Origin of the sequence: Tyzzerella sp. An114, assembly GCF_002161055.1 — a bacterium.
GTDB classification, from domain to species: Bacteria; Bacillota; Clostridia; order Lachnospirales; family Anaerotignaceae; genus Fimicola; species Fimicola cottocaccae.
Window position 1 is genome coordinate 173,014 of sequence record NZ_NFLT01000003.1, and the last position, 57,671, is coordinate 230,684.

53 protein-coding genes, 1 pseudogene and 1 other annotated feature (2 of these 55 only partly in view) are annotated in these 57,671 nt (G+C 32.1%); of the genes and pseudogenes, 46 read left to right on the top strand and 8 right to left on the bottom strand.

Going from position 1 to position 57,671, the window contains the following annotated elements:
• Positions 1-221, top strand: partial view of a hypothetical protein gene (locus tag B5E58_RS04070; RefSeq protein ID WP_088108414.1) — the 3' portion only. 442 nt of this gene lie to the left of the window's left edge; 221 of the gene's 663 nt are visible here — the last part of the coding sequence; its start codon lies off the left edge, out of view; it ends in the stop codon at positions 219-221.
• Positions 222-253: 32 nt separating this feature from the next.
• On the opposite strand, the gene B5E58_RS04075 is transcribed toward B5E58_RS04070, so the two are convergent.
• From B5E58_RS04075 to B5E58_RS04090, 4 genes are all read right to left on the bottom strand, one after another.
• Entirely contained in the window at positions 254-1,615 is a 1,362-nt protein-coding gene (locus tag B5E58_RS04075; protein WP_088108415.1) for a vWA domain-containing protein, read from the bottom strand.
• Positions 1,616-1,738: 123 nt separating this feature from the next.
• Positions 1,739-2,683, bottom strand: coding sequence for an SPFH domain-containing protein (locus B5E58_RS04080; RefSeq protein ID WP_088108416.1), 945 nt, complete (start codon positions 2,681-2,683; stop codon positions 1,739-1,741).
• A gap of 14 nt (positions 2,684-2,697) precedes the next feature.
• Entirely contained in the window at positions 2,698-3,753 is a 1,056-nt protein-coding gene (locus B5E58_RS04085) for a hypothetical protein (protein WP_088108417.1), read from the bottom strand.
• A 4-nt stretch (positions 3,754-3,757) separates the two neighbouring features.
• Positions 3,758-4,441 carry a PspA/IM30 family protein gene (locus B5E58_RS04090; RefSeq protein WP_088108418.1) on the bottom strand — a complete coding sequence of 228 codons (684 nt, stop codon included), beginning with the start codon at positions 4,439-4,441 and terminating at the stop codon, positions 3,758-3,760.
• A gap of 200 nt (positions 4,442-4,641) precedes the next feature.
• Between B5E58_RS04090 and B5E58_RS04095 the strand changes: the two genes are divergently transcribed.
• The 8 genes from B5E58_RS04095 (at position 4,642) to B5E58_RS04125 (ending at position 13,729) form a co-directional block, all read left to right on the top strand.
• Positions 4,642-4,908 carry a hypothetical protein gene (locus B5E58_RS04095; RefSeq protein WP_143597232.1) on the top strand — a complete coding sequence of 89 codons (267 nt, stop codon included), beginning with the start codon at positions 4,642-4,644 and terminating at the stop codon, positions 4,906-4,908.
• Positions 4,909-5,258: 350 nt separating this feature from the next.
• On the top strand, positions 5,259-6,188 hold the full coding sequence (cysK, locus tag B5E58_RS04100) for a cysteine synthase A (RefSeq protein ID WP_088108420.1): 930 nt from the start codon (positions 5,259-5,261) through the stop codon (positions 6,186-6,188).
• A 47-nt stretch (positions 6,189-6,235) separates the two neighbouring features.
• Positions 6,236-7,543, top strand: a complete 1,308-nt coding sequence (locus B5E58_RS04105) for an O-acetylhomoserine aminocarboxypropyltransferase/cysteine synthase family protein (RefSeq protein ID WP_088108421.1) — start codon at positions 6,236-6,238, stop codon at positions 7,541-7,543.
• A 96-nt stretch (positions 7,544-7,639) separates the two neighbouring features.
• The gene (locus B5E58_RS04110) at positions 7,640-9,580 is read left to right on the top strand and encodes an elongation factor G (RefSeq protein ID WP_088108422.1); all 1,941 of its coding nucleotides are present in this window, start codon (positions 7,640-7,642) and stop codon (positions 9,578-9,580) included.
• Positions 9,581-9,805: 225 nt separating this feature from the next.
• Entirely contained in the window at positions 9,806-9,949 is a 144-nt protein-coding gene (locus B5E58_RS13425; protein WP_158097661.1) for a hypothetical protein, read from the top strand.
• Between the two features lie 663 nt (positions 9,950-10,612).
• A complete protein-coding gene (gene ilvB, locus B5E58_RS04115; protein ID WP_088108423.1) occupies positions 10,613-12,346 on the top strand; it encodes a biosynthetic-type acetolactate synthase large subunit in 1,734 nt (577 codons plus the stop codon).
• Positions 12,347-12,358: 12 nt separating this feature from the next.
• Complete coding sequence (ilvN, locus tag B5E58_RS04120) at positions 12,359-12,850, top strand: acetolactate synthase small subunit (RefSeq protein ID WP_088108424.1); 492 nt, start codon at positions 12,359-12,361, stop codon at positions 12,848-12,850.
• A 69-nt stretch (positions 12,851-12,919) separates the two neighbouring features.
• Positions 12,920-13,729, top strand: a complete 810-nt coding sequence (locus B5E58_RS04125; RefSeq protein WP_088108425.1) for a histidinol-phosphatase HisJ family protein — start codon at positions 12,920-12,922, stop codon at positions 13,727-13,729.
• A gap of 35 nt (positions 13,730-13,764) precedes the next feature.
• Here B5E58_RS04125 and B5E58_RS04130 read toward each other — a convergent pair whose 3' ends face one another.
• Complete coding sequence (locus B5E58_RS04130) at positions 13,765-14,637, bottom strand: LysR family transcriptional regulator (RefSeq protein WP_088108426.1); 873 nt, start codon at positions 14,635-14,637, stop codon at positions 13,765-13,767.
• 159 nt (positions 14,638-14,796) lie between these two features.
• Between B5E58_RS04130 and B5E58_RS04135 the strand changes: the two genes are divergently transcribed.
• From B5E58_RS04135 to B5E58_RS04225, 19 genes are all read left to right on the top strand, one after another.
• Positions 14,797-15,234: a MarR family winged helix-turn-helix transcriptional regulator gene (locus tag B5E58_RS04135; RefSeq protein ID WP_088108427.1), complete on the top strand. Its 438-nt coding sequence runs from the start codon at positions 14,797-14,799 to the stop codon at positions 15,232-15,234.
• A 61-nt stretch (positions 15,235-15,295) separates the two neighbouring features.
• Positions 15,296-17,059, top strand: coding sequence for an ABC transporter ATP-binding protein (locus B5E58_RS04140; RefSeq protein ID WP_088108428.1), 1,764 nt, complete (start codon positions 15,296-15,298; stop codon positions 17,057-17,059).
• 2 nt (positions 17,060-17,061) lie between these two features.
• Positions 17,062-18,984 (top strand): ABC transporter ATP-binding protein, encoded by a 1,923-nt coding sequence (locus B5E58_RS04145; RefSeq protein ID WP_088108429.1) that lies wholly within the window; start codon positions 17,062-17,064, stop codon positions 18,982-18,984.
• A gap of 215 nt (positions 18,985-19,199) precedes the next feature.
• On the top strand, positions 19,200-21,281 hold the full coding sequence (fusA, locus tag B5E58_RS04150; RefSeq protein WP_088108430.1) for an elongation factor G: 2,082 nt from the start codon (positions 19,200-19,202) through the stop codon (positions 21,279-21,281).
• An 81-nt stretch (positions 21,282-21,362) separates the two neighbouring features.
• Positions 21,363-22,217 (top strand): NAD(P)/FAD-dependent oxidoreductase, encoded by an 855-nt coding sequence (locus tag B5E58_RS04155; RefSeq protein WP_158097662.1) that lies wholly within the window; start codon positions 21,363-21,365, stop codon positions 22,215-22,217.
• A 136-nt stretch (positions 22,218-22,353) separates the two neighbouring features.
• The gene (locus B5E58_RS04160) at positions 22,354-23,064 is read left to right on the top strand and encodes a response regulator transcription factor (RefSeq protein WP_088108432.1); all 711 of its coding nucleotides are present in this window, start codon (positions 22,354-22,356) and stop codon (positions 23,062-23,064) included.
• A gap of 5 nt (positions 23,065-23,069) precedes the next feature.
• Positions 23,070-24,833: a two-component system histidine kinase PnpS gene (gene pnpS / locus B5E58_RS04165; RefSeq protein WP_158097663.1), complete on the top strand. Its 1,764-nt coding sequence runs from the start codon at positions 23,070-23,072 to the stop codon at positions 24,831-24,833.
• A gap of 88 nt (positions 24,834-24,921) precedes the next feature.
• Complete coding sequence (locus B5E58_RS04170; protein ID WP_158097664.1) at positions 24,922-25,488, top strand: biotin transporter BioY; 567 nt, start codon at positions 24,922-24,924, stop codon at positions 25,486-25,488.
• Between the two features lie 63 nt (positions 25,489-25,551).
• Positions 25,552-26,628 (top strand): nicotinate-nucleotide--dimethylbenzimidazole phosphoribosyltransferase, encoded by a 1,077-nt coding sequence (cobT, locus tag B5E58_RS04175; RefSeq protein ID WP_088108435.1) that lies wholly within the window; start codon positions 25,552-25,554, stop codon positions 26,626-26,628.
• A gap of 5 nt (positions 26,629-26,633) precedes the next feature.
• Complete coding sequence (gene cobU, locus B5E58_RS04180; RefSeq protein WP_088108436.1) at positions 26,634-27,182, top strand: bifunctional adenosylcobinamide kinase/adenosylcobinamide-phosphate guanylyltransferase; 549 nt, start codon at positions 26,634-26,636, stop codon at positions 27,180-27,182.
• 11 nt (positions 27,183-27,193) lie between these two features.
• Positions 27,194-27,943 carry an adenosylcobinamide-GDP ribazoletransferase gene (gene cobS, locus B5E58_RS04185; protein ID WP_088108437.1) on the top strand — a complete coding sequence of 250 codons (750 nt, stop codon included), beginning with the start codon at positions 27,194-27,196 and terminating at the stop codon, positions 27,941-27,943.
• Positions 27,940-28,536: an alpha-ribazole phosphatase gene (gene cobC / locus B5E58_RS04190; RefSeq protein ID WP_088108438.1), complete on the top strand. Its 597-nt coding sequence runs from the start codon at positions 27,940-27,942 to the stop codon at positions 28,534-28,536. Before cobS ends, cobC begins: the two co-directional genes overlap by 4 nt.
• A 283-nt stretch (positions 28,537-28,819) precedes the next feature.
• Positions 28,820-29,740, top strand: coding sequence for an aspartate carbamoyltransferase catalytic subunit (locus tag B5E58_RS04195; RefSeq protein ID WP_088108439.1), 921 nt, complete (start codon positions 28,820-28,822; stop codon positions 29,738-29,740).
• The gene (locus tag B5E58_RS04200) at positions 29,740-31,026 is read left to right on the top strand and encodes a dihydroorotase (RefSeq protein ID WP_088108440.1); all 1,287 of its coding nucleotides are present in this window, start codon (positions 29,740-29,742) and stop codon (positions 31,024-31,026) included. The genes B5E58_RS04195 and B5E58_RS04200 overlap by 1 nt, the downstream gene beginning before the upstream one ends.
• Before the next feature lie 21 nt (positions 31,027-31,047).
• Positions 31,048-31,977, top strand: coding sequence for an orotidine-5'-phosphate decarboxylase (gene pyrF, locus B5E58_RS04205; protein WP_088108503.1), 930 nt, complete (start codon positions 31,048-31,050; stop codon positions 31,975-31,977).
• A 69-nt stretch (positions 31,978-32,046) separates the two neighbouring features.
• Positions 32,047-32,820: a dihydroorotate dehydrogenase electron transfer subunit gene (locus B5E58_RS04210; RefSeq protein WP_088108441.1), complete on the top strand. Its 774-nt coding sequence runs from the start codon at positions 32,047-32,049 to the stop codon at positions 32,818-32,820.
• Entirely contained in the window at positions 32,813-33,724 is a 912-nt protein-coding gene (locus tag B5E58_RS04215; protein WP_088108442.1) for a dihydroorotate dehydrogenase, read from the top strand. The genes B5E58_RS04210 and B5E58_RS04215 overlap by 8 nt, the downstream gene beginning before the upstream one ends.
• 15 nt (positions 33,725-33,739) lie before the next feature.
• On the top strand, positions 33,740-34,402 hold the full coding sequence (gene pyrE / locus B5E58_RS04220; RefSeq protein WP_088108443.1) for an orotate phosphoribosyltransferase: 663 nt from the start codon (positions 33,740-33,742) through the stop codon (positions 34,400-34,402).
• Positions 34,399-34,842, top strand: coding sequence for a GNAT family N-acetyltransferase (locus B5E58_RS04225; RefSeq protein WP_088108504.1), 444 nt, complete (start codon positions 34,399-34,401; stop codon positions 34,840-34,842). Before pyrE ends, B5E58_RS04225 begins: the two co-directional genes overlap by 4 nt.
• 47 nt (positions 34,843-34,889) lie before the next feature.
• On the opposite strand, the gene B5E58_RS04230 is transcribed toward B5E58_RS04225, so the two are convergent.
• Entirely contained in the window at positions 34,890-35,948 is a 1,059-nt protein-coding gene (locus B5E58_RS04230) for an NAD(P)H-dependent flavin oxidoreductase (protein ID WP_088108444.1), read from the bottom strand.
• 226 nt (positions 35,949-36,174) lie between these two features.
• Here B5E58_RS04230 and B5E58_RS04235 point away from each other — a divergent pair, with 226 nt between their 5' ends.
• From B5E58_RS04235 to B5E58_RS04305, 14 genes and pseudogenes are all read left to right on the top strand, one after another.
• Positions 36,175-36,630: a MarR family winged helix-turn-helix transcriptional regulator gene (locus B5E58_RS04235; RefSeq protein ID WP_088108445.1), complete on the top strand. Its 456-nt coding sequence runs from the start codon at positions 36,175-36,177 to the stop codon at positions 36,628-36,630.
• Between the two features lie 26 nt (positions 36,631-36,656).
• Positions 36,657-37,628, top strand: coding sequence for a beta-ketoacyl-ACP synthase III (locus tag B5E58_RS04240; protein WP_088108446.1), 972 nt, complete (start codon positions 36,657-36,659; stop codon positions 37,626-37,628).
• Between the two features lie 65 nt (positions 37,629-37,693).
• Positions 37,694-37,921 carry an acyl carrier protein gene (locus B5E58_RS04245; protein WP_088108447.1) on the top strand — a complete coding sequence of 76 codons (228 nt, stop codon included), beginning with the start codon at positions 37,694-37,696 and terminating at the stop codon, positions 37,919-37,921.
• Positions 37,922-37,951: 30 nt separating this feature from the next.
• A complete protein-coding gene (gene fabK, locus B5E58_RS04250) occupies positions 37,952-38,893 on the top strand; it encodes an enoyl-[acyl-carrier-protein] reductase FabK (RefSeq protein WP_088108448.1) in 942 nt (313 codons plus the stop codon).
• An 81-nt stretch (positions 38,894-38,974) separates the two neighbouring features.
• The gene (fabD, locus tag B5E58_RS04255) at positions 38,975-39,904 is read left to right on the top strand and encodes an ACP S-malonyltransferase (protein ID WP_088108449.1); all 930 of its coding nucleotides are present in this window, start codon (positions 38,975-38,977) and stop codon (positions 39,902-39,904) included.
• Positions 39,905-39,924: 20 nt separating this feature from the next.
• Entirely contained in the window at positions 39,925-40,656 is a 732-nt protein-coding gene (gene fabG / locus B5E58_RS04260; protein WP_088108450.1) for a 3-oxoacyl-[acyl-carrier-protein] reductase, read from the top strand.
• A gap of 22 nt (positions 40,657-40,678) precedes the next feature.
• On the top strand, positions 40,679-41,920 hold the full coding sequence (gene fabF / locus B5E58_RS04265; RefSeq protein ID WP_088108451.1) for a beta-ketoacyl-ACP synthase II: 1,242 nt from the start codon (positions 40,679-40,681) through the stop codon (positions 41,918-41,920).
• Positions 41,920-42,420, top strand: a complete 501-nt coding sequence (gene accB / locus B5E58_RS04270; RefSeq protein WP_088108452.1) for an acetyl-CoA carboxylase biotin carboxyl carrier protein — start codon at positions 41,920-41,922, stop codon at positions 42,418-42,420. The genes fabF and accB overlap by 1 nt, the downstream gene beginning before the upstream one ends.
• Positions 42,421-42,433: 13 nt before the next feature.
• Positions 42,434-42,856, top strand: a complete 423-nt coding sequence (gene fabZ / locus B5E58_RS04275) for a 3-hydroxyacyl-ACP dehydratase FabZ (RefSeq protein WP_330395610.1) — start codon at positions 42,434-42,436, stop codon at positions 42,854-42,856.
• A 27-nt stretch (positions 42,857-42,883) separates the two neighbouring features.
• Complete coding sequence (locus B5E58_RS04280; protein ID WP_088108453.1) at positions 42,884-44,233, top strand: acetyl-CoA carboxylase biotin carboxylase subunit; 1,350 nt, start codon at positions 42,884-42,886, stop codon at positions 44,231-44,233.
• 32 nt (positions 44,234-44,265) lie between these two features.
• Positions 44,266-45,935, top strand: a pseudogene (locus B5E58_RS13980) (acetyl-CoA carboxylase carboxyl transferase subunit alpha).
• 126 nt (positions 45,936-46,061) lie between these two features.
• Positions 46,062-46,472, top strand: coding sequence for an endosialidase (locus B5E58_RS04295; protein WP_088108456.1), 411 nt, complete (start codon positions 46,062-46,064; stop codon positions 46,470-46,472).
• Between the two features lie 73 nt (positions 46,473-46,545).
• The gene (gene radA / locus B5E58_RS04300) at positions 46,546-47,919 is read left to right on the top strand and encodes a DNA repair protein RadA (protein WP_088108457.1); all 1,374 of its coding nucleotides are present in this window, start codon (positions 46,546-46,548) and stop codon (positions 47,917-47,919) included.
• A gap of 277 nt (positions 47,920-48,196) precedes the next feature.
• On the top strand, positions 48,197-51,643 hold the full coding sequence (locus tag B5E58_RS04305) for a pyruvate carboxylase (RefSeq protein ID WP_088108458.1): 3,447 nt from the start codon (positions 48,197-48,199) through the stop codon (positions 51,641-51,643).
• Between the two features lie 35 nt (positions 51,644-51,678).
• Here B5E58_RS04305 and B5E58_RS04310 read toward each other — a convergent pair whose 3' ends face one another.
• Positions 51,679-52,596 carry a radical SAM protein gene (locus tag B5E58_RS04310; protein ID WP_088108459.1) on the bottom strand — a complete coding sequence of 306 codons (918 nt, stop codon included), beginning with the start codon at positions 52,594-52,596 and terminating at the stop codon, positions 51,679-51,681.
• Positions 52,597-52,710: 114 nt separating this feature from the next.
• On the opposite strand from B5E58_RS04310, the gene B5E58_RS04315 reads away from it, so the two are divergent.
• A complete protein-coding gene (locus B5E58_RS04315; protein ID WP_088108460.1) occupies positions 52,711-52,947 on the top strand; it encodes a hypothetical protein in 237 nt (78 codons plus the stop codon).
• A gap of 52 nt (positions 52,948-52,999) precedes the next feature.
• Here the strand turns inward: B5E58_RS04315 and B5E58_RS04320 are convergent, their stop codons facing one another.
• Positions 53,000-53,596: a DUF1836 domain-containing protein gene (locus B5E58_RS04320; RefSeq protein ID WP_242956592.1), complete on the bottom strand. Its 597-nt coding sequence runs from the start codon at positions 53,594-53,596 to the stop codon at positions 53,000-53,002.
• Positions 53,597-53,757: 161 nt separating this feature from the next.
• Here B5E58_RS04320 and trhA point away from each other — a divergent pair, with 161 nt between their 5' ends.
• The 3 genes from trhA to B5E58_RS04335 form a co-directional block, all read left to right on the top strand.
• Positions 53,758-54,414 (top strand): PAQR family membrane homeostasis protein TrhA, encoded by a 657-nt coding sequence (gene trhA / locus B5E58_RS04325; RefSeq protein WP_088108462.1) that lies wholly within the window; start codon positions 53,758-53,760, stop codon positions 54,412-54,414.
• Positions 54,415-54,486: 72 nt separating this feature from the next.
• Positions 54,487-54,723 (top strand) — a binding site (T-box leader).
• Positions 54,724-54,761: 38 nt separating this feature from the next.
• Positions 54,762-57,173 (top strand): leucine--tRNA ligase, encoded by a 2,412-nt coding sequence (gene leuS / locus B5E58_RS04330; protein ID WP_088108463.1) that lies wholly within the window; start codon positions 54,762-54,764, stop codon positions 57,171-57,173.
• Positions 57,174-57,325: 152 nt separating this feature from the next.
• A protein-coding gene (locus tag B5E58_RS04335) for a hypothetical protein (protein ID WP_088108464.1) crosses the window boundary here: on the top strand, positions 57,326-57,671 show its 5' portion. 1,184 nt of this gene lie beyond the right edge of the window; only the first 346 of its 1,530 coding nucleotides appear in the window; the start codon lies at positions 57,326-57,328; its stop codon lies off the right edge, out of view.

A 57,671-nucleotide genomic window follows, 5' to 3' on the forward strand; every position in this document is an offset into this window, starting at 1 on the left:
TACAGGCTGTAACAGACTTACCAGTAAAAAATAAGTGGGTATTTGTTCAAATTTGGAATGATGAATATTTTAAAGGATATACAGTTTCAGAAAGTGGATATAATATTTTAAATGGTTTTAATATTAATGTTGTGGGAGATAAAATAAATTTAGATATAGAACTAATTGACATTGTAACGAAAAATAAAGAAATAATTAATTATACACTTAACATTAATTGAAAACTGCCTCTTTTAAGAGGCAGTTTTTTATATTAGCATTTAAAATCTGAATCAATATAGTTTGCAATAAAACTTGCTTTGAAATTTCTTTCACTACAAATAGAATTAGAATTTGTAGAGTTAACATTAAGGTCTTCTGGAAGAACAAATCTAATATTTTTAACTATAACATCTTTACACATAGGATAATTATGAGCTGGTATTGTAATAGTTTTTAAACCTCTCTGATATTCATTTCCCAATTTATCAATTTCCTTTAATATTACAGCTAGGGCAATACGTTTTTTAGGACAAACATTTTTTATTTTTAAATTTAATTCAACTATTCTTCCCAGTGATTCCATAATAACATTATCCATATTAACAGAAACAAAGTCCTTACATTCATTAATTTTAATATTATTAGCCACTGGACAAGGTTCAGGATTAACTATTACATCGCAGTTTACTAATACTGAAGGATTTGGAAAAATTACTTTGTTTCCTTCTTTATCGTAATATTTTGTTGATTGACTAACTTGTTTTAAACCAGAATTATAATTGTTATGTTTTATAAAATATTCAAGAAAAGCACTTTCGTTTTCTGTTACACCAAGGTTACCTATTTGCCATTTTATTTTGTTATCTCCACTAATTATAGCAGTTCCCTTTGTTGTAGTTGGAATACCTGTTATAATAAAATTAGGATTTATTGTCTCTTCAATAAAAATATTTGTTGCACCTGTTTTTGAAATATTTGATGCTAACTCTGCAAACAATTCTTCAAGATCTTCTGAATTAGGTGTTACTACAACATGAGAAATGTCTGGGTCCGTTGCCCATTGATTTAAAATATTAATATCAATTCCATTAGAACCCATTAAACCAATACAATATATAGTTATTCCCATAGATTTTGCATTTTCTGCAATGGGAGTAGGGTCTATTCCTACTGTTGTTTTTCCGTCAGTGAACATTATTATAATTTTTTTGTTTTGAGATAATGGATTAAAAATTTCCATAGCTTTTTCAAAAGCATCTCCATGATTTGTAAAACCTCCAGAGTTTAGAGAGTTTACAGCAGGTTTTAAATCTGATACAGAAGTTGTCAGTTGAGAATTAATTTCTGCCACATCTGAAAAACTTACAATTCCAATATGACTTCCAGAACCTATATTTCCATCTTGATTGCTATCTGTGGATTTATCAATTATATCAATAAATGTGTTTGCACCGTTTTTCATGTTTTCAAAAGGAATTCCTGCCATACTTCCCGACTTGTCCAAAATAAGAACAATATCTGTTGGATTTGATAAGATATCAGGAGCGGCAGAAAGAGCCATTGTCACTTTGATACTTCCATCACAATTTATTTGATTTACATTTATTTGTCTGTTTGAACTTGTAATACCCATAGTATTATTTCCCCCTTTAAAAGTTTATAGGCGTTGTTTATTAATATATATTATGTAAAAGGGGACAACTGTGTTATTGAAAAATAAAAAACAGCTTATAAATTTTTATAAGCTGTTGTTGTATTAAAATAATTTTGTGCCACAGTTTGAACAGAATTTTCCGCCTTCACACTTTGTGCCACATTCTGGACAAAACTTAGGTCTACTTGATTGATTTTGTTGAATATTATTGATATTATTTTGCATTTGGTTTACCATCTGCTGACCCATAGCCATTCCCATAGCCATTCCAGCCATATCAGAAGCTGTATTTTGAGAACCTTTTGACATAACATCTGCCATTGCAACTTGTTGATATGTATTAATATTTCCTATCATACTTTGAGCAGCAACTTTTTCTGCCATTTTTTGAACTTCTTCAGGATAATTAAAATTAGATATAGAAAAAGATGTTATGCCTATGCCTATTTTTTGCATTTCCATATCAAGGTCTTCCATAATTCCTTGACCTATTTCATTTGCATTAATTTGAAGATTAAATATATCTTTTCCTTCTCTTGTAATCCATTTCATAAGAAGTTGGTCAAGCATTGATATTATTCTTTCTTTTACATCTTCTATTGTGTATTGCCTTTTTATACCAGCAATTTTTTCTATTAATATGTCATAATCATCAATTTTACAATTAAATGTACCAAAAGCACGAATAGGCATACCACCTGGAAGACCTAAAGAAGGTATTAAAACAGGTGATTTTGTTCCCCATTTAACAAGAACTTCTTTTGTATTAATAAATAAAACTTCGGCACGTATACCACTGTTAAAACCAAATTTAAAGCCTTTTAATGTAGAGAGAAAAGGAATTATTTCTGTTTCAACATCAAAACTTCCCTCATCTTTGAATATTCCTTCGATTTTTCCATTATAAAGAAATATAGCGTCCTGTCCTGGTTTTATTATAAGACGACTTCCTTTTTTAATTTCTTTGTTTGACCATTTCCAAAAAAGTACATCATCTCTAAATTCTTCCCATTCAATAACATTTGCAAATTGGTCAAAAAATCCCATTTGTATAACCCCCTTTAACCTTTAAAGTATAAATAAATAATGAATATTAATATTAAAATGGTTATTACTATTGCAGTAATTTTAACTGCACTTAGAGGGTATTCACCATCTATTGCACCATTTTGACCATTTATTACGACATTATAAAGTTTATTACTATACATATAAGCAAGACTATATACAGGCAATACAATATGTTTATATGTTTCATTATTATATATAGGTGATAATGATATGCTGTCTACTTTATCATATTTTCTTAAAATTTCATTTCTAACCATATCTTTCATATATTCAAACATTTCATTACAAGCATTTTTATGAGCCGAGTCAAGATTTATATTGAAACATTCAGCATTATATCCCGACATATATTCTGGAGAGTATGACACAAGTTCTTTTGTGTTAAATTGGTCAACATCGTCAAGAATTTTAGTATTAATTTTTGTGGAAGCAGGAATAAGAACATCATCAAACCAATTTTGAACTGTGCCTGATACAGGATACCAATTTGTAACGGTTTTTGTTCTTGTTTTTCCTTCGCTATCCCTGTATGTATGGGTTCTTGTAATTCCACCTCTAGCTCTGTATGGACCTGTTACAAAAGCGTCAAATGTCCAATAAGGTATATATATCCCTTGAAGTTCACCTATTTGATATAAATGTTTAAGCTTTATTGGAGCTAACCATCTACCTTTAATCCAACTTTTAAAAATTTCATTACATTTGTGTTTATCAATTTTAAAAGGCACTATTCCATCAGGAATTATAGCGTCCTCTTGTTTATCAGCAAGAACATATTTTGAACCACAATATGGACATTGTGATGTTGTTGAATTTCCATCAACTTCTATTTTTGCACCACAACCATTACATTCCATTGTATGAGATTTTTTTTCAGTAGCTTTTATAGTTGCAAGTTCATGTTTTGTAAGTCTGTGTTCAATTATTTTTTCTTCAAAGTTTTCAATTTTTATTGAATTATTACAGTTTGGGCACTGGAGAGTTTGAGTATTTGGATTGAACTCCATAATACCACCACAATTTTCGCAATTATATATATTTGCCATTGTCTCACAATCCCATCTTTGCTTTTAAAGCACTAAGCTCATCATCAATTTTTGAGTTTGTAGATGAATTGTCATCATATTTTGCCATAAGTTCATCTATTCCATCAGAAACAGGCTTATTAAGTTCAGACATTGCAACAGCTTCATCATACATACGATTTGCTTTTTCTTCCATTTTATCAAAATTTGACATTGAATTAGATATACCTGATATACTTGAGCCCATTTTGTTCATTTTTTCTTGTGCCTTTGCCATAGCCATTTTAGCTTTTATAGTATCACGTCTATCTTTAAGGCTTGCCATATCTTTTACAAGTTTATCATGCATTTCTTTCATTTTTTCAGAATTAGCCACAGCTATGTCATAGTTTTGTTTTAATGAATTATATTCATTTTCAAGAGAATTTTTTTTCTGAAGAAAAAGTCTTGCATCATTTTCATTTCCGGCAAGTAGAGCTTTTTCTGCGTATTTTTGCATTTTTTCAATTTCTTCACTACATTCATCAAGTTCACGTTTAGCCTTTTTCTCATTAGCCATAATTGAAGCTGTCTCTGCCTTTACTTTTCCAAGGTCGCTTTCAATATCTCTTATATATTGGTCAATCATTTTTTCAGGATTTTCAGCCTTATCAAGTAAAGCATTAATATTTGCTGACATTATATCTTTAAATCTTTTTAATATATCCATAAAATTTTCACCATCCTATTTTATATTTTTATTACCATATATTATATAATAATATAAAAATATTGTCATCTTTTTGTTTATATGTGTCTATTTTTGTCCAATATATAAATTTATAAAAATTTTAAAAAATTTTAAGATTTTTGAAACGAAAAACCTCTTTGTGTCGTCTTATATGTATAAGGATAAAAAAGAAGGTGAGAATGTTGGATTCCTATTTGATTAATGAGTATGTGAATGCAGTCTGCTGTAATATTAAAAATAAAAAGATAAGAACGGAAATAGGGGAAAAACTCAAAAAAGATATAGTTGAACTGGCACAAAAATATATACCATATGTTGGAAATGAAGATATTGCTATTAAAAAGGCTATTCGACATTTCGGTGACCCTGTAATGTACGCTGATTTAATAAATAAAAATTACAGACAGAATAGTATATTCAATATATTCAATCTTTGCTTTTTCTAAAAAAATAAAAATAAGGTCGTCTTAAATATTAAGGCGACCTTATTTTTTTAGGAGTTAGACATAAATTAAATTAAGTATATTTGAAATATGAAAAAATCATATAGAGTGTCGGGTCCTTCCCATAAAGGGAAGGGTTATGGTTGGAGTATATTATGAAATTTCTGCAATATCAATTGCATGTCTATAATATACAGCATAATTATGAAGATGTTATGTAGAAATTATGAATAAACTGTAAATATTTTATTTTTTATAAAAAACTATTGACAACAAACAACATAAAACATATAATTCCTATATACTTAGTATGAATTAAAGATAATAAAAAAATGAAATAAAGGAGAATTTTTATGGGAATATATAAAGGAATAAAAGAACTTGTTGGTAAAACACCTCTCGTTGAAGTTGTTAATATAGAAAAAATAATGAACCTTAAAGCAAAAGTAGTTGTAAAACTGGAATATATGAACCCTGCTGGAAGTGTTAAAGATAGAATTGCTCTTGCTATGATAGAGGACGCAGAAGAAAGAGGAATTTTAAAACAAAATTCTGTAATAATAGAGCCTACAAGCGGAAATACAGGAATAGGACTTGCTTCTGTAGCATCATCAAAGGGATATAGAGTAATTTTAACAATGCCTGAAACTATGAGCGTTGAAAGAAGAAATATTTTAAAGGCTTATGGTGCTGAAATAGTATTGACAGAAGGCAGTAAGGGTATGAAGGGAGCTATTGAAAAAGCTGAAGAAATTGCAAAAAACACTGAAAATAGCTTTATACCGGGACAGTTTAAAAATCCTGTAAATCCAGAAATACACAGAAAAACAACAGGACCTGAAATATGGAATGACACAGAAGGAAAAGTTGACATTTTTGTTGCAGGTATAGGAACAGGTGGAACAATCACAGGAACAGGAGAATATTTAAAATCTAAAAATAAAGATATAAAAATTATAGGTGTTGAGCCTTTCGACTCACCTGTATTATCAAAAGGTGTAAGTGGTCCTCACAAAATACAGGGTATAGGAGCCGGATTTGTTCCTGATATTCTTAATAGAAATATTATTGATGAAATAGTGGCTGTTAAAAATGATGACGCTTTTAAAACAGCAAAGGAACTTGCAAAATATGAAGGAGTTTTGACAGGAATATCATCAGGAGCAGCTCTTTTTGCAGCTATTAATGAGGCTAAAAAAGAAGAAAATGAAGGAAAAACAATAGCTGTAATACTTCCAGATTCAGGAGATAGATATTATTCAACACCTTTATTTACAGAATAATAAATTTGAAACACATAAAATATAAAATATGAAAAGAGGTAATGCTAATGGGTGAAAAAATATCAAGAGATAAAAGAAATTTAAAATTTGAGACATTACAGCTTCATGCAGGTCAGGAAAAACCGGACTCAGCCACAGACGCAAGAGCTGTTCCTATATATCAGACAGCATCATATGTTTTTGAAAATTGTGATGACGCACAGGAAAGATTTGATTTAAAAAAATCAGGTAATATATATGGAAGACTTACAAATCCAACAGAGGCAGTTTTTGAGGAGAGAATAGCCGCCCTTGAAGGTGGAAAAGGAGCTCTTGCCCTTGCTTCCGGTGCTGCTGCTATATACTATACTTTTAGAAATATAGCCGTACAGGGTGACCATATTGTTTCTGCAAATAATATTTATGGTGGAACATATAACCTTCTTGCTCATACTTTGCCTGATTGCGGAATAACTGCTACATTTGTTGATATATCAAATTTTGAAGCTGTTGAAAAATCAATACAGGAAAATACAAAAGCTATATTTGTTGAGACAATGGGAAATCCAAACTCTGATATTACAGATATTGAAAAAATAGCTGATATTGCCCATAGAAATAGTATACCTCTTATTATAGACAATACTTTTGGCACTCCTTATTTAATAAGACCAATAGAACATGGTGCTGATATTGTAATATATTCTGCTACAAAATTTATAGGTGGTCATGGAACATCTTTGGGAGGGGTTGTAGTTGACAGTGGAAATTTTGATTGGAAAAAATCAGGGAAATTCCCTTCAATAACAGAACCTAATCCAAGTTATCATGGCATAAGTTTTACTGAGGCTGTTGGAGATTTAGCCTTTATAACAAAAATGAGAGCTGTTCTTTTAAGAGACACAGGAGCTTGTATATCACCATTTAATGCTTTTATGCTTCTTCAAGGACTTGAAACACTTTCATTGAGAGTTGAACGCCATGTTGAAAATGCTTTAAAAGTTGCAAAGTATCTTTCTGAACATGAAAAAGTTGAAAAAGTAAATCACCCTTCAATTACAAACGACCCAATACAGAAAGAGCTTTACAAAAAATATTTCCCTAAGGGAGCAGGCTCAATATTTACATTCCAGATAAAAGGCGGAATTGATGAGGCTAAAAGATTTATTGATAATCTTGAAATATTCTCACTTCTTGCCAATGTGGCAGATATGAAATCATTAGTTATACACCCAGCCACAACAACTCATTCACAGCTTAATGAAAAGGAAATGGAAGAACAGGGAATATATAAAAATACAATACGACTTTCAATAGGTACAGAAAATATTGACGATATAATACAGGATATGGAAGAAGCCTTTAAAATGATATAAATATAATGATTGAAAAAGTAACCTCTGCATTTTAATATTTGCAGAGGTTTATTATTTGTATTAAAATATTATCCAGTAAATAAAAAGGGTGATAATATGATAAATTCTGAAAATATAACATTAGGTATATTGGCTCATGTAGACGCAGGAAAGACAACATTGACAGAAGCTATATTATATAAAACAGGAGCTATAAGAAAAAAAGGTCGTGTTGACCATAAAGACACATTTCTTGACACTCATAATATAGAAAGGTCAAGAGGAATTACTGTATTTTCAAAACAAGCTGAATTTTATATTGATGAGAAGAAATTTACACTTATAGACACTCCCGGTCATGTGGATTTTTCGCCAGAAATGGAGAGAAGTATAAGAGTTCTTGATTATGCTGTCGTTGTAATAAGTGGTGTTGAAGGGATACAATCCCACAGTGAAACTGTTTGGAGACTTTTGGAGAAATATAATATCCCAACATTTATATTTGTAAATAAAATGGATAGAGAGGGAGCATACAGAGAAAATATAATAAATTCTATAAAAGAAAAGTTTTCAGATAAATCTATTGAAGTTTGTTACAATGAAAATACATTATCAGATGATTTTATTGAAAATTTTGCATCATTAGATGAAGAACTCCTTGAAAAATATTTTGAGGGTGATACAGATTATAATGAATGGATAGAAATATTCTGTAATTACTTAAAAGAAAGAAAAGTATTTCCTGTATTTTTTGGTTCAGCTTTAAATGATATAGGTATTGATTTGTTTATAAAAGGATTGGGAAGTTTTACTTTAAATAAATTATATGATGATGAGAAATCAGCAAGAATATTTAAGATATTACATGATGAACAGGGAAACAGACTTACATTTTTAAAAATAACAGGTGGAATTTGGAATGTAAAAGATACAGTTTGCTATGATGATAATATTGAAAAAATAAATCAAATAAGAATTTATAATGGTGATAAGTTTGTAACAGTGCAAAGTGTAAAAGCTGGAGATATATGTGCTTTTACAGGTTTGACAGAAACAAAAGCGGGAAAATCTATTGGAAACGATGTTGAGTTTAAATCCCTTCTTTCTCCTGTATTGTCTGTAAAAGTTATTGTAAAAGATGATACAGATATTGTTACGGCCTTAAGAAATATGAAAATTATTGAGGAGGAAGAACCGGAATTATCTGTTGTTTTTAGAAAAGAAAATAGCAGTATAGAGATACATATAATGGGAACTATACAGCTTGAAATTTTAAAAGATATTGTTAAAAATAGATTTAATATGGATATAGATTTTGGACCATGTGAGATAATATATAAAGAAACAATTCGTGGAAGTGTTATGGGATATGGTCATTTTGAACCTTTAAGACACTATGCCGAAACACAGCTGAGAATTGATGAGGGAGAAAGAGGAAGTGGAATAAAAGTAAATGATGAGTGTAGCGAAGATTTACTTGATAAAAATTATCACAGACTTATAATATCTCATATTCTTGAAAAAGAGCATAAAGGAATACTTACTGGTTCACCATTGACAGATGTTTCAATAACTCTTATAGCTGGTAAAGCTCATTTAAAACATACAGAAGGTGGAGATTTTAGAGAGGCAACATATAGAGCTATTAGACAAGGTCTTGAGAAGGCTGAAAATGTACTTTTAGAGCCTTTTTATAATTTTAGAATAGAAGTTCCAACAGAATATTTAGGAAGGGTTATATCTGACATGACAAGGCTTAAAGGTGAGTTTAATCCGCCTGTAATGACAGAGACAACAGCTATTGTTACAGGAAAAGGACCTGTTGTATTATTTATGGATTATCCTTTAGAGGCAGCAGCTTATTCTAAAGGTAAAGCCTCCGTGCAGTTCTATTCAGGAGGTTATTTTGAATGTCATAACACAGATGAAGTTATAGAAAAAATAGGATATGACAAAGAAAGAGACATTGAAAATACATCAAGTTCAGTTTTTTGTTCCCATGGGGCAGGATATGAAGTTAAATGGTTTGATGTTGATGAGGCAAGACATATAAAATAAATGATTTATTTATGCATGATGTACAAGGGTATTTTTTGTATTATATAACTATAAAAGCTTTATTTTTTGAGCACTAAAATTTAAAAATTTATAATTATTATATAAAAACATACTGTATACTTATGCTAAAGATAGAAAATCATAAAAACTATTGTAATAATTGACCAAAAGTGATATTTTATAAATGTAATAAAGGTTTATTATTATATAAGAGAGGTAATTATTATGGTAGCAGTTAAACATATAAATACAAATAGTTCAAAAAGTAATTTTGCAGAAATGTTTCATAAGTTTTCAAAATTCTTTATGGAAGATATTGCTCCAGGAAGATTTATTGTTGAAGAAATTTGCTGTAAAAAAGAAAAATAATAAAATATAACATTTTCAAAATATCCTGAATTTATTTCAGGATATTTTTTTGCCTTTTAAACATAATTAAATCTGAAAGACACCTATTGTGGTATACTTTATATAAAAAATAATTACAAAAATTATGATGAAAAGAAAGAATTACTAAAAATATAATTTTTCTTAAAAATCCCTAGACTTATTTAGAATAAAGTGTTAATATAATTTTAGTAATAAAAATCAAATAAAAAATATATAAAATAATTAAATGTAACATTAATTAGTAAATAGCTTAAATTTTTATAATAAAAATAGATTATAGAAAAATATTTAAAAGCTAGATAGTATTCTTCTGAATTTTAATATAAACCCAAACCCAAAAAGGAGAAAGCGGATAATTTTATCCGCTTTTTTCTTTTTACTAAACTTATAAAAAAATTATAAATTTAGTCTTAATTGTATAACATTTTATATATAAATTACAATAAATGAGTTTTAATAAAGTTAAAATACTACAAATTATATTGACAATATATTTTAAAACCTATAAAATTAACAATATTAAATACTTCTTTAGTTGGGTAAATCGAAAAAGGGTAGAGAAGTGTTTTTATAGTATGTTTATATATTACAGAGTACCGTACTTCGCTCTGTATGTTATTTAATTTAAGGGGGGAGCATCATATGGATATAACAGGTGCAGAATTATTTGTTAAGGCTTTAAAAGCCGAAGATGTGGATATGATTTTTGCATATCCCGGTGGAAATGTTACAGATATTTTCAATGAACTTTATAAACAGAATGATATTGAGGTTATACTTCCTCGACATGAGCAGGCTCTTTCTCATGCAGCAGATGGCTATGCTCGTTCAACAGGTAAAGTAGGTGTCTGTCTTGTAACAAGTGGACCTGGTGCAACAAACCTTGTAACAGGAATTGCAACAGCAAACTTTGACAGTGTGCCTATGGTATGTTTTACAGGTCAGGTTCCAACACATCTTATAGGAAATGACGCTTTTCAGGAAGTTGATATTGTGGGAATAACAAGACATATTTGTAAATATGCTGTTACTGTAAGAAGTAGAGATGAACTTGCAACAGTTATAAAGAAAGCTTTCTTTATTGCAAGAAGTGGAAAGCCAGGAGTTGTTTTGGTAGACCTTCCAAAAGATATTCAAATGGCTTATGGAAGTGATGAATATCCTGAAACAATAGAGATTAGAAGTTATAAACCTAATAAATCAGTACATATAGGACAGGTTAAAAAGGCTGTTGAAGTATTAAAAAAATCAAAAAGACCTGTATTCCTTGTAGGTGGTGGTGTAAATATTGCCAGAGCCAATGAGGATATGAGAAAACTTGCTGAAAAAACAGGAATACCTGTTATAACTACAATAATGGGAAAAGGTGCAATACCAACAGACCATGAACTTTATGTAGGTAATATAGGTATACATGGAAGTTATGCGGCAAATACAGCTATAAGTCGTGCTGATGTTCTTTTTTCAATAGGAACAAGATTTAATGACCGTATAACAGGTAAAATAAGTGAATTTGCAAAAAATGCTACAATAATCCATGTAGACATTGACCCAGCTTCAATATCAAGAAATATTGTTGTTAATATTCCTATTGTTGCTGATGCAAAATTAGCAATACAGGCTATAACAGAAAAAGTAGGTAAAATAGATACTGAGGAATGGCTTAAAGATATAAGAAGTTGGAAAGAGGAACACCCTCTTAAAATGAAAGCAGAGGGAATGACACCTCAGAAAATAATTGAAACTATAAACAAAAAATTTGATAATTTGATTGTAACAACAGATGTAGGACAAAACCAACTTTGGACTACACAGTATATAGAACTTAGTGAAAATAAACAGCTTATAACATCTGGTGGTCTTGGAACAATGGGCTTTGGTTTCCCTTCCGCCATAGGTGCAAAATTAGGAAATCCTGATAAAGATGTAATTGCAATTGCTGGAGATGGTGGTGCACAGATGAATATACAGGAAATGGCAACAGCTGTTGTATATGAAACTCCTGTAATATTCTGTATATTTAATAATGGATATTTGGGAAATGTTCGTCAGCTTCAAGAATTTTTCTGTGACAAACACTATTCTGGTGTATGTTTAAAATATAGAAGAAGTTGTGATTGTACAGTTGCAAGAAATATTCCTAAGGGTGAAAAATGCTGTCCTGAATACATTCCGGATTTTGTTAAATTAGCTGAAAGCTATGGAGCTAAAGGTATAAGAGTAACAAAAGAGGAAGAAATAGAAGCTGCCTTTGATGAGGCTAAGAAAAACACAAAAACTCCTACAATAATAGAATTTATAATTGAGCGTGAACAGGACGTTATGCCTATGGTTCTTTTAGGAAATCCGCTCAGTGAAATGATTTTGGAATGTTAAGGGGGTTTTTATATGAAAAAAAGATGGATAAGTTTATATGTTGAAAATGATGTAGGTGTACTTGCGAAAATTTCAGGACTTTTTTCAGGAAAGTCCTACAACCTTGACAGTCTTACTGTTGGAACAACAGAGGATGAAACTGTTTCAAGGATGACAATATGCCTTATAAGTGATGATAAAACTTTTGAACAGATTAAAAAACAGCTTAATAGAAGTGTTGAGGTTATAAAAGTTGTTGACCTTACAGACATAGTCCTTCATATGAAAGAGCTTATGTTTGTAAAAGTTTCAAACTGTTCAAAAAGTGATAAAACAGATATTTTCAGAATTGCACAGGTTTATGACCTTAAAATTATAGATTATGATATGTCTGCTGTTATAATGGAAAGCATAAAGAGTGCTGACGAAAACAATACAATACTTAGACTTTTAAGTAAAAATTATTGTAATCGTGTTGAAGTTGTAAGAGGCGGAAGTGTTGCAATGGAAGCCTTAAGAATTTAATAAATTAAAAAAGAGGATAGTTTTCTGTCCTCTTTTTTGTTATTGATTTTATAGAAAGGATTTGTTTTTATGATAAAATCAGATTTTCATACTCATACAAATTTTTGTGACGGAAAAAATACACCAACAGAAATGGTTAAGTCTGCTTATAATATGGGGCTTAAAGATTATGGAGTTTCAGGTCATGCCTATATTACAGCTGGTGGCGAATTTGGAATGAACGATGATATACTCTTAAAATATAAAAATGAATTGTATGATTTGAGAGAAAAGTATAAGGGGAAAATGAATATATACATAGGTATAGAACTTGATGCTTTAGGTCCTATACAGGAAGCTGAATATTCAATAGGTTCATGTCATTGTTTAGAAAAAAACGGTAAATATGTAGTTATTGATAATACAGAAGAAATATTGTGTAATGCTGTAAAAAAACTCTGGAATGGAGATTGGTACAGTTTAACAGATGATTATTATAATCTTGTTTCAAAAGTTTATGATATAACGAAGTGTGATTTTGTGGGACATTTTGACCTTATAACAAAATTTAATCAGGATTATAAACATTTTGATGAAAGTGATGACAGATATTTAGATAGTGCTTATAAAGCTATGAAAAAATTAAATTCCTTTGATTTGCCTTTTGAAATAAATACAGGTGCAATATCAAGAGGATACAGAGAAGAGCCTTATCCAAATGAAATACTTTTAAGAGAGCTTAAAAATATGGGTGGAAGAATTATTATAAATTCTGATAGTCATAGTGTTGATAATATATGTTATAAATTTGATGAAGCTGTTGAAATTGCAAAAAGATGCGGATTTAAAACATCATGGATATTAAAACCTGAAGGTGGTTTTAGAGAGATACCTTTATAAAAAACAAAAGTACCGGAAAAAATTCCGGTGCTTTTTTATTTTTTAAAAAATACTTCTTTTGTACATTTTATAAACTCTTTAAGATTTTTATTTCCCTTAGGGTCTTTATAATACATTCCAAACGATACACTTTGAGGATTTTCAATAGGTATATAATATAGAGAAGGGTCTCTTGAAAGAGGAATATCAGGAATTAATGTAAAAGCATTTAACCCACGTATCATAGATAATGTAGACTCTATATTTTCACATATATAAACATCATTTGGTGAGCGATTTCCCATTATATGCTGATTAAAATGTGAAATTATTGGGTAATTTCTTCTAGGGTCACAGAGAACTATTTTTCCATATTTAAAGTCATCGTTTGTTATTACTTTTTTGTTTGCAAAAATATGATTTTTTGGACAAACGCATAATATTTCAGACTGTATAAGTTCTTTATATATTCCAAAATCTCCCGATTTAAAACCAAACATAACATCAAGAGACTCATTCTCAAACATATTTCTAAGAGTTTGAGGTATTGCTGTTTTTATTATAGGGTGTATTCCTTGAATATTTTGGGTAAATTTTTCTATTATAGGGGGAAGAAATTGAAGCTCCAAAAAACTTTGACAGCCTATTATAAAGGGTATCATCTCATTTTTTGAGTTTGTTGTAAGACGTAATTTTGCCATTTTTGTAAGTCCTATTATATTTTTTGCATCTTCAATAAAATTCCAACCAGCATGAGTTAATTCCACAGTTCTTGTTGTTCTTTTAAAAAGTTTTACTTCCAATTCTTTCTCAAGAGAGTTAATTTGATGAGTAACAGCCGGCTGTGTAATATGAAGTATCTCTGAGGCTCGTGCAAAATTAAGGTTCTCTGCAACAGCTATAAAGCATTCAAGTTGTACAGTATTCATAAAATCACCCTTTCATTTTAGTATGGTTCTAACATATAAATTAATATTAATAACAATATTTTATTAATAATAACATTTTTGAATTTCACTTTCAAGTAAAAATGTTGTAAATTGTTAGTGTAAAAACAATTTATAAACTAATTAAAAAGGGGTGAGATTATGACAGATGAGTATACTATACTGAAATCTATTAAAAAACTTAATATGGACATTGATAATGCTTTAAATGAAAGCATAAATATGTATAATCTTACTGCTTCTCAATGTGACATATTAAGATATCTTATTATACATAAAGATGAAAAAGTATGCTCAACAGATATTCATTTAAAATTAGGTATTTCAAGAGCTTCTGTATCGGTAACATTAAAAAAACTTAGAAATGGGGATTTTATAGTTTTCAAAAGTGTACCTTATGATGAAAGAGTAAAGTATATTTTACTAACAGAAAAAGCTGTAAAAATTCAAGAAAATATAGAAAGATGTTTTGATAATCTTATAGGTGCTATATATAAAGACTTTTCAGAGGAGGAAAAAGATAAACTTTATATTCTTATTAAAAAAATGATTGAAAATGTAAATTACAGCAAACATTAATCAAATAAATTCGTTTATTTTCGTTGACAATATAATTATTGACAAAAGGGAGGTTAAAAAAATGATAAAAACTTTATTCGGTCAGGTTAAGCAGTATAAAAAAGTATCTATATTGACACCTACTTTCACAGCTCTTGAAGTTTTAATGGAGGTTCTTATACCTTTTATTATATCTGCTATAATAGACCAAGGAATTTCAAAGGGAGATATGAGCAAAATTTACCTTTATGGTGGAATTATGATTGTAATGGCAATGCTTAGCCTTTTGTTCGGAATACTTGCCGGAAAATATGCAGCAGATGCCTCATCAGGTTTCGCCTGTAATTTGAGAGATGGAATGTATACTAATATTCAGAATTTCTCATTCTCAAATATTGATAAATTCAGTACAGCAGGTCTTGTAACAAGAATGACAACAGATGTAACAAATATTCAGAATGCATACCAAATGACATTAAGAATTGCTGTAAGGGCACCTCTTATGTTAGTTTGTAGTCTTATAATGTGTTTCCTTATAAATGCAGAGCTTAGCCTTGTGTTTGTTGTTGCAATATGTATACTTGGTTTATGTCTTGGACTTATTATGAAAAGTGCTATAAAAATATTTGATGTTGTATTTAAAAAATATGATGCACTTAATGCTAGTGTTCAGGAAAACGTAACAGCAATTCGTGTTGTAAAAGCTTTTGTAAGGGAAGATTATGAAAACGATAAATTTAAAAGTGCTGCAAATGAACTTTACAGACTTTTTGTAAAGGCTGAAAGTATACTTGCTTTCAATAGCCCAGTAATGATGCTTGTAATATATGGTTGTGTAATAGGTCTTTCATGGTTTGGTGCAAATCTTATTGTTGTTGGAGACCTTACAACAGGAGAACTTACATCAATGTTTAGTTATATTATGAGTATAATGATGTCACTTATGATACTTTCTGTGATTTTTGTTATGATTACAATGAGTGCTGCCAGCGGAAGACGTATTGCAGAGGTTTTAAATGAAAAACCTGACATTGTAAATCCTGAAAATCCTGTAATGGAAATAAAAGACGGAAGAATAGATTTTAATCATGTTAATTTCCATTATAAACACGCTAATGATAAAGAAACTCTCACTGATATTGATATACATATAAAATCTGGCGAGACAATAGGTATTATAGGTGGTACAGGTAGCGGAAAATCTAGTCTTGTTAATCTTATAAGCCGTCTTTATGATGTTGCTTCAGGTTCTGTATGTGTAGGTGGTATTGATGTAAGAGAGTATGACATGGAGGAACTTAGAAATAAAGTTGCTGTTGTACTTCAGAAAAATGTACTTTTCTCCGGTTCAATACTTGACAACTTGAGATGGGGTAAAGAGGATGCCACAGAAGAAGAATGTATTGAAGTATGCCGTCAGGCTTGTGCTGATGAGTTTATAGAACAATTCCCAAATAAATATAATACTCATATAGAACAGGGTGGTACAAACGTTTCTGGTGGTCAGAAACAGAGAATATGTATTGCAAGAGCACTTCTTAAAAATCCAAAAGTTCTTATACTTGATGACTCAACAAGTGCTGTCGATACTGCAACAGATGCAAAAATTCGTCAGTCTTTCGCAAAGAAAATACCTGGTGTAACAAAAATTATAATTGCTCAGCGTGTTTCAAGTATTGAGAGTGCTGATAGAATAATTGTTATTGATGATGGAAAAATAAATGGATTTGATACCCATGAAAATCTTCTTAAAACAAATGATATTTATCGTGAAATATATGAAACTCAGGTAAAAGGTGGAGGAGACTTTGACCAACCTGGTAAAGACGGAAAGGCAGGTGCATAAAAATGGCTGGAAATGCAAGACAGATGCATGGACCAATGAGAGGTAGAGGCCCAAAACAAAAAGTTGAAAATCCGGGAAAAATAATGAAAAGACTTTTCGGATATATGCTTAAAAATTATAAATTACAATTTTTTATTGTTGTTGTTTGTATTATAACAACTGCTGTTGCAACTCTTAGAGGAACACTCTTTATGAAATCTCTTATAGATGATTATATTGTTCCTATGACACAGACACAAAATCCAGACTTTGCACCTCTTGCAAGTGCATTAAAACAGCTTATAACAATGTATGTAATAGGTATCATATGTGCCTATGCTTATAATAGAATTATGGTAAATGTAAGCCAAGGAACTATGAGAAAACTCCGTACAGACCTTTTCACACATATGGAGTCACTTCCTATAAAATATTTTGATACTCATGCTCATGGTGACATAATGTCTGTATATACAAATGACGTTGATACATTAAGACAGCTTATGAGCCAGAGTATACCTCAGACAATAAACTCATTAGTAACTATTGTTATAACTTTTGGAAGTATGATTGTACTTGATGTACCTCTTACACTTATAAGTCTTTTTATGGTAGGAGTTATGATGTTTACAACATCAAAAATAAGTAAAAAGACAGGTTTATACTTTGCAAATCAGCAAAGAGATTTGGGAAAAGTAAATGGTTTTATTGAAGAAATGATGGAAGGACAGAAAGTTGTAAAAGTATTCTGTCATGAAGAAAAAAGTATTGAGGATTTCAGAGAGTTAAATAATAAACTCAGAGAGAGTGCTTATAATGCTAATAAATTTGCCAACGTTATGATGCCTATAAATGCGAACCTTGGTAATATAAGTTATGTAATATGTGCAGTTATAGGTGCTATGCTTGCTCTTACAGGTATTACAGGTCTTACATTGGGAAGTCTTGTATCATTCTTAACACTTAATAAGAGCTTTACACAGCCTATAACACAGATAAGCCAGCAGATGAACAGTATTGTAATGGGTATGGCAGGAGCTAGCCGTGTATTTACTATGCTTGATGAAGTTCCTGAAGTTGATGAAGGATATGTTGAGCTTGTAAATGCTAAAGAGGGCATTGACGGAACTATAACAGAGACAAAAGAGCGTACAGGTGTATGGGCTTGGAGACATCCTCATAAAGCTGAGGGAACTGTAACATATACAAAACTTGAAGGTGATGTTACATTTAATGATGTTGATTTTGGATACAATGATGAAAAAATTGTACTTCATAATATTAAACTTTTTGCAACACCAGGACAGAAAATTGCCTTTGTAGGTAGTACAGGTGCAGGAAAAACTACAATAACAAATCTTATAAACCGTTTCTATGATATACAGGACGGAAAAATAAGATATGACAATATAAATATAAATAAAATTAAAAAAGCTGACCTTAGACGTTCTTTAGGTATGGTTTTACAGGATACACATCTTTTTACAGGAACTGTAATGGATAATATAAGATATGGAAGACTTGATGCAACTGATGATGAGTGTATTGCAGCAGCAAAACTTGCCAATGCAGATGGTTTTATAAGACGTTTACCAGATGGATATGATACAATGCTTACTGGAGACGGTGGAAACTTAAGTCAGGGACAGAGACAGCTTTTAGCAATAGCAAGAGCAGCTGTTGCAGACCCTCCAGTATTAATTCTCGATGAAGCTACATCATCAATTGATACAAGAACAGAAACTCTTGTTCAGCAGGGTATGGATAGACTTATGCAGGGAAGAACAACATTTGTTATTGCCCATAGACTTTCAACTGTAAGAAACTCTGATTGTATAATGGTTCTTGAGCAGGGAAGAATTATAGAAAGAGGAACTCATGACCAGCTTATAGAAGAAAAAGGAAAATACTATCAGCTTTACACAGGAAACTTCGCAGAAGAATAATTTTTAAAATGGAGACACAAATTTTTGTGTCTCTATTTTTTTGCCTATTATTCACAATTAAAAAATATTATTCTACAAAAAATGACACTTTGAATTGTGCATATTATATAATTTTATTCTATTTTAACATGAAAAGAAGGAGAATTATTACAAGTGTAGAATATATATATTATAAAATTAATTTTGACTTAACTATATAAGGGAGGTACATATATATGAGAAGTTATACTGCGAATGAAGTTAGAAATGTTGTTTTACTGGGGCACAGCGGCTGTGGAAAAACAACCATAGCCGAGGCAGCACTTTTCCATTCAGGTGCTACTAAAAGACAGGGCCGTGTTGAAGACGGAAATACTGTAAGCGACTATGATGCAGAAGAAATCCGCCGTAAAGTATCCGTTAGCACTTCTGTGCTCCCTATTGAGTGGAAAGATACAAAAATAAATTTACTTGATACTCCTGGTTATTTTGATTTTGTAAGTGAAGTTAAACTTGCTATGAGCGTAGCAGATACCGCCCTTATTATAGTATCCGCAAAATCAGGTCTTGAAGTTGGTACAGAAAAGGCTTGGGAATATGCTGAAGAAATGAAAATCCCTAAAATGTTCTTTATCAACCAGATGGATGATGACAGTGCGGACTTCCGTAAAACCCTTGAAGAACTTCGTGACAAATTTGGAAAAGTTGTTGCTCCTTTACAGGTTCCTTTCAGAGATGAAAATGGTATTTTAGGCTTTATAAATGTAATAAAGAGAGATGCTAGAATGCTTGACACAGCCACTGGAAAACTTATTAAATGTGATATTCCTGCTGATAAAGTTGATGAAGTTGAAGAACTTCGTGCTATGGTTGTTGAAGTTGCAGCTGAAAGTGATGATGAACTTTTGGAGAAATATTTCAATGATGAAGAGCTTACTCTTGAAGAAATATATCTTGGACTTAAAAAAGGTATTAGACAGTTCTCAATAGCTCCTGTAATATTTGGTTCAGCTACAAAGGGTTATGGAATTAAACTTCTCATGAGCACATTAGTTAAGTTTATACCACCATCAGAAGAATGTCGTCCATCATTTGAATGTATAGACCTTCGTCGTGGTGAAAATGAAGGTATGATACGTTATAACTCAGAAAAAGAACATCTTGCTTGTTTCGTATTTAAGACAATTTCTGACCCATACGTTGGAAGACTTAATATTTTCAGAGTTGTTTCAGGTACAATTAATAATACAAAAACTGTTTATAATCCAGAGACTGACACTTATGAAAAGGTTGCTCATCTCTATGTTATGAGAGGAAAAGAACAGATTGAAGTTGATGAGCTTAATGCTGGTGATATTGGAGCATTAGCTAAACTTACAAATACATCAACACAGCATACACTTTGTTCAAAATATTTCCCTGTTCTTCTTCCAAAAATCGACCTTCCAAAACCTGTTCTCTCAATGGCTATTGCTCCTAAGGGAAAAGGTGATGAGGATAAGATTTCAAATGCTCTTGCAAAGATAAAAGAAGAAGACCCTACATTAAAAGTAGAAGTAAACAAAGAAACAAAACAGACTATAATTACAGGCATAGGCGAAAATCAGCTTGATGTTGTTGTAAATAAACTTAAAACAAAATATAAAATTGAAGTTGAGCTTTCAGACCCTATTATTCCTTACCGTGAAACTATTAAATCAAAAGTTAAAGTTCAGGGTAAATATAAGAAACAGTCTGGCGGACATGGTCAGTTTGGTGATGTTTGGATTGAATTTGAACCTTCATTCGATATGACACAGTCCTATGTATTTGAAGAAAAAATATTTGGTGGTGCTGTTCCTAAACAGTATTTCCCAGCTGTTGAAAAAGGTTTACAGGAATGTGTTCAGAGTGGTGTTCTTGCAGGATATCCAGTTGTAGGACTTAAAGCTACTCTTGTTGATGGTAGCTATCACCCAGTTGACTCATCTGAAATGGCATTCAAGATGGCAACATCTGTTGCTTTCAAAGAAGGTCTTCCACAGGCAAAACCTGTAATTCTTGAGCCTATTGTTCATGTTGAGGTTACAATACCTGATAAATACATGGGCGATATTATGGGAGACATTAATAAGAGACGTGGTCGTATACTCAGTATGAACCCTGAAAATGAGAAAAAACTTATTGTTGCAGAAGTTCCTCTTGCTGAAATGCAGAAATATGCTACTGACCTTCGTTCTATGACACAGGGTAGAGGTTCTTATGAATATTACTTCGAGCGTTATGAAGAAGCTCCTATGGATGTTCAGAAAAAAATAATTGAAAGCAGAAAGAAATAATATAAATAATAAAAGCGTACCTTATGGTACGCTTTTATGCTATTATATATTTATTGATAAATAAAAAAGGAGATGATTTTTTTGATAGATGTAGCAGTAATAGGAGCAGGACCAGGGGGACTTTCAGCAGCAGTTTCAGCTTTACAGAGAAACAAAAGTGTTACTATATTTGGAAGAAGTATAGACTCAGGACTTTTATTTAGTGCTAAAGAGGTTGACAACTATTTAGGTATGCCTAATATGACTGGTGAAGATATGTTAAATGCCTTTTTTAGCCATGCTATAAATAAAGGAGCAGAGTTTAAAGAGTGTAGAGTTTCTCAAATACTTTCAATGGGTGATTATTTTATGATTAATGCTGAAAATGAGTTTTTTGAAGCAAAAACAATAATACTTGCCCTCGGTGTTAATAAAAGTAGAACAATAAAGGGAGAAGAAGAACTTATAGGAAAAGGCGTAAGTTATTGTGCTACTTGTGACGGTATGCTTTACAGAAATAAAGATGTATTTGTTGTTGGAGAGACAACAGAAGGTGAGGCAGAGGCAAACTATTTAGCTTCAATAGGTTGTAATGTTTCATATATTCCTTTGTATAAAGACTTAATCCATATTGATGATAAAGTAAATATTATTAGAGGTAAAGCTAAAAGTGTTTTGGGAAATGAATATGTTGAAGGAATAGTTGTAAATGGTGAAGAAAAGCAGTGTAATGCTGTGTTTTTTGCAAAAAAGACAATGCCTGTTGCAAGTCTTATGTTTGGTCTTGAAACAGAAAATAACTCAATAAAAGTTGACAGAAATATGTGTACTAATATAACAGGAGTTTATGCTTGTGGAGATTGTACAGGTGCACCTTTCCAAGTTTCAAAGGCTGTGGGAGAAGGTCTTGTTGCTGCTTTAAGTGCTGCAAAATATATTGAAGATAATCAAAAATAAAGATTAACAAAAATTTTACAATGGACAAAATCCTTATAAATTCGGGGTTTTGTCCTATTTTTTTAAGTATGTTAGATTGACAAAAAAGTGTGAATTGTTATGATATTGTTAAATAATATTAAAAAGGAGAATAAAAATGTCAAAAAAAAATATATTAACAGTTGATGACGAGATACATATTCTTGAATTATTAAGATATAATCTTGAAACTGCAGGATACAATGTTATTCAGGCTGAAAGTGGAGAGGAAGGACTTGAAATATTAGACAAAAATGATATTGATGCTGTTCTTTTAGACCTTATGCTTCCGGGGATTGATGGTCTTGAGGTTTTAAGAAGAATAAGAACAAATCCTGAAAAAAGAAAAACTCCTGTAATAATGCTTACAGCAAAGGGAGAAGAATTTGACAAAGTTTTAGGTCTTGAAATGGGTGCAGATGATTATATTGCAAAGCCTTTCAGTGTTAGAGAACTTCAAGCTAGACTTAAAGCTATATTAAGACGAGTTGATGACCAAAAAAATGAAAATGATAAAAAAAAGGTTAAAAAAATAAGTATTCATGGACTTGAAATTGGTTTAGAGACAAGAACTGTAACAATGAATGGTCAAGAAATAGAAATGTCTCATAAAGAATTTGAGCTTTTAAAACTTCTTGCAGAAAATCCGGGTAGAGTTTATTCAAGAGATATTCTCCTTGAAAAAATTTGGGGTTATGAGTATATAGGTGAGACAAGAACTGTTGATGTTCATATTCGACATATAAGAAAGAAAATTGAAGAAGATGACAGCAATCCTTTATTTATAAAAACCGTAAGAGGATACGGATATAAATTTAGAGAGGATTGATAATTTTGAAGAAAAAACTTTTTCTTACTTATGTTCTTATAATACTTTTCATATCTAGTATAGCGGGATTTTTTTCAATACATCTTTATAGTGGTTTTTATAGAGAAGAATTTAAAAATCACCTTTTAAAAGAAAGTGACATACTTTCCGATATAATAAGGGAAGATGCAAATGATGTTACAGAAGAATATTTTGATAATTTTGTTGATATTTATAGTAAAAAATTAGGCTGGAGAGTTACTGTTATAGACTCAAAGGGAAATGTTTTGGGAGACTCTGATGCTGAAAAATCACAGATGGAAAATCATCTTGATAGAAAAGAAGTTCAATCTGCTCTTAAAGGAAAACAGAGTGTTGAAATCCGTTACAGTAGCAGTATTGGTGCAGAATATATGTATTCTGCCTCTCCTGTTGAGATTAATGGAGAAATTATTATAATAAGACTTTCAGTTCCTCTTATATCCCTTCATGATATGCAAAGAAAAATTATGGGTTATATAATAGCTGGAATAATAATTGCTGCTGGAATGTCTTTTATATATGCTTATTTTCTATCAGATAAAATTTCAAAGCCTATTGATGAACTTACAAAGGCAGCTAGGGAAATTTCAGAAGGAAGATATTCAAAAAGAATTGTAATAAAAAACAGTAATGACCAAATAGGAGAGCTTACAAATTCATTTAATTATATGAGTGAGCGTTTGACAGAGACAATAAACGCCCTTGAAAATGAAAATATAAAGTTGGAGTCTATATTAAATAGTCTTATGAATGGTGTTATTGCTGTTGATAATAATAATAATATACTTATGATAAATTCTGTATTCAGAGAATTTTTTAAACTTCCTGAAGATGTTATAGGAAAAAATTTTTATGATGTAGTCAGAAATGAAAGTCTTTACTCCATAATGGAAGAAGTGCAAGAAAAAAATCATTATGTAGCCGATGAAGTTTGGTTTAAAGCTGTTATGGAAGAAACAAAAATATTAAGAATATATGCAGCACCTATTTCAGGAAAAAATTGTGGAACAGAAAATATAGGAAATCTTATAGTTTTCCAAGATGTAACACAGATAAGAAAACTTGAACAGATGAGAAGTGATTTTGTTTCAAATGTTACCCATGAACTTAAAACTCCTTTAACTTCAATAATGGGATTTGCTGATACATTAAAAGAAGGTGCTATTGATGATAAAGACACAGCCCTTAAATTTATTGATATTATAGAAATAGAGTCAAAGAGACTTTTTAGACTTATACAAGATATACTCTCACTTTCTGAAATAGAGACCAGAAAAGAAGATATAAATCAGGAATATTTTGATATAAGTGAAATTATTGAAAGTGTTTGTCAGGTTCTTAAACCACAGGCAGATAATAAAAATATTGAACTTATAATAAGTGTTGATAAAAATCTTCCTAAATTCAAATGTAATCGTGACAGGATTTCTCAAATGATGATTAATCTTATTGAGAATGGTATAAAGTATACTGAAAAGGGTAGTGTAAGAATTTCTTGTAAAAAAACAGGAAAATATATTGAAATAAATGTTAAAGATACAGGAATAGGAATACCAGAGGAGTCAAAAGAGAGAATATTTGAGAGATTTTATAGAGTCGATAAAGGTCGTTCAAGAAAAGCAGGAGGAACAGGACTAGGACTTTCAATAGTTAAACATATAGTGTTTTTGTATAACGGAAAACTTTGGGTTGAAAGTAAAATGGGTAAAGGCTCAAAATTTGTTATACTTCTTCCTTTTGAACAGTAACAATAAATAATGTTAACCATCATAATAAAAATGGTTGACATTATTTATTTTGATGTTATAATGTTTTCATAAGGAGATGATTTATATTATGAAAACAAAAAATATGGTTATGTGTGGTCTTTTTGCGGCAATATTATGTTGTTGTGCAGCAATAACAATAGTTTTACCTTTTACAGCTATTCCAATAACTTTTCAAGTTTTAGCAGTAAGCGTTGCCGGGGCTGTTATGGGCAAAAAGTACGGTGCTTTGTCTGTAATTATATATACACTTATAGGATTTTGTGGACTTCCTGTTTTTTCAGGAATGAAAGGCGGAGTTACTGCTTTAGCAGGTCCCACAGGTGGTTTTATAATAGGGTTTATACCAGAAGCCTTTGTTACAGGTCTTATTGTTGAATTGATTGTTAAAAAAGAAGATAAAATACTTGTTAAGAATATTAAAATATTTTTTGCAATGATTGTTGGACTTGTTGTTTTATATGCTTTTGGAACTGTACAGTTTATGTTTATGGCTAAAATCTCAGTTTTAAAAGCTCTTACATTGGCTGTTATACCTTTTGTACCTCTTGATGTGGCTAAAATTGTTGTTGCTGTGGTTGTTTCGATTTTTGTTAAAAATAATATATATGGTACAAGTATAAATGAAGCGTCATAATGACGCTTTTTTTTTGTTAAATTTTATAGTAAAATATTAAAAAAGTTTTGGGAGATATGTAATATGGAAATTTCAGATATATTAAAGGGCATAAAACCTTTATATGATGATGCTTTAATAAAGGCTAAAAAATACAATGATAATCTTATAAAACCAATAGGAAGTCTTGGAAGACTTGAAGAACTTGCCATACAATTTTCTGGTATAACAGGTGAAATTTTTAACAGTATGGATAAAAAAGCTATAATAATTATGTGTGCTGACAATGGTGTATATTATGAAGGTGTCAGCACATCACCGAGAGAAGTAACAAAAATACAGGCTTTAAATTTTAATAAAGGTATAACAGGGGTTGCAGTTTTAGCAAAACAAGGCAATATTGATTTAAAGGTTGTTGATTTGGGCATAGATGCTGATATTGATTATAATGAAGGAATAATAAATAAAAAAATAGCCTATGGAACTAAAAACTGTGCTAAAGGTGAGGCTATGACAGAAAGCCAGTTTAAAGAAGCTTTTATGGCAGGTTTTGAAATGGTAGGTCAGTTGAAAAAAGAAGGTTATAATATTATAGGTACCGGTGAAATGGGTATAAGCAATACTACAACTTCAGAGGCTGTTATAACTGTTTTATGTGGTTGTAATGTGGAAGATACTGTGGGAAAAGGTGCTGGACTTACTGATGAAGGTTATAAACATAAAATATCTGTTGTCAAAAAAATAATAGATGTAAATAAACCTAATAAATTAAATCCCTGTGAAGTTATACAAAAAGTAGGGGGATTTGATATTGCTGGACTTATGGGAGTTTTTATAGGAGGAGCATATTTTAGAGTGCCTATTGTTATTGACGGTGTAATATCAATAGCGGCAGCTTTGGCAGCTTATAAACTCTGTCCTATATCTAAAGACTTTATGATACCTTCCCATATATCCTTTGAAAAGGGATATGGTATAGCCTCTAAAGAAATGGGATTAAGACCAATATTTGACCTTGATATGAGACTTGGAGAAGGCTCTGGCTGTCCTTTTACAATGTATATAGCAGAGTCGGCTGTAAGAATTGTAAGGGAAATGGTTTTATTTGATGATACAGAAATTGACAAAAGTAAATATATAGACATAAGAGAGGAAAAATAAATATTATGATACTTGTAACAGGTGGAGCAAGAAGTGGAAAAAGTCTTTTTGCTGAAAACAAAGCAAAAGATAAGGGTGAAAAAGTTTTATATATAGCAACTTCAATTCCCTTTGATGATGAAATGAAACTTCGTGTTGAATTACATAAAAAAAGACGTCCAAAAAGTTGGGATACTTTTGAGGGATTTAAAAATATAGAAAATGTTATATATGAAAATAAAGGCAAGTATGATTGTATGCTTTTTGACTGTATAACGATTTATATTACAAATCTTATTTTTGAATATGCTAAAAATCCAGAAAATATGAGCAGAGAAGATTTTATTGATACAGAAAATAAAATAATTAATGATTTCAAAAATATAGTTAAATCTGTGAAAGATACGGACACAGAAATAATATTTGTCACAAATGAAGTTGGAATGGGTATTGTACCGGAAAATAAATTAAGTCGAAATTTTAGAGATATTGCAGGAAAAATCAATCAAATAGCAGTCCTTGAGAGTGATGAAGTTTATATGACTGTCTGCGGCATACCTATGAAAATAAAGTGAGGTTTAATTTAATGAAGCTTTTTATATTGACAATGAGATTTTTGACAAGAATACCTATACCCTTTAATGATGATACAATACTTTCAAATGAAGAATTTTCAAAGGGTATAATTTACTATCCTTTTATAGGTCTTATAGTTGGAATTATAAATTGTATAGTTTTTAAAATTTTTGAATTTTCAGGAAGTTTATTTTTATCTTCTATTTTAGCTGTTTTATCAGGAGTTATAGTTACAGGAGGTTTCCATATTGATGGTTTAGCTGATACTTGTGACGGTTTGTATTCTTCAAGAAAAAAAGAGAGAATACTTGAAATTATGAGAGATAGCAGAGTTGGGACAAATGGTGCTTTGGCAATCATTTTTGATATACTTATAAAAATAAGTGTTATATACTCCCTTGGATTTGACAAAGGAATTTTTGCTATTATACTTGCTCCTGTTGCTGGAAAAATGATTACACCTATATTATTTAACAGTAGATATGCTAGAACTGGAGAAGGACTTGGAAATATATATTTAAGGGAAAAATACGATTTTAGAAGTATTTTTACAATAATACTAGGAATGTTGATTATTGTATTATTTTTAAGAGAGTATGCTTTAATACCTATAATAATATGTCTTTTAATGGGATTGATTTTTAGAAAACATTGTGAAAAAATAATCGGTGGAATGACAGGAGACACTCTTGGAGCAGGCTCTGAGATAGGTGAAATTATATTTATGATTGTGTATATTATGGAGGTTAATTTATTGTGAATATTTATATGGTACGTCATGGACAAACTGAAATGAATGTTAAAAGGGTGTATTATGGAAGTACAGATTGTGACATAAACAGTACAGGAGTTTTACAGGCTGAAAAATTATCTGAATTTTTTAAAAATATAGATTTAGACATTATAATATCATCAGACTTAAAAAGAGCCTATCACACAGCCCAGATAATAAAAGGTGATAGAAATATTGATATAGTCAAAGATGAAAGACTTAGGGAAATAAATTTTGGTGATTGGGAAAATAGAACATTTAGCGATATAAGGGAAAATGACCCTGAAAATTATAAAATATGGACTAAAAATTGGCTTGATATAAAATTTCCTAATGGTGAAAGTTATATGGAGTTTGCAAGTAGAATAGAAAAAGCATTCTTTGATATAATAGAAAAATATAAAAATTGTAATAACATACTTATAACATCTCACAATGGAACTTTGTCATCACTTCTCTGTACAGCCATAGACGCAGGACAGAAAAATTTTTGGCGATTTAAAATTGAGCATGGAACATATACAATGATTAGTGTAAATGATGGATATGCTATTTTAGAAAAATATAATTGCAATATATAAAATTATATGATGAAAAAATGTAAAAATTGTGATAAAATTATATTTAGTATTAAAAGTATATTTTTTGCCTTTTATATTGACAAAATAAATACAAAATGCTAAAATTTTCAACAATGTATATTTAAAACAAATGAGGAGGAAAGACAATGACTTTTACAATTTTAAGACCAAAATTTGATAAAAAGTTTTTTGTATTTTCTCCTTTTTTATGGTTAATATTTGGGCGATAAAAAGTATTTCTTTTTGTTGCCTTTATTTTTGCAGATATGTTAGGAGGGTTAAAATGTTACAAAGAAAAGATATTCTGGGACTTAAGGACATGAGTAAGGAGGAAATACTTACAATTCTTGAGACAGCCAGAGAAATGAAACTCAGAATAGATGACGGTTCTTTAAGAAAAGGAGAACTTAAAGGAAAAAGTATGGTAACTCTTTTCTATGAAAACAGTACCAGAACAAAAACTTCCTTTGCCCTTGCTGGAAAATATTTAGGTGCGACAGTTCAAGACCTTGGAGTTGCAACAAGTAGCGTTAAAAAAGGTGAAAGCCTTATTGATACAGGAAAAACTCTTGACCAAATGGGTATAGATATTATGGTTATGAGAAATAGCCTTACAGGTGCACCTCATGTACTTGCTAAAAATGTTGATGCTCATGTAATAAATGCTGGTGATGGTTCAAACGAACACCCTACACAGGCACTTTTGGACCTTTATACAATACTTGACTACAAAAAACACTTTGAAGGCTTAAAAGTTGCCATAATCGGTGATATATCTCATAGCCGTGTTGCTAGAAGTAATGTTTTTGGTCTCACAAAATTAGGTGCTGACGTAACTCTTGCAGGTCCTTCAACACTTTTAGGTGGAAGTGGACTTTTAGGAGTTAAAACAACAGCTGATGTTAAAGAAGCTATAACAGATGCTGATGTTGTTATGGGACTTCGTATACAGTTTGAAAGACAGAAAACAACTGCTTTCCCTGGACTTAATGAGTACAGAGAACTTTTTGGAATAAACAAAGAGCTTTTAAAATATGCAAAAGACGATGTTCTTGTAATGCATCCAGGCCCTGTAAATAGAGGTATAGAGCTTAGCACAGATGTTATTGATGGAAAACATTCTGTAATTAATATACAGGTTAAGAATGGTGTTGCTGTTCGTATGGCTATTCTTAAACTTCTTATTGAAGGAGGTAAAAAATAATGAAACTTCTTATTAAAAATGGTAGAGTTATAAATCCGGCAACAAATATTGACGAAGTTATGGACGTTTTAGTAGTTGACGGAATTGTTGAAAAACTTGAAAAAAATATAAATGATGATGCTGACAAAATCATTGACGCTGATAAATGTTGGGTAACACCTGGTTTTATTGATGTCCATGTTCATTTGAGAGACCCAGGCTATGAGTATAAAGAGACTATTGCAACAGGAACAAGAGCTGCTGCAAAAGGTGGGTTTACAACAATATGTTGTATGCCTAATACAAATCCTGTTACAGACAGTGAGATAATGGTTGAATATATAAAAATGAAAGCAAAACGTGACGGTGTTGTAAATGTTCTTCCTATTGGTGCTATAACAAAAGGACAGAAAGGGGAAGAACTTGCGAATATCGGTCAGATGGCTAATGCTGGAGCTTGTGCTATAAGTGAGGACGGAAAAAGCGTTCTCTCATCAGGTCTTTTAAAAACAGCTATGAAATACGCTAAAATGTTTAATATCCCTGTACTTTCTCACTGTGAAGATATAAGCCTTGTTGGTGGAGGCTCAATGAATGCTGGTGCTGCAAGCCAGCTTTTAGGACTTAAAGGAATTTCAAATGACTCAGAGGAAGTTATCGTTGCCAGAGATATTATACTTGCAAGAAGTACACAGTCAAAACTTCACATTTGTCATGTAAGTACAAAGGGTAGTATACAGCTTTTAAGAGAAGCTCACGCTAGAGGAGAGGAAGTAACTGCTGAAATTTGTCCACATCACTTTACACTCACTGATGAAGCTGTAATGGATTATGACGGAAATACAAAAATGAACCCTCCACTTCGTTCTGCTGAGGATGTTTTAGCCCTTAAAGAAGCTTTAAAAGATGGTACAGTAAGTATTATTGCAACAGACCATGCTCCACATAGTATTGAAGAAAAGAATTGTGAGTATGAAAAAGCTGCTTTTGGTATTGTAGGACTTGAAACAGCTTTACCACTTGGAATAAAAGTTCTTGTTGAGGAAGGTTGGCTTACACCTTCACAGCTTATTGAAAAAATGACAATAAACCCTGCAAAAATGCTTGGCATTGATAAAGGTTCTATTGAAGTTGGAAAAGTTGCCGATATTACAGTAATTGACCCTGAAGCTGTTTATAAAGTTGACACTTCAAAATTTGCTTCAAAGAGCAAAAACAGTCCTTTTGACGGATATGAAGTTAAAGGAAAAATTGAGTATACAATAGTAGGCGGAAATGTTGTTGTTGAAAAAGGCGAACTTGCTTAATTTTTTGGAGGATTTAAAATGATTATAGATAGACTTATTGAGAAAATTAAAGAGACTAATAACCCTACTGTTGTAGGTCTTGACCCTCGTCTTTCATACGTTCCAGAGCATATTGTAAATGAATGTTATGAAAAATATGGAAAAACTCCTAAGGCTGTTGCTGAAGCATTCTTTATGTTTAATAAAGAGATAATTGACGCAACATATGACCTTATACCAGCTGTTAAACCACAGGTTGCTATGTATGAAATGTTTGGACCTGAAGGTATGGAGTGTTATATAAGAACAATTAAGTATGCTAAAAGCAAAGGTCTTGTTATTATCGGAGATATTAAGAGAAGTGATATAGCTTCAACAGCAGAGGCTTATTCTGATGGACATATTGGACGTGTTGATATTGGCGGAGAAAAACTTGAAATATACTATGAGGATTTTATAACATTAAATCCATATCTTGGTATTGACTCAATAGAGCCATACTTTGGAAACTGTAAAGATTATGAAAGAGGTATGTTTGTACTTGTTAAAACATCAAATCCAAACAGTGGAGAACTTCAGGACCTTGATGTAAACGGTATGAAACTTTATGAAAAAGTTGGAGAGCTTACAGAGAAATGGGGAGAAGCTTTCAGAGGTGAATATGGTTACAGCAGTGTTGGAGCTGTTGTAGGTGCTACACACCCAAGTCAGGCTGAAAACTTAAGAAAATTAATGCCTCATACATTCTTCCTTGTACCTGGATATGGTGCACAGGGTGGAAAAGCAGAAGACCTTGCAGTTTGCTTTGATGAAAACGGTCTCGGTGCTATTGTAAACTCATCAAGAGGAATTATTGCAGCATACAAAAATGCAAAATATAAAGATATGTTCTCTGAAAAAGATTTTGCTAAGGCTTCAAGACAGGCTGTAATCGACATGAGAGACGACCTTAACAAATATAGATTAAAATAATAAAATTTAAAAAACAGGGAATAAATATTATTATTCCCTGTTTTACAATAAAAATTTTGGAGGAAATGTATGAAATCAATACATATTGCAGAAATAATCAAAAATCAAGATATATCTGAAAATATATATGATATGACCATACTTGTCCCTGAAATAGCAAAAGAGGCAAAGGCGGGACAGTTTATAAATGTTTACACAGGAAAGGGAGAGTATATACTTCCACGTCCTATAAGTATATGTGGTATTGATGAGGAAAAAGGTACTATAAGAATGGTATTTCAGGTTGTTGGAAAAGGAACAGAGCTTTTTTCAGCTTTAAAAGCAGGAGATACTGTTAAAGTTTTAGGACCTCTCGGAAATGGTTACGATATATCAGAAAAACATGAAAATAATGTACTTATAGGTGGTGGAATTGGTGTTCCTCCACTTCTTGAGCTTGCAAAGAGACTTGAAGGCAAAAAATATGTATTTATAGGTGCAAGAACAAACCCTATACTTGTTGATGAGTTCAAAGCTCTTGGTGCAGAGGTTTATGTGGCAACTGATGACGGTTCAGAAGGATTTAAGGGAAATTCAGTTCAGCTTGTAAGAGAAATCAATCCTGTTGTTGATGCAATATATTCTTGTGGTCCTAAAATAATGCTTAAAGCTGTGGCTGATTGGGCGGAAGAAAAAGGAATTAAAGCACAGGTTTCTATGGAGGAAAGAATGGCTTGTGGAATAGGTGCTTGTGTTGGTTGTGCTGTAAAAATTAAAAAAGAAGGGGAAAGCGATTGGTCAAATCTTAAGGTTTGTAAGGACGGCCCTGTATTCTTAAGTAATGAGGTGGTTTGGAATGAGTAATATTAATACAACTGTAAATATATGTGGTGTTGAGATGAAAAATCCTGTCACAACAGCCTCAGGTACATTCGGTTCAGGTAGAGAGTACGGTGAATTTGTAGACCTTAATAGACTTGGTGCTGTAACTGTAAAAGGTGTAGCGGCACACCCTTGGAAGGGAAATAATGCTCCTCGTATTGCTGAAACTTATGGCGGTATGCTTAACTCAGTAGGTTTACAGAACCCTGGTGCTGATTATTTTATGGAAAATGATATTCCATTTTTAAGACAGTTTGATACAAAAATTATTGTTAATATATGCGGTCATTCCATAGAAGAATATTGTGAGGTTGCCGAAAAACTTTCTGATGCTGATATAGATTTATTTGAACTTAATATATCATGTCCTAATGTTTCTGAGGGTGGTATCGCTTTCGGAACACAGCCTCTTATGGTTGAAAAAGTTGTATCAGAGGTTAAAAAATATACTACAAAACCTCTTATAGTAAAATTAAGCCCTAATGTAACAGATATTACAGAGATTGCAAGAGCTGCTGTAAGTGGTGGAGCTGACGCCCTTTCTCTTATAAACACTCTTATGGGTATGAGAATAGATATTCACAGAAGAAAACCTGTTTTGGCTAATAAAATAGGTGGTTTCTCTGGTCCTGCTGTTAAACCTGTTGCTGTTAGAATGGTTTATCAAGTTTGTAAAGCTGTTGATGTGCCTGTAATTGGTATGGGTGGAATTTCAAACGGTGATGACGCAATAGAATTTATTATGGCTGGTGCAACTGGTGTTGCTGTTGGTACAGCGAACTTTGCAAATCCTTATGCAACAATAGAGGTTGTTGAAGGAATTGAAAACTATATGAGAAAATATGGTATAAAAGATTTATCAGAAATACGTGGTATTATTGATTAATGGAGGATATTAAATATGTTAACTGCAAAGAAAAAAGAATTTATTGAATTTATGATGAGTGCTGACGTTCTTCGTTTTGGCGAGTTTAAAACAAAAAGTGGTCGTTTAACACCATACTTTGTAAATACAGGAAACTACAAAACAGGAAAGCAGATTGCAACTTTAGGAAAATTCTATGCTGAACTTATAAAAGAAACTTGCGGAGAAGAATTTGACGCAATGTTTGGGCCTGCTTATAAGGGAATACCTCTTGCAGCAGCAACAGCAGCAACTCTTGCAACAGAATATGACATAGATAAACCATATTTCTTTAACAGAAAAGAAGTTAAAGACCACGGTGAAGGCGGAAGCCTTGTAGGTTACAAACCTGTTGACGGTGACAGAGTAATAATTATTGAAGATGTTATAACAGCAGGAACAGCTATAAGAGAGACAATGCCTATACTTTTAGGAAGTGCTGATGTAAAAGTTAACGATATGTTTATATCTGTAAATCGTTGTGAAGTTGGACAGAACAGCGAAAAGACAGCTATTATGGAAGTTAAAGAAGAATTTGGAATTAATGTTCATTCAATAATATCTGTTGCTGATATTTATGAATATTTAAAAGAACAGGGAACTTATGGAGATGTTCTTGAAAATATGAAAAACTATATGGATAAATATTGTATATTATGAAAATAATAGAAGTTAAAGAAAATAAAAAAAAGTATATTGAACTTCTTATTTTAGCTGATGAACAAGAAGATATGATTGATAAATACATTGATAAAGGAACTATGTTCATATTATATGATAATGGTGTAAAATCTGAATGTATTATAACTGATGAGGGCAATGGAGTTGTTGAAATAAAAAATATTGCTACATTACCTGAATATCAAAATAAAGGATATGGTAAATATCTTATTAAATTTATTGAAGAAAAATATAAACATAAATTTAATATTCTTCGTGTAGGTACAGGAGATAGTATTTTAACAATACCTTTTTATAAAAAATGTGGTTTTAAAGAAAGTTATCGTATTAAAAACTTTTTTGTAGATAATTATAATAATCCTATTTTTGAATGTGGTGTACAATTAATTGATATGGTTTATTTAGAAAAAACAATTTAAAAAATAAAAAAATGTAGAAATAATTATTATTTCTACATTTTTTATTTTTAGTTATTAAGTTCGTCTAAAAGTTCTTTTACAGTAACGATTTTATCTATTCTGTAAGCATTTTCACCACAGAATATAAGTGAATTATCGACATCACCTTTTACAGCACGAACAAGAGCACTTGTTATACAATAAGGTGTTTCTTTTGGATTACAATGGTCAAGACAACGATAACATTTTGTTACGTTTTCACGTTCTTTTTCTCTAAGTTTTATAAAATCATTTCTTATTGCACGTCCCGGCATACCAACAGGACTTTTTACAATAACTATATCTTCTTTTTTAGCATTTACATATGCCATTTTATATTTTATGTCAGCATCACATTCCTCTGTTGCAACAAAACGTGTAGCCATTTGAACACCAGCACAACCAAGGCTCATATAATGGTCAATATCACTTCTGTCATAAACACCACCTGCAAATATTACAGGTATACTTTTATTATACTTTTCTTCAAATTCTTTTACATATTCAATTATTTTTACAACTTCTTCATCATAGTTTGAAAAATCATTTTTTTCAAGTTCTTCTGGTGAAAAACCAAGATGACCTCCAGCTTTTGGACCTTCTATAACAACAAAGTCAGAAATTGTTTTATATCTTCTATCCCACATTTTGAAAAGTACTTTTATTGCTTTTAATGATGAAACAATAGGAGCAAATTTTACATTTGTATCTTTTAATAGAGCAGGAAGTTCTATTGGAAGACCTGCACCAGAAATTATTATGTCAGCACCACCATCAATACAACATTTTATATATTCATCATAACGTCTTGAGGCACGCATTACATTGACACCTATAATGCCACCATTAGATATTCTTTTTGCTTCTTTTATGTGATATTTTAATGCTTCGAAATTTGTTTCTGCAGAATGTTCACCAAAAGATTTTTCATCTTTATATCCCGGTTGAGCTGCCGATATAATACCTATTGCTCCTTCTTTTGCAACTGCACCTGCAAGAGAAGAAAGACTTATACCAACGCCCATACCCCCCTGAATGATTGGAACTTCGGCTTTAAGGTCGCCTATAATTAAAGGTTTAAGTTTCATATAAATTCATCTCCATGAAAAGTTTTGAATATCAAAATTTTATCTAATAATAATATAATATATATGACATGTAGTGTCAATAACTATGTTTTAAAATATATGTGTAAACCTGTTGAAATGTTGATGTTTTAGGGTTTTAAGGAAAAAAACTATTGACTAGAATTGAAATATAATATATACTTTGATTGTCAAAATATTTGATAAACAAATTGTTATGGAGGAATATATGGAAGAAACATTAGCTGTTATTAATGAACTTTTAGTTGAAGTTTTCAATGACATACTCGTTATAGAAGAAAATGCTCTAAAGTCAGGACAGTTTAATGATGTTTCCGTAACAGAGGTTCATACTATTGAGGAGATAGGAATGTACGAGCCTAAAAGTATGAGTGAGATTGCAAAAAAACTTAACATAACAGTAGGCACCCTTACTGTTGCAGTCAATAACCTTGTTAAAAAAGGATATTGCGAAAGATACAGAAGTGATAATGACAGAAGAGTAGTAAAAGTCGGTCTTACTAAAAAAGGACGCCTTCTTTACAGAGTTCATGAAAAATTTCATGCTGATATGGTAAAAACTGCTATTGCAGATTTATCACCTGAGGAGGATTTGGCTCTTAGAAAATCACTCTCAAAACTTAGCGTATTTTTGAAAGAGAAATATAATTTAAACTGTAAGTAAGGATATTTGGTGAAAAGGAGATAAATATGTATTCTTCTAGAATCGTGTATACCGGAAGTTATGTTCCGGAAAGAATTGTTACAAATGATGAACTTTCTAAAATAGTTGATACAAATGACGAATGGATTTCTTCAAGAACAGGCATTAAAAAACGTCATGTTTCTGAGGGGGAAAATGCGTCAGACCTTGCAACAAAAACTGCAAATGCTATAATAGAAAGAGGGAATATAAATCCTCTTGATATAGAGCTTATTATAGTTGCAACTGTATCATCTGATTATTCTACTCCTTCAACAGCTTGTGTTGTTCAGGCTAACATAGGAGCTAAAAACGCAGTTGCTTTTGACATTACAGCAGCTTGCTCTGGATTTGTCTATGCTTTAAGTGTAGCAGACAAATTTATTAAAACTGGAGTATATAAAAATGTAATGGTAATTGGTACAGAGGTACTTTCAAAACTTACCGATTGGACAGACAGAACAACTTGTGTTCTTTTTGGTGACGGCTCTGCTGGTGCTTTTGTTGAGAGAAGTGAAAGTGGCGGAATTATTGCTGAAGACATTGGAAGTGACGGTAAAAAAGGCATGTCACTTACTGTAAACCACATACTTGCTTCTAATGTGTTTAATGGAATGGAAAAAGAAGCTCCTTCATGTATAAATATGGACGGAAAAGCTGTTTTCCAGTTTGCAACAAGACAAGTGCCTAAGAGTATCAACAAAATAATTGAAGAAACAAAAATAAGCATAGATGACATAAAATATGTTGTTCCTCATCAGGCAAATTACAGAATTATCGAAGTAATTTCAAGAAAAACAGGAATACCTATGGATAAATTTTACATAAATATAGAGAACTATGCTAATACATCATCAGCAACTATTCCTATTGCTCTTGATGAAATGGTTCAGGCTGGTATGCTTGAAAGAGGAGATAAGATACTTATTACAGGTTTCGGCGGTGGTCTTACTTGGGGAAGTATGCTTATAGAATGGTAAAAGGCAGCACTTATAATTAATCATAAAAATAAAAATAATTATTCAAATTTTAGGAGGAATTTAAAATGGTATTTGAGAAAATTAGAGAAATTATTGCAGAACAGACAGGTAAAGATGTAGAAGAAATAACAATGGAAACAAGCGTTAAAGAAGACCTTGAGGCTGATTCATTAGACCTTTTCCAGATTATCAATGATATTGAAGATGAATTTGATGTTAAAATTGAAGATGCTGAAGCTATCAAAACAGTTGCTGACGCTGTAAAATTTGTTGAAGAAAACATGGATAAATAATTTTTTACTTGAAGGACAAAGGTGGAAAAAATGTACGCAGATATTTGTGAAATGCTTGGAATAAAATATCCTATATTCCAGGGTGCTATGGCTTGGATTTCAGATGCAGAGCTTGTTTCTGCTGTATCAAATGCAGGCGGTCTTGGAGTTTTGGCAACAGGTCATCTTGACGGTGAAGGCTGTCGTGCCGAAATAAGAAGGATAAAAGAAATGACAGACAAACCTTTTGCTGTAAACGTTATGCTTTTATCAGCTTTCGTTGAAGATATTGTAAAGGTTATCTGTGAGGAGAAAGTTCCTGTTGTAACAACAGGTGCAGGTTCACCTCTTAAATATATGCCACAGTTCAAGGAAGCAGGCGTTAAAGTTATACCTGTTGTTCCTTCTGTTGCCATGGCAAAGAAATTTGTAAAAGACGGTGCTGATGCTGTTATAGCTGAAGGTACTGAATCTGGCGGTCATGTTGGTAAAACAACAACTATGGCTCTTGTGCCACAGGTTGTTGATGCTGTAAATGTTCCTGTTATTGCTGCTGGCGGTATTGCTGACGGTAGAGGAATGGCTGCTGCTACAATGCTTGGTGCTTCAGGCTTCCAGCTTGGAACACGTTTCCTTGTTGCTAAAGAATGTACAGTACATGAAAAATACAAGGAAAAAATATTAAAAGCAAAAGATATTGATACAACTACAACAGGTCAGTCCACAGGACACCCTGTAAGAGTTTTAAGAAATAAACTTGCAAGAGCTTTTGAGGCTCTTGAGAAAAACAATGCTTCTCAGGAAGAGCTTGACGCTCTTGGAAGAGGTGCTTTAAGAAGAGCTGTTAAAGAGGGAGATGTTGATAACGGTTCTGTTATGTCAGGACAGATTGCAGGTCTCGTTTCTAAAGAACAGACAGCTAAAGAAATGATTGAAGAAATGTACAATGAGTACAAAGAAATCATGGCTAAAGCACCAGGATTAATAAGATAATTTTTTTTGAAAAGACAAAACGGACGCAGACTTTATGTTTGCGTTCCGCTTTGTTGTATATGGATAAATAGGTGGTAGAATATGAAAACAGTTTTTATGTTCAGTGGACAGGGTGCCCAGTATATGGGTATGGGTAAAGAATTATACGAAAATTTTGAATGTGCAAAAGAGATATTTGACAGAGCTGATAAAGCACTTGGTTTTTCTATAAAAGACATGTGCTTTGAGAATGAAGAAGAACTTAATAAAACAGAAAATACACAGCCAGCTATACTTACAGTTAGTATTGCAGCATTAAAAGTTCTTGAGGAGAAGGGTATAAAAGCAGATTATGTGGCAGGTTTAAGCCTTGGAGAGTATTCTGCTCATGTTGCTAGTGGCTCAATGGACTTTGATGAGGCTGTTGCTCTCGTTAAAAAGAGAGGTAAATACATGACAGAGGCTGTTCCTTTTGGTGTTGGTGGTATGTATGCCATTATGGGACTTGACAGAGACACAGTTTTAGAATGTTGTAAAGAGGCTTCTGATATAGGATATGTTGCCCCTGCAAACTATAATGCTCCAGGACAGATTGTTATTGCCGGAATTGCTGAGGCTGTTGAAAAAGCTGCTTCAATAGCAAAAGAAAAAGGTGCAAAACTTACAGTTAAACTTAATGTAAGTGGACCTTTCCACACAGAACTTTTAAAACCAGCTTCTGATAAGCTTGCAGAGGAACTTAAAAATATAAACTTTAAAAATATGGAAATACCTGTAATTACAAATGTTACAGGAGATATAATTGAAAATAACGAGGATATTGCTCCTCTTTTAATAAAACAGGTTATGAGCCCTGTAAAATGGGAGGACACTATACAGAAATTATCTGAACTTGGTGTTGACACATTTATAGAAATAGGGCCAGGAAAAGCTCTTAGTGGTTTTGTAAAGAGAACTCTTAAGGGTGTTACTATTCTCAATGTGGAAGATATGAAATCCCTTGAGAAAACATTGGCAAAACTCAATGGTTAATTTTTTAAAGGAGAAATTTTATGCTTAAAAATAAAACAGTTATCGTAACAGGTGCTGCAAAGGGTATAGGTAGAGCTATCGCTTTACGTTTTGCAAAAGAAGGCTGTAATATTGTTTTAAATTACAGAAGTACTGTTTCTGATGAGCTTATTGATGAAATAAAGAGCTATGGTGTTGAATGTATGCCATATAAAGCTGATGTAAGTGTTTACAGTGAGGCTGAAGCTCTTATTAAAGATGCTAAAAAACAGTTTGGTTCTGTTGATGTTCTTGTAAACAATGCAGGTATCACAAGAGATATGCTTCTTATGAGAATGTCAGAGGAAGAATTTGACTCTGTTATAAATACAAACCTTAAAGGTGCATTTAATACTATAAGACACGTTTCATCTGTTATGCTTAAACAGAGAAGCGGTGCTATTATAAACCTTTCATCTGTTGTTGGTCTTATGGGAAATATAGGTCAGGCTAACTATGCTGCATCAAAAGCTGGTGTAATCGGTCTTACAAAATCAGCAGCAAGAGAGCTTGCAGCAAGAGGAATAACTTGCAATGCTATTGCTCCTGGATTTATTGAAACAGATATGACAGCTGTTCTTAAAGAGGAGACTAAAGAGGCAATGCTTAATACAATACCTCTTAAAAAATTCGGTTCTGCTGAAGATGTTGCAGAGGCCGTTGTATTCCTTGCAAAAAACAGATATATCACAGGCCAAGTTCTCAATGTAGACGGCGGAATGGTAATGAACTGAGAGAGGACGGTAGTTTGATTTTATGGATAGAAGAGTAGTTATTACCGGTATGGGTGCTATAACACCTGTTGGAAATAATGTTGATGATTTCTGGAACAGCATTAAAAATGGTGTTAGCGGTATAGATTTTATAAAAAGCTTTGATACAACAGATTTTAAAGTAAAGATTGCTGCTGAAGTTAAGGATTTTGACCCTACTTTATACGTTCAGAAAAAAGAGCTTAAAAGAAATGACCTTGTTTCTATTTATGGTATTGCAGCTGCAACACAGGCTGTTGAGGACTCTAAACTTAATCTTGATGAGATAGATAAAGACCGTTTTGGTGTTATTGTTGGTTCTGGTATCGGCGGTATGATTACAATACAGGAGCAGGTTGGAAAACTTTTTGCAAAAGGTCCTTCAAAAGTTTCTCCTCTTTTCATACCTATGGCGATTGGTAACATGGTAGCCGGAAATATTGCAATAAAATTTGGTGCTAAAGGTGTTTGTGAGAATATAGTTACAGCTTGTGCAACAGGTACAAACTGTATAGGTGACGCTTTCAGAAGTATCAAACATGGATATTCTGATATTATAATCGCCGGAGGAGCTGAGGCTGCTATATCTGAAATTGGTGTTGCAGGATTTACAAATCTTACAGCTCTTTCAACAAATCCAGACCCTAAAAAGGCTTGTAGACCTTTTGACAAAAACAGAGATGGTTTTGTTATGGGTGACGGTTCAGGTGTTGTTATACTTGAGGAACTTGAACACGCTCTTAAAAGAGATGCTAAAATATATGGTGAGGTTGTTGGATATGGTGCAACAGGTGATGCATATCATATGACAGCTCCTTCTCCAGACGGAAGTGGTGCTGGTAAAGCTATGAAACTTGCTATGGAAGAAGCAGGAATTAAACCTTCTGATGTTTCATATATAAATGCTCATGGAACAAGTACACCAGCAAATGAAACTTCTGAAATTAAAGCTATAAACTATGCTTTAGGTGATGAAGCTCCTAATGTTCCTGTAAGCTCAACAAAATCAATGACAGGACACCTTCTTGGTGCTGCCGGTGCAATAGAGGCTATTGCTTGTATTAAAGCCCTTGAAGATGGATTTATACCACCTACATTAAATGTTGATGAAAAAGATGAAAGCTGTAACTTTGACTGTGTTCCTTACGTAGGTAGAAGTGCAGACCTTAAATATGCATTATCAAATTCTCTTGGTTTCGGAGGACATAATGCTGTTCTCTGTTTCAAGAAATGGGAGGGTAAATAATGAATTATAATGATATAAAAGAACTTATCGGTATAATAGATAATTCTAAACTTACAAATTTTGAATTGTCTATGGATAATGTTAATGTTAAAATGAGTAAGACAGGAAAAGAGTTTGCTCCTTCAGATTTAGTTCCACCAGTTGCTCCTGCTCCACAGATGCCAGTAGCTCCACAGCCAACTGCTCCTGTTGTAAATTCTACACCTTCAACAGTAGCTCCACAGGGTGAAACTGTAAAAGAGGAGGAGAAAGCTCCTGAAATTTCAGGAAACATTGTAAAATCTCCTATCGTTGGAACATTCTATTCAAGCACAAGCCCAGGAAAACCTCCTATTGTTTCAAAGGGAGATAAAGTTTCAAAAGGTGATGTTCTTTGTATTGTTGAGGCAATGAAGGTTATGAACGAAATAACAAGCGATTTTGACGGTGAAGTTTTAGAAATATTCGTTGAGAATGGTCAGCTTGTAGAGTTTGGTGAACCTCTTTTTGCTATTGGTTAAGGAGAATTTAATTATGATGGATATAAATGAAATTATGAAAATAATACCTCACAGATACCCATTCCTTCTCGTTGATAGAATTGATGAGGTTGTTGAGGGTGAAAGAGTAGTTGCAACAAAAAATGTTACAATGAATGAACCTTTCTTTCAGGGACATTTTCCACAGATGCCTGTAATGCCAGGAGTTCTTATAATTGAGGCTATGGCTCAGGCTGGTGCTGTTGCAGTATTGGCAAAAGATGAGTTTAAAGGAAAAATTGCTTTCCTTGCAGCTGTTGACAAAGCTAAATTTAGAAGAAATGTAGTTCCAGGAGATACACTTCGTCTTGAAGTTGAGCTTTTAAAACTCAAGAAAAATGCCGGTGTTGCAAAAGGTGTTGCTTATGTTGGAGACAAAAAAGCAGCAGAAGCTGAAATCACATTTATGATTGGATAATTTCCAAAAAATTTTGGAGGTGTTTTTGTGATTGAAAGAATTTTGATAGCTAACAGAGGCGAAATAGCAGTAAGAATAATAAGAGCCTGTCGTGAAATGGGAATACATACAATAGCTGTGTTCTCAGAACCGGACAGAGATGCTTTACATACTCAGCTTGCTGATGAAGCTGTATGTATAGGTCCTGCAAGAGGTACAGACAGTTACCTTAATATGCAGAATATTATAAGTGCCGCTGTTTTGAAAAAAGCTCAGGCAATCCACCCGGGCTTTGGATTTCTTGCAGAAAATTCCACATTTGCAACAATGTGCGAGGAATGTAATATAAAATTTATAGGCCCAGACCCAAAAACAATAGATGAAATGGGAAACAAATCAAATGCAAGACAGCTTATGATAAAAGCTAATGTTCCTGTTATACCGGGAAGTGACGGTGTTGTAAATAGCATTGATGAGGCTTATGAAGTAGCTGAGAGACTTGGTTATCCTGTTATTGTAAAGGCTTCTGCCGGCGGTGGCGGAAAGGGTATACGTATAGTAAGAGAAAAAGGTGAACTTGCAAAAGCTTTTGAAGCAGCTCAGAGTGAAACTATTGCAGCATTCGGTGATGATGCCATGTATATGGAAAAACTTATTGAGAATGCTCGTCATATAGAAGTACAGGTTCTCGGAGATAACTTCGGAAATGTTGTTCATCTTGGTGAGAGAGACTGCTCAATGCAGAGAAGAAATCAAAAAGTTCTTGAGGAAGCTCCTTCTCCTGCTTTATCTGAAGATATACGTACAAAAATGGGTGAGGCTGCTATTCGCGCAGCAAAAATTGTTGGATATAAGAGTGCTGGAACAATAGAATTTTTATATGAGGAAAGCTCACAGAAATTCTATTTTATGGAGATGAACACTCGTATTCAGGTTGAACACCCTGTAACAGAAATGATTACAGGAATTGACATTGTAAAAGAACAGATAAAAATTGCGTCAAACGAACCTCTTTCATTCACTCAGGAAGATGTTGTGTTTAAAGGTCATGCAATAGAATGTCGTATAAATGCGGAAAATCCTTCAAGAAATTTCGCTCCTTCTCCAGGAAAAATAGATTATCTTCTTATGCCGGGAGGCGGAATGGGACTTCGTGTAGATAGTGCTGTTTATGCAGGCTATACTATACCACCATATTATGATTCAATGATTGCTAAGGTTATAACATATGGTTCTGACAGAAACGAGGCAATCGCAAAAATGAAAAGAGCCCTTGAGGAATTTGTTATACATGGAATAGATACAAATATAGAATTCCAAGAGGCAATACTTAATAATAAACTCTATTTGGAAGGTAAATTTGATACTTCTTTTATAGGCAGAGAAATTATAAAATAAAAAGCCGAAAAAAAGTAAGGGGGGCATAGCCTTTGAATTTATTCAAAAAGAAGAATTATATTAAAATACAGACTGTTCAGGCAACACATAACAATGAAGACATAGAGTCTCCAAGTATTCCTGATGGTCTTTGGTTAAAATGTAAATATTGTAAAAAAACCATTTATAATAAGGATATCGGTGAATATAAAATATGCCCTCATTGCGGCGGACATTTCAGAATAGGAGCTATGGAGAGAATAGCCCTTTTAACTGATGAAAATTCATTTGAGGAAATTAATGGCAATATGTGTGCTAAAAATCCTATGGGATATCCTGATTATGATGTTACAATCAAAAAGGCTCAAGAGAAATCCGGTCTTAAAGATGGTGTTGTGACAGGTCTTTGTACAATAAATGGCTTTAAAACTGTTATTGCTGTTATGGATAGTAACTTTATGATGGGTTCAATGGGTTCTGTTGTAGGTGAAAAAGTTACAAGAGCTGTTGAAAAAGCAACAGAATTAAAACTTCCTATCATTATATTTACAACATCAGGTGGTGCAAGAATGCAGGAGGGTATTATATCTCTTATGCAGATGGCAAAAGTAAGTGCTGCACTTTCAAAACATAATGATGCAGGACTTTTATATATAACTGTTCTTACAGACCCTACAACTGGTGGTGTAAGTGCAAGTTTTGGTATGCTTGGTGATATTATACTTGCTGAACCTAAAACTCTTATAGGTTTTGCTGGTCAAAGAGTTATTGAGGGAACTATAAATGAAAAACTTCCTGAAGGTTTCCAGACAGCAGAATTCCAGCTTGAACATGGTTTTGTTGATAAAATAGTAAGACGTGACGAGCTTAAAGATACTTTAGGAAAAATACTTAAAATTCATTGTTGTGAAGGAGGCGGTTTTTAATGAATAGAGCTATGAAATCCGTTAATGCTTCAAGAATGATTTCAAGACCTACAACTCTTGAATTTATAGCTGAAATTTTTGATGATTTTATAGAGTTCCACGGAGACCGTCTTTTCAAAGATGACAAATCAATAGTTGGTGGTATTGCCACTCTTGATGGGAAACCTGTTACTGTTGTAGGTGTTCAGAAAGGTCACACTATTGAGGATAATTTGGCTAGAAACTTTGGTTCTCCACACCCTGAAGGATATCGTAAAGCTTTAAGACTTATGAAACAGGCTGAAAAATTTAACAGACCTGTAATTACATTTGTAAATACATCAGGTGCCTACTGTGGTATTGGTGCAGAGGAAAGAGGTCAGGGAGAAGCTATTGCAAGAAATCTTATTGAAATGGCTGACCTTAAAGTGCCTATTATATGTATATTTATAGGTGAAGGTGGAAGCGGTGGAGCTTTAGCTCTTGCTGTTGCCGATGAAGTTTGGATGCTTGAAAATGGTATGTATGCCGTTCTTTCTCCTGAAGGATTTGCTAGTATACTTTGGAGAGACCCTACTCGTGTTGAGGAAGCGGCTGAACTTATGAAAATAACTGCTGAAGACCTTATTAAGAATAATGTTATTGATAAAATCATTCCTGAACCGGAAGAAGGACTTCACAACAACCTTAAATATACAACAGATATACTTAAAAAAGAACTTATTGATAAAATTAAAGTTTTGTCAGAAAAAAATGTTGATACACTTCTTGCTGAAAGATACAACCGTTTTAGACAGTTTGGAGAGTATAGTGAATAAAATTATGCAGCCTTTTGGCTGCTTTTTAATTGTTTTTGTGTACCATTTCAAAAATTTATGGTATAATTATATATGAAAAATAATTTGTTTTTTTATAGCAAAATTTGACCTGGGAGGGTAAACAAAATGTCAGTAATTGAAGAATTAATAAGACTCGAGGATAACGGTACCATAAGTTTTGGTAATTATTTAATGGATACAAAGAAAAAGGTTCTTGACTTTGAAGTTGAAAACGACCTTTACAAAGTAAAAACATTTAGAGAGATTACAAAACTTGAAAAAAACGGAAAGCTCCTTCTTGAGGCTGTTCCTGGTGCAACATTACATAATTTCTCTGTTGATGAAAAAGGTGTAAAATTTATTGCTGAGGCTGAGGAAGATATTCAAATTCTTATGGAGCTTGAACCTGAAAAAGAATATAAATTCATCGTTGATGATGTAAATATGGGAAAAGTTAACTCAAATAAATCAGGAAAAGTTAATTTCAGCATAGAAATTAAAGGACAGCCTGTAAATGTAAAACTTGAAAAAATCTGATTTTGTTAAGCGTGTCAATTTTGGCACGCTTAAATTTTTTTAATATTAAAATAATATTTATAGAGGTGATTATTTGAAAATAAAAACATCTTATGTTTGTAATGAATGTGGATATAAATCTGCAAAATGGCTTGGAAAATGCCCTGAGTGTGGAAATTGGAATACTTTCGAGGAGTATGAAACAGAAATTAAAAAAACTTCATCAAAAAAGACTGTATCAAAGAGAAAAACCGCCACAAGACTTTCTGATGTAAAGGTTAATAACAGTGATAGAATAATAACTAAAATAAATGAATTTAACAGAATTACAGGTGGTGGAATAGTTCGTGATTCTGTAATGATAATAACATCTCCTCCGGGAGGTGGAAAATCAACTTTAACTTTGACAATAGCAAATGATATTGCAACTCAGGGAATGAAAGTTGTATATGCCACAGGTGAGGAGAGTGAAAGCCAGATAAGGTCAAGGGCTGACAGAATACTTGATAGTATAAACGAAAATGTTTGGATTATATCAGATACAAATATGAATAGTGTCATTGATGCTGTAAATACAATAGAGCCAGACTTTTTGGTTATAGATAGTATACAGACCTTTGCCCTTGAAGAACTTCTTCCAGCTAGAGTGGGAAATCCAGCCCAGACAATGGAGTGTGCTGCTGAAGTTGTAAGAATTGCAAAGTCTGGAAAAAAGCCTTGTGCATCAATAATAATTGGTCAGATGAATAAAAATGATGAGATAGCAGGACTTCGCTCTCTTGAACATCTTGTTGATGCTGTTTTTGTTATGGAGGGAGATAGCGAAAATGAGCTTAGAAGTATAACTGCCACAAAAAACCGTTTTGGAAGTACGGGAGAAATGGGATTTTTCTCTATGACTGAAAAGGGACTTGTTTCAATAGATAACCCTTCTGAATTTTTTGTCACCCAAAGAGACCCTAAAGATGCTGTTTCTGGAAGTGCTATAACTGTTATACGTGAAGGCTCAAGACCTATTATTGCAGAAATAGAAAGTCTTGTGTCAAATTCATTTACTCCATATCCTTCAAGAATTGGAGAAGCTATAAAACGTGAACAGCTCAATACTGTTATATCAATATTAGAACAGAGAGGAGGAATAGACCTTTTTAATAAAAATGTTGTTATAAAAGCCACTGGTGGTATAAAGTTTAAAGAGCCTTTTGTAAATCTTGCAATAATAGTAAGTATAGCTTCATCAGTTTATAAGAAGCCTGTGCCTTCAAATTTTGCTTTTATTGCAGATGTTGGTTTAACAGGGGAGCTTAAAAAAGTTCCTAATCTTGAAACACGAATTAAAGAACTTTACAGAATGGGTTTTGATAAAATATTTATAGCAAAGGGAAATATCAAAAAGAACGATTTTAAAAATATAGAGATAGTTGAACTTAAAAATCTTAAAGATGTTTTGACTTTGTTATTTAAGTAGTATTATATAAAATTGTTTTATATGTAGTATTAGAAACTTTCTATTTATTTTTTTGTTGATATATATTAATATAAAAAAATGTTAAATAATTTAACACACATTTTATATTGATAATTATATTTTTCAAGCTAAAAAAATCTATTTTAATGTACATTAACGAAAGTTTTTTTAAGATATTGATTTTTGATAAAAAGCTGATAAAATAATCAAAAAATAGACTTTGTATTGACAGTGGTAAACAAGTGTATTTATAGAGTGAACAAAAGGGGGAAATTTAATGAGCGATGTGAGAATTAAAAAGTTCAAAAAAGTTCTTGTTGCTAACCGTGGAGAAATTGCAATAAGAGTTTTTAGAGCTTTAAACGAACTTGGAATACAAACAGTAGGTATATTCTCTAAAGAGGATAAATATTCTCTTTTCAGAACAAAATCTGATGAATCATATATGCTTAATCCTGAAAAAGGACCTATTGATGCATATCTTGATATAGATGAAATTATAAAAATAGCTAAGTCAAAAGGTGTTGACGCAATTCATCCAGGTTACGGATTTTTATCAGAAAATCCAGAGTTTGTACAGGCTTGTGAAGAAAATGGAATTGCATTTATAGGACCTTCAAAAGAAATTATGTATGCAATGGGTGATAAAATATCATCAAAACAGAATGCTATTAAATGTGGAGTTCCTATTATACCAGGTGTTGACCATTCAGTAAAATCCGAAGAAGAAGTTATGAGAATTGCTGATGAAATCGGATACCCTGTAATGCTTAAAGCATCAAACGGCGGTGGCGGTAGAGGTATGCGTATTGTAAATTCAAAGGAAGATATGCCTAAAGAATTTGAAGAAGCAAGAAACGAAGCCAAAAAAGCCTTTGGTGATGACAAGATATTCATTGAAAAATATTTAAGAGACCCTAAACATATAGAAGTTCAGATTATGGGAGACAAATATGGTAATGTTGTTCATCTCTATGACAGAGATTGTTCTGTTCAGAGAAGACATCAGAAAGTTGTTGAATTTGCTCCTGCTTTCACAATAAGCGATGCTACTCGTGAAAAAATATTCAACGATGCTATAAAACTTTCAAAATATGTTGGATATAAAAACGCAGGTACTCTTGAGTTCCTTGTTGATGCTGATGAAAATTATTACTTTATAGAAATGAACCCACGTATACAGGTTGAACATACTGTATCTGAAATGGTAACAGGAATTGACATTGTTCAGACACAGATACTTGTTGAAGAAGGTTATCCTTTAAATTCACCTGAAATAAATATACCTTCACAGGAAGCCGTTCATTGTTCCGGTTATTCAATACAGATGCGTGTTACAACAGAAGACCCTGCAAATAATTTCCTTCCTGACACAGGAAAAATTGTTGTTTACCGTTCAGCAGCCGGAAATGGTATAAGACTTGACGGTGGTACTGCTTATACAGGTGCTGAAATTACACCATATTATGATAGCTTACTTGTTAAGATAATAGCAACAGATAGAAACTTTGAAACTACTGTAAGAAAAGCTGTAAGAGCTATGAAAGAAACAAGAATAAGAGGTGTAAAAACAAATATTCCTTTCCTTATAAACGTTCTTCAGAGTGAAGCATTTATGAAAGGTAAATGTGCTACAACATTTATAGAAAAAACACCTGAATTATTTAATATAGCTGTTGGACAGGACAGAGCTACAAAGATTGCTGAATTTATTGGAAATAAGATTGTAAATGAGTCTAAGGGTGAAAAACCTTACTTTGAGCCTATAAAAGAGCCTGTATTTGATACAGAAAAGAAAATTTACGGTGCAAAAGATGAGTTCTTAAAACTTGGTGCAAGAGAGTTTACACAGAAACTTATGCATGACAAAAAACTCTATGTTACAGATACAACAATGAGAGATGCTCATCAGTCACTTATGGCTACAAGAATGAGAACAACAGACCTTTTAAAAGCTGCACCTGCAACTAATGCTGCTATGGCTAATGGTTTCTCTGTTGAGGCTTGGGGCGGAGCTACATTTGATGTTGCTTATAGATTCTTAAAAGAGTCTCCATGGGTAAGACTTGAACAGCTTAAAAAGAAAATGCCTAACACACTTATACAGATGCTTCTTCGTGCATCAAATGCTGTTGGATATACAAACTATCCAGACAATGTTGTTAGAGAGTTTATAAAAGTTTCAGCAGAAAGAGGCGTTGATGTATTCAGAATTTTCGACAGTTTAAACTGGATTGAAAATATGAAAATGCCTATTGAAGAAGCTCTTAAAACAGGAAAGATTGTTGAGGGTGCTATCTGTTACACAGGAGATATTTTAAATCCTAACGAAAAGAAATACACAGTTGATTACTATATAAATAAAGCTAAAGAGCTTGAAGCTCTTGGTTGTCATATATTTGCTATTAAAGATATGGCAGGACTTTTAAAACCATATGCTGCAAAAGAACTTTTCTCAGCTCTTAAATCAGAACTTAATATTCCGCTTCACCTTCATACACACGATTCAACAGGTAACGGTGTAAGTACAGTTCTTATGGCTGCTGAGGCAGGAGTTAACATTGTTGACCTTGCTATTGAGTCAATGAGTACACTTACAAGTCAGCCTTCTATGAACTCTGTTGTTGAAGCTCTTGCAGGAACAGAGAGAGATACAGGAATTAACAGTGATGAAATAAGAGAACTCAGCAGATATTATGGTGAAGTAAGAAAGATTTATAGCGGTTTTGAGAGTGAAATGAAAACTCCAAATACTGAAATTTATAAATATGAAATACCTGGCGGTCAGTATTCAAACCTTCTTGCACAGGTAAAAGATATGGGTTCTGCTGATAACTTTGATGAAATCAAACAGCTCTATAAAGAAGCTAATGACCTTTTAGGAAACATTGTAAAGGTTACTCCTTCATCAAAAGTTGTAGGTGACCTTGCTATATTCATGTCAAAGAACGAGCTTAACAAAGATAATATACTCACAAAGGGTAAAGATTTATCTTATCCAGACTCTGTTGTTGATTATTTCTCAGGAAATATTGGACAGCCAGACGGTGGTTTCCCAGAAGAACTTCAGAAAATTGTTCTTAAAGGTAAAAAACCTATTGATAAACGTCCAGGAGAACTTTTACCACCTGTTGATTTTGAAGAAATTAAAAAACATATTTTAGAAAAAAATAAAATTAAATCAGTAAACTCAAGAAATGTTATAAGTTATGCTTTATATCCAAAGGTATATGATGATTATTGTACACATCTTGAGTATTACAATGACGTAACAAGACTTGAAAGTCATGTTTATTTCTATGGTCTCAGAAAAGGTGAGGAGACAGTTCTTAAGATTGGCGAAGGTAAAGAAATAACAATAAGATTTATTGATATGTCTGAGCCTGATGAAGAAGGAAAAAGAGCTCTTTCATTTGAAATAAATGGTTCTATCCGTGAAATCAAAGTCCTTGATAAGAACCTTGAAATTAAGAGTGACAGAAGACCTAAAGCTGATGCAAACAATCCTTCACATCTTGGTTCTTCAATCCCTGGTACAGTAGGAAAGATATTTGTAAGAGAAGGGGACAAAGTTGTAAAGAACACTGTTCTTATGACAGTAGAAGCCATGAAGATGGAAACAAGTGTTGTTTCAAAAGTAGATGGTATGATAGACAAGATTTATGTAAAAGAGGGAGAAAAAGTAAGTCAGGGAGATTTACTTGTATCTTTCATAGAAGAATAATAAACATTAAAAAAGCCGATATTATATCGGCTTTTTTATATTCCTGATAAATCAAAAATAGGAGTATATTCAGATGTGGCAGACATTTTTTCTTGTGAAAATCCATTTTTCATGCCTTTTTCAATAAAATAATCTGTAACTTTTTCATATTCAAATGTTGTAAGTTTTCTATTTAATTGTTTTATATCTTTGGCTTTATACATAGGTGTATACTGTCTCATAATTGACATATAAGTTTCTGTTCCCAAGTTATTTTTTACCCAGTCTATTATTTTGAAAGAGTCATTTTTACAGCCAGGAAGAACAAGATGACGAATTATTAAACCTTTCTCCATAATTCCTTCAGAATTAAAAACATCTTTAGGCTGTTGACGTCTCATTTCAAGTATTGCTTCTGTTGTTTTTTCAAAATAATCAGAAGTAGAGGAAAATTCCAGAGAATATTTTTTATCAAAATATTTTAAATCTGGCAAATATACATCTATTAAACCCTCTAAAGTTTTTAACATTTCAACGTTTTCATAACCATTTGTATTATATACAACTGGAATTTTAAGTCCTTTATTTTTAGCTATTATAAGGGCTTCTCTTATTTGGGGTATAAAATGAGTAGGTGATACAAGATTTATGTTGTGTACATTTTTTTGTTGTTGTTCAATAAATATCTCTGCTAGTCTTTCAATAGTTATCTCTTTTCCTTTGTTTTCGCTACTTATATCATAGTTTTGACAAAAAACACATCTAAGATTACAGCCGGAAAAAAATACTGTTCCTGAGCCTCTTGTGCCGCTTATAACAGGTTCTTCCCAGTTATGTATAGATGCAAGAGCCGCTTTTATATTATAACCACTGTTACAATAGCCCCTTTCACCTTTAGTTCTGTTAATATTACATTTTCTAGGGCATACATTACAGTTTTCTAAATATTCATACCATTTTTTAATGTTTTCCATAAAATTTTCCTTTCAACCTTTAGTAAATACATTTTAGCACTAAAGGAAAATATTTTATATATAATTATTCAAAAATATATGATAGAATTATGTCACATAAAGGGGGATTGGTCTATGGAAGTTTTAAAAAATTCTATTGATATAAAGATTGAAATTGAAAAAGTGTTTTGTAATGTTTGTGGTGAGGAAATAAAAAAAGATATTTACGGATATTATAATGATTATATACATATAGAAAAGGAGTGGGGGTATAATTCGGATTTTGACGGAGAAAAACATTCTTTTGATATATGTAGTCAGTGTTATAAAAAAATGGTAAGTGATTTTAAAATACCTGTTAATGGTGAATGAAATTAAATAGAAATGATTTAAGCCATCTATATTTTAGATGGCTTTTTTTAATTTAGAAATATTTGTCCAAAATTTTCTCTGCAATACGTTTTTCTGTGTTTGCTTGAATGGCAACTAAAAGAACGGTTAAAATAAGAACAACTTCTTCTTTGTTTTTAAGAGAAGCTATATCTTCTCGCTCAAAAAATTTTTTCTGAACTTCAACATTTATAAGTATATTATCTTTGTTGAATTTTTGCAGAGCGGTAAAATAACGGTATACAGTTTCTAAAGGCTCACATCTCTCACTGCCCTTTATTGTATTTGTCACAGGAGCAAGAAGCCTTTTTATATCATTTATGGAAAGTATTGATTTAAGATGATATATGATAACCAAAAGCATTAAATGATTGCGGGTATATTTCTTTTTTATAGGCGAAGGAAAAAGTTTCGCTTTCGCATAATTATTAATCATTGTTTTTGTCAAAACCTTGTCGTCAGTATAACGTTTGTAAGACTTAAGGCTTTCCTCCATAAATGTGGTCACCTGGTCCATATATAAATCTATATTTGGAATATCGGTTATTTCTATGGTATCCGTTGATGTAACCTCTCCGATTACCCCTTGCAGTTTTTCTATAAAACTGTCCATTTCATCACCTTGCTTCATAATATAGTATTAACAAAAATATTATATAGCAATTTTATGTTGTTATCAACATATTTCAAAAAAAATATATTTATATATACGTATTGCTTTTATTTAATATAGATGATACAATATCTATATTATAATAAGTAGTTTTTAAAACTATATAAGGAGGAATTAATATGAGTGAAATTATAGAGAAAAAAGTAAAAGACCCTATAAGTGCGTTTACACATTTTTTAGGATTTTTAATGTCTATACCGGTTACAATTACTCTTGTATATAAATCATTGGAGGATGGAAATTTTGTAGCTTCTTTTGCATTCTTAATTTTTGGTGTTTCTTTAATGTTACTTTATGGTGCAAGTACAATTTATCACACTGTAAAGACTGATGAGAGACACACAGCAATTTTAAGAAGAATAGACCACATAATGATATTTGTTCTTATTGCAGGAACATATACACCTGTGTGTCTTGTACCTTTAAGAGGAAAATGGGGTTATACACTTTTGGCTATTGTTTGGGGTATTGCTTTTTTAGGCATATTTTTAAAGATATTTTGGCTTAATGCTCCAAGATTTCTCTCAACAGCAATTTATGTAGCTATGGGTTGGCTTGTAATGATAGCATTTATGCCTCTTGAAAAAGCTTTACCATTGGGAGGAATAATACTTCTTGCTTTAGGCGGTGTAACTTATACAGTTGGTGCTATAATATATGCCTTTAAAAGTAAGAGATTACAGTTTAAATATGTCAATTTCCACGATATATTCCATTTGTTTGTAATGGGAGGAAGTTTCTTTCATATAGTTTTTATGTATGTATATATTTTGTGAAATTGTGTAAAAATTTTATATGTCTATTGATTTTTGTCAAAAATTATGGTATAAATATAATCTGAAAAGACAAAAAAGGCTATGAAAAGGAGTAGTAAATATTATATCATTTTTAGAGAGCTGTCGGAAGGTGTAAGACAGTAATGATATTTTTTTGAACTCGCCTTGGAGCTTCGTTCTGAAAATCTTTAGTTTTTATATAAAGAATAAGTAGGAAACGACGTATAACCTGCGTTAAAGGATTTGAGTGTGGTTTTTATAATAAAACTAAACTAGAGTGGTAACGCGGATATATCCTTCGTCTCTAAACTGAGGCGGAGGATTTTTTATTTAAGGAGGAAATTTTTATGAATACTCGCTATGAATTCAGCCAAATTGAAAAAAAATGGCGTGCAGAATGGGAGAAAAATCCTATTAACAAAGAAGATGAAAAAAAACCTAAATATTATTGCCTTGATATGTTCCCATATCCTTCAGGCTCAGGTCTTCATGTAGGACACTGGAGAGGTTATGTTTTAAGTGACGTTATAAGCCGTTACAAAGTTTTACAGGGATATCAGGTTCTTCACCCAATGGGTTGGGACGCTTTCGGTCTTCCTGCTGAAAACTTTGCTATAAAAAATAATATACACCCTTCTATTGCAACAGCTCAGAATATTGCTAATGCAAAAAGACAGCTTCATGATATAAGTGCAATATATGACTGGGATAAAGAAGTAAACACAACAGACCCTTCATATTACAAATGGACACAGTGGATTTTTGTTCAGATGTTCAAACAGGGACTTGCTTATGAAAAAGAAATGCCTCTTAACTGGTGTCCAAGCTGTAAATGTGTTCTCGCTAATGAGGAAGCTACAAACGGTGTTTGTGAGCGTTGTGGTGCTACTGTAACAAAGAAAAATCTTCGTCAGTGGATGCTTAAAATAACAGCTTATGCTGAAAGACTTTTAAATGACTTAAATAAACTTGACTGGCCAGAAAAAGTTAAAAAAATGCAGTCTGACTGGATTGGAAAAAGCTATGGTGCAGAGGTTGACTTTAAAGTTAAAGATACAGATGAAAAAATTACTGTATACACAACAAGACCAGACACACTTTACGGAGCAACATTCATGGTTCTTTCACCAGAACATGAACTTGTAAAGAAAATTACAACAGATGAACAGAGAGAAGAAATGGAAAAATACTGTTTCCTCGCTTCAACAAAATCAGCTGTTGACCGTGTAACAGATAAAGAAAAAACAGGTGTATTCACAGGTAGATATGGCATAAATCCTTTAAATGGTGCTCTTGCTCCTATTTGGGTTTCAGACTATGTTCTTGCTGATTACGGTACAGGCGCAATCATGTGTGTTCCTGCCCATGACCAGAGAGACTTTGAATTTGCTAAGAAATTTGACCTTCCTATAATTCAGGTTATAAAAGAAGAAGGAAAAGAAGATGGCGAACTTACAGAGGCTTATGTAGGCGATGGAATTATGATTAATTCCGGAGAATGGAACGGAATGAAAGCTTCTGAAGCAAAAGCAAAAGCTCCTTTATATCTTGAAGAAAAAGGACTTGGAAAGAAAACTGTAAATTATAAACTTCGTGACTGGGTATTCTCAAGACAGAGATATTGGGGCGAGCCTATTCCTATTGTACATTGTCCACATTGTGGAGCTGTTCCTGTTCCAGAAGACCAGCTTCCTGTTGTTCTTCCAAATGTTGAGTCATATAAACCAACAGACACAGGTGAATCTCCACTTGCAGATATTGAAGAATGGGTAAATACAAAGTGTCCTGTTTGTGGTGCTGATGCTAAGAGAGAAACAAACACAATGCCACAATGGGCTGGTTCTTCATGGTATTTCCTTCGTTATACAGACCCTCATAATACAGAAGCTTTTGCAAGTAAAGAAGCTCTTGAAAAATGGGCTCCTGTTGATATGTACGTTGGAGGTATAGAGCACGCTGTATTACATCTTTTATATGCTCGTTTCTATACAAAAGTTCTTTATGATATTGGAGCTGTAAGCTTTGATGAACCATTTATGAAACTTTTCAATCAGGGTATGATTACAAAAGATGGATTTAAGATGAGTAAATCAAAAGGAAATGTTGTATCTCCTGACGTTTTAGTTGAAAAATATGGTTGTGACTCATTAAGAATGTATGAACTTTTCGTAGGACCACCAGAATTAGACTCTGAATGGGATGATAGTGGAATTGACGGTGTATTCCGTTATCTCAATAAAGTTTGGAAATTTGTTGCAGGATATAAAGATAAAATTGTTCCTGCTACAAAAGAAATGGATTTTGCAAGAAATAAAATGATTTATGAGATAACATCACGTCTTGAAGCTCTCACAATGAATACTGTTGTATCAGGATTTATGGAATATACAAACAAGATGATTGATGTTGCTAAAAATGCAGATGGAATTGACAAAGAGTCTCTTGAGACACTTATAACACTTCTTGCACCTTTCACACCTCATATTGCAGAGGAAATGTGGAGAGAGATTGGACACGATACATCTGTATTTGAAGCAGGTTGGCCTGTATGTGACGAGTCAAAACTTACTGTTACAACTGTTGAAATACCTGTACAGATTAATGGTAAAGTTAAAGACAGTCTCTCAGTAGGTAAAGAGGAAGCTAAAGATGAAGTTCTTGCAAAAGCTAAAGCGCTTCTTGGAGGAAAAATAGAAGGAAAAACAATAGTTAAAGAAATCTATGTTCCAGGAAGAATTGTAAACTTCGTTGTTAAATAATATTTTTTAAATTTAAAGGATATGTAGTCTCTTTTTAAAAGAGGTTACATGTCCTTTTTTTATATTTTTTGTATTAAATTGTATGGTCTTGTATTAAAATATAATGTATAATTATAACAAACTACATATTTTTAGAAGGGGGTTTTCATTATATGAATGATGAAATTGGGTTTGAAAATAATTCCGTTAGTTATATATTTCCACGTATAGTGGATATTATGACACTGTTTTTTTTATATCCTTTGATTACAAATGATGCGGATTTTTTTATAAAACAATTAAATATTAAAATTTCTCCTGTTATGTTTGTAATTACTATGATTGTTTTAATGCTTATTATTGATATTATTGTCATAATAGAAGCCAAAGCATTCTTAACACCAGGTACTATAATTGTGTATAGTTTGGCAAAAATGGAGATTATACTTGTAATTCTTCTTGCTCAGTATAATTTTATAGTTTCTTTAATTGCATTTTTAATTTTAATAGCTTTAAATA

What these genes read in the sequence shown, in the direction of transcription:
- B5E58_RS04075 (WP_088108415.1), bottom strand. Translation starts at nt 1,615, where the DNA reads ATGGGTATTACAAGTTCAAACAGACAAATAAATGTAAATCAAATAAAT.
- B5E58_RS04080 (WP_088108416.1), bottom strand. Translation starts at nt 2,683, where the DNA reads ATGGGATTTTTTGACCAATTTGCAAATGTTATTGAATGGGAAGAATTT.
- B5E58_RS04085 (WP_088108417.1), bottom strand. Translation starts at nt 3,753, where the DNA reads ATGGCAAATATATATAATTGCGAAAATTGTGGTGGTATTATGGAGTTC.
- B5E58_RS04090 (WP_088108418.1), bottom strand. Translation starts at nt 4,441, where the DNA reads ATGGATATATTAAAAAGATTTAAAGATATAATGTCAGCAAATATTAAT.
- B5E58_RS04095 (WP_143597232.1), top strand. Translation starts at nt 4,642, where the DNA reads ATGTTGGATTCCTATTTGATTAATGAGTATGTGAATGCAGTCTGCTGT.
- cysK (WP_088108420.1), top strand. Translation starts at nt 5,259, where the DNA reads ATGGGAATATATAAAGGAATAAAAGAACTTGTTGGTAAAACACCTCTC.
- B5E58_RS04105 (WP_088108421.1), top strand. Translation starts at nt 6,236, where the DNA reads ATGGGTGAAAAAATATCAAGAGATAAAAGAAATTTAAAATTTGAGACA.
- B5E58_RS04110 (WP_088108422.1), top strand. Translation starts at nt 7,640, where the DNA reads ATGATAAATTCTGAAAATATAACATTAGGTATATTGGCTCATGTAGAC.
- B5E58_RS13425 (WP_158097661.1), top strand. Translation starts at nt 9,806, where the DNA reads ATGGTAGCAGTTAAACATATAAATACAAATAGTTCAAAAAGTAATTTT.
- ilvB (WP_088108423.1), top strand. Translation starts at nt 10,613, where the DNA reads ATGGATATAACAGGTGCAGAATTATTTGTTAAGGCTTTAAAAGCCGAA.
- ilvN (WP_088108424.1), top strand. Translation starts at nt 12,359, where the DNA reads ATGAAAAAAAGATGGATAAGTTTATATGTTGAAAATGATGTAGGTGTA.
- B5E58_RS04125 (WP_088108425.1), top strand. Translation starts at nt 12,920, where the DNA reads ATGATAAAATCAGATTTTCATACTCATACAAATTTTTGTGACGGAAAA.
- B5E58_RS04130 (WP_088108426.1), bottom strand. Translation starts at nt 14,637, where the DNA reads ATGAATACTGTACAACTTGAATGCTTTATAGCTGTTGCAGAGAACCTT.
- B5E58_RS04135 (WP_088108427.1), top strand. Translation starts at nt 14,797, where the DNA reads ATGACAGATGAGTATACTATACTGAAATCTATTAAAAAACTTAATATG.
- B5E58_RS04140 (WP_088108428.1), top strand. Translation starts at nt 15,296, where the DNA reads ATGATAAAAACTTTATTCGGTCAGGTTAAGCAGTATAAAAAAGTATCT.
- B5E58_RS04145 (WP_088108429.1), top strand. Translation starts at nt 17,062, where the DNA reads ATGGCTGGAAATGCAAGACAGATGCATGGACCAATGAGAGGTAGAGGC.
- fusA (WP_088108430.1), top strand. Translation starts at nt 19,200, where the DNA reads ATGAGAAGTTATACTGCGAATGAAGTTAGAAATGTTGTTTTACTGGGG.
- B5E58_RS04160 (WP_088108432.1), top strand. Translation starts at nt 22,354, where the DNA reads ATGTCAAAAAAAAATATATTAACAGTTGATGACGAGATACATATTCTT.
- B5E58_RS04170 (WP_158097664.1), top strand. Translation starts at nt 24,922, where the DNA reads ATGAAAACAAAAAATATGGTTATGTGTGGTCTTTTTGCGGCAATATTA.
- cobT (WP_088108435.1), top strand. Translation starts at nt 25,552, where the DNA reads ATGGAAATTTCAGATATATTAAAGGGCATAAAACCTTTATATGATGAT.
- cobU (WP_088108436.1), top strand. Translation starts at nt 26,634, where the DNA reads ATGATACTTGTAACAGGTGGAGCAAGAAGTGGAAAAAGTCTTTTTGCT.
- cobS (WP_088108437.1), top strand. Translation starts at nt 27,194, where the DNA reads ATGAAGCTTTTTATATTGACAATGAGATTTTTGACAAGAATACCTATA.
- B5E58_RS04195 (WP_088108439.1), top strand. Translation starts at nt 28,820, where the DNA reads ATGTTACAAAGAAAAGATATTCTGGGACTTAAGGACATGAGTAAGGAG.
- B5E58_RS04200 (WP_088108440.1), top strand. Translation starts at nt 29,740, where the DNA reads ATGAAACTTCTTATTAAAAATGGTAGAGTTATAAATCCGGCAACAAAT.
- B5E58_RS04210 (WP_088108441.1), top strand. Translation starts at nt 32,047, where the DNA reads ATGAAATCAATACATATTGCAGAAATAATCAAAAATCAAGATATATCT.
- B5E58_RS04215 (WP_088108442.1), top strand. Translation starts at nt 32,813, where the DNA reads ATGAGTAATATTAATACAACTGTAAATATATGTGGTGTTGAGATGAAA.
- pyrE (WP_088108443.1), top strand. Translation starts at nt 33,740, where the DNA reads ATGTTAACTGCAAAGAAAAAAGAATTTATTGAATTTATGATGAGTGCT.
- B5E58_RS04225 (WP_088108504.1), top strand. Translation starts at nt 34,399, where the DNA reads ATGAAAATAATAGAAGTTAAAGAAAATAAAAAAAAGTATATTGAACTT.
- B5E58_RS04230 (WP_088108444.1), bottom strand. Translation starts at nt 35,948, where the DNA reads ATGAAACTTAAACCTTTAATTATAGGCGACCTTAAAGCCGAAGTTCCA.
- B5E58_RS04235 (WP_088108445.1), top strand. Translation starts at nt 36,175, where the DNA reads ATGGAAGAAACATTAGCTGTTATTAATGAACTTTTAGTTGAAGTTTTC.
- B5E58_RS04240 (WP_088108446.1), top strand. Translation starts at nt 36,657, where the DNA reads ATGTATTCTTCTAGAATCGTGTATACCGGAAGTTATGTTCCGGAAAGA.
- B5E58_RS04245 (WP_088108447.1), top strand. Translation starts at nt 37,694, where the DNA reads ATGGTATTTGAGAAAATTAGAGAAATTATTGCAGAACAGACAGGTAAA.
- fabK (WP_088108448.1), top strand. Translation starts at nt 37,952, where the DNA reads ATGTACGCAGATATTTGTGAAATGCTTGGAATAAAATATCCTATATTC.
- fabD (WP_088108449.1), top strand. Translation starts at nt 38,975, where the DNA reads ATGAAAACAGTTTTTATGTTCAGTGGACAGGGTGCCCAGTATATGGGT.
- fabG (WP_088108450.1), top strand. Translation starts at nt 39,925, where the DNA reads ATGCTTAAAAATAAAACAGTTATCGTAACAGGTGCTGCAAAGGGTATA.
- fabF (WP_088108451.1), top strand. Translation starts at nt 40,679, where the DNA reads ATGGATAGAAGAGTAGTTATTACCGGTATGGGTGCTATAACACCTGTT.
- accB (WP_088108452.1), top strand. Translation starts at nt 41,920, where the DNA reads ATGAATTATAATGATATAAAAGAACTTATCGGTATAATAGATAATTCT.
- fabZ (WP_330395610.1), top strand. Translation starts at nt 42,434, where the DNA reads ATGATGGATATAAATGAAATTATGAAAATAATACCTCACAGATACCCA.
- B5E58_RS04295 (WP_088108456.1), top strand. Translation starts at nt 46,062, where the DNA reads ATGTCAGTAATTGAAGAATTAATAAGACTCGAGGATAACGGTACCATA.
- B5E58_RS04305 (WP_088108458.1), top strand. Translation starts at nt 48,197, where the DNA reads ATGAGCGATGTGAGAATTAAAAAGTTCAAAAAAGTTCTTGTTGCTAAC.
- B5E58_RS04310 (WP_088108459.1), bottom strand. Translation starts at nt 52,596, where the DNA reads ATGGAAAACATTAAAAAATGGTATGAATATTTAGAAAACTGTAATGTA.
- B5E58_RS04315 (WP_088108460.1), top strand. Translation starts at nt 52,711, where the DNA reads ATGGAAGTTTTAAAAAATTCTATTGATATAAAGATTGAAATTGAAAAA.
- B5E58_RS04320 (WP_242956592.1), bottom strand. Translation starts at nt 53,596, where the DNA reads ATGAAGCAAGGTGATGAAATGGACAGTTTTATAGAAAAACTGCAAGGG.
- trhA (WP_088108462.1), top strand. Translation starts at nt 53,758, where the DNA reads ATGAGTGAAATTATAGAGAAAAAAGTAAAAGACCCTATAAGTGCGTTT.
- leuS (WP_088108463.1), top strand. Translation starts at nt 54,762, where the DNA reads ATGAATACTCGCTATGAATTCAGCCAAATTGAAAAAAAATGGCGTGCA.